Origin of the sequence: Amycolatopsis iheyensis, assembly GCF_024703995.1 — a bacterium.
GTDB classification, from domain to species: domain Bacteria; phylum Actinomycetota; class Actinomycetes; order Mycobacteriales; family Pseudonocardiaceae; genus Amycolatopsis; species Amycolatopsis iheyensis.
In genome coordinates, this window is record NZ_JAMXQV010000002.1 from 568,564 (window position 1) to 625,916 (window position 57,353).

Consider the following 57,353-nt stretch of genomic DNA (forward strand, 5'->3'; position numbering starts at 1 on the left):
ACCGGTGACATAGGTCTGGCGTGACGCCGAGCTGGAGCCGGCGTCGCCGACACTCGTGTCGGCCGGGTGCACGCTGACCCGCGTCAGGCCCAGCTCGGTGCGGGCGATCTGCTGCTGCAGCGTCACCAGGCCCTGGCCGACCTCGGCCGCGGCGGTGTGCACCATCGCCACCGCCTCGCCGCCGAGCACCTCCAGGCGGACGCGGGCGGTCGAGTAGTCGTCGAGACCTTCGGCGTAGGAGATGTTCTTGATGGTCACGCCGTAGCCGACCCCGCGAACGACGCCTTCGCCGTGGGTGGTGTTGGACGCGCCGCCGGGCAGCTCGCGGATGTCGCGTTCACCGGTGGGCTCGGGCGGCAGCGGCAGGTCGCGGACCCGCTGCACCAGCTCGGCCACGGGCGCCGGGAAGTCGACCACCTGGCCGGTGACCACAGTGGACCCTTCGCTCAGCGCGTTGCGGATCCGCAGCTCGGCCGGGTCCATGCCCAGCGCGGCCGCCAGCTTGTCCATTTGGGACTCGTAGGCGTAGGTCGGCTGGACCGCGCCGAGCCCGCGCATCGCACCGCAGGTCGGGTTGTTCGTGTAGACGCCCCAGCCTTCGATGTGCGCATTCGGGACGTCGTACGGGCCGACGCTGAGCGTGGTGCCGTTGCCGACCACGACCGGGGTTTTCGACGCGTACGCGCCGCCGTCGAAGTACATCCGCGCCTTGACGTAGACGATCTTGCCCTCGCGGGTGGCGCCGTGCTCGTAGTACATCTTCGCCGGGTGCCGGTGGACGTGCCCGAAGAACGACTCCAGGCGGTTGTAGCTCATCTTGACCGGGCGGCCGGTGCGCAGGGCCAGCATGCACGAGTGGATCTGCATGGACAGGTCCTCGCGGCCGCCGAACGCGCCGCCGACGCCGGACAGCGTCAGCCGCACCTTCTCCAGCGGCAGGCCGAGGGCCCTCGCCGTCTGGCGCTGGTCGACGTGCAGCCACTGTGTCGCGAGGTAGAGGTCGACGCCGCCGTCTTCGGCCGGCACCGCGAGCCCCGATTCGGGCCCGAGGAACGCCTGGTCCTGCATGCCCAGTTCGTAGACGCCGGACACGACGACGTCCGCGGTCGCCGCCGGGTCGCCCTTGACGATCCGCTGGTGCCGGACCAGGTTCCCGTCCGGGTGCAGCTTGGGCAGCGAGTCGTCGTGCGCGGCCCGCTCGGGGTCGGTGATCGGCTCGAGGACGTCGTACTCGACGACGATCTCCTTGAGCGCCTGCCGCGCGATCTCCGGGTGGTCGGCCGCCAGGATGGCGACCGGCTCACCCTGGTAGCGGACCAGGTCCGCGGCCAGGGCCGGGGTGTCCTGGTACTTGAGGCCGTAGACGTTCTCCCCGGGCACGTCCTCGTGGGTGAGGACCGCGTGCACACCCGGCTGGGCCAGCGCGCGGGAGACGTCGAGGCGGACGATCCGGGCGTGCGGGTGCGGGCTGCGCAGCGTGGCACCCCACAGCATGTCCTCGTGCCACAGGTCCGAGGAGTAGGCGAACTCGCCACGCACCTTGAGCGTCCCGTCCGGGCGCAGTGGGCTCTCGCCGATACCGCCGGCGATCGTGTCGTGCAGCTCCTGGGGAGACCGGGCCGGCGCGCTCATCGGACCGCCTTCTTCGCGGCCGCGTCACGGACCGCGTCGAGGATCTTCTCGTAGCCGGTGCACCGGCAGAGGTTCCCGGCGAGCGCCTCGCGGATCTCGACGTCACTCGGGTCCGGGACGCGCTCGATCAGGTCGTGCGCGGCAACCAGCAAGCCGGGTGTGCAGAACCCGCACTGGACGGCGCCGCGCTCGACGAACGACTCCTGCACCGGGTCGAGGTCGTCGCCCTCGGCCAGGCCCTCGACGGTGACGACGTCACGGCCTTCGGCCTGCCCGGCCGCGACCAGGCACGCACAGGCCGGGACGCCGTCGAGGTAGACCGTGCACGACCCGCATTCGCCCTGCTCACAGGCGTTCTTCGAGCCCGGCAGGCCGAGCCGCTCACGCAGCACGTAGAGCAGGCTCTCGCCTTCCCAGACGTTGTCCGCCCGGCGGTGCTCGCCGTTGACGGTGACGTTCACGCGCACTTCGCGCTCCCTCCGAGTCGGGCACAGTAGTCGGTCCAGGCCCAGGTCAGCGTCCGGCGTGCCATCACACCCAAGGCGTGGCGCCGGTAGGCCGCACTCCCCCGGACGTCGTCGATCGGCGACGCGGCCGCCGCGACCAGGTCACCGAAGCGGCGCTTGACCGAGTCGTTCAGCGCCTTCGGGGCGTCCCAGTCCAGCTCGCCGGCCAGGAACTCCTCGGCGTCGAGGGCCCGGCGCGGGGTGGGCGCGGCCGAGCCGACACCGGTGCCGACGCGGCGCTCCTCCGGGTGCAACGCGAGGCCGAACGCGGCGACCGCGATGACCATGGCGTTGCGCGTGCCGATCTTGCTGAACTGCTGGGGCCCGGTGGCCGGTCGCAGCAGCACCGCGGTGATCAGCTCGTCCTCGGCCAGGACGTTGCGCTTGACCCCGACGTAGAAATCCTTCGCCGCGACGATCCGGGTGCCGCGGACCGAGGCGATTTCGACCTCCGCGTCCGCGGCCAAGAGCGCCGGGTGGGAATCGCCCGCAGGCGAAGCCGCGCCCAAATTGCCCCCCACCGAACCGCGATTGCGGATCTGCGGGGACCCCACGGTCCGCGCGGCCATCGCGAGGCCGGGCAGCCGCGTGCCAAGTTCGGCGATGATCCGGGTGTAGGGCACGGCCGCGCCGATCCGGATCCGGCCGTCGTCGGCGCCGTGCTCGTGGAGCTCGGCGACGCGGCCGAGGTCGAGCAGGGACTCCGGACGGCGGTGGTCGAAGTTGAGCTCGACCATCACGTCCGTGCCGCCGGCGATGGGGACCGCACCGGGGTTCGCGGCACGCGCGGCGAGCGCGTCGGCCAGCGAGGCGGGTCGGAGGAATTCCACTGTGGACGTCCTTTCGGGGCTGCTTCGTGAAGAAGTACACACGCTCGGGTGTGGCCGGGACCACGGCAAAACCCCTGAAAGGCGGGTGAATTTACGGCCCGCGTTTGTACTTTCCGACAACAGCTTGATCCAGGGCGTGGAAAGGCCGCCGTGCGAGGTCAGGGGCTCGCACGGCGGCCGTGGTCACGCGGGCGTTACGCCGGTTCGAACTCCTTGACCGCGTCGAGCGCGGCGCCCATCGCGGCGTTGCCTTCACGTTCGATCATGATCTCGACCAGGACCGGGCGGCTGGTGCGCTCGGCCTCCTTGCGGGCCCACTCCAGCGAAGACCGGATCTCGCCGGGCTCGAGCACACGGGTGCCCGAACAGCCGTAGGCCTCCATGATCTTGACGTTGTCCGTGCCGTTCGAGTCGTAGTGGATGTCGACCTCGAAGTTCATGTCGTACCCGGTTTCGGCCTGGCGGATCAGGCCGAGGTACTCGTTGTTGAGCATGATCAGCACGAACCCGACGTCGTACTGCGCGGCGACCGCCAGTTCCTCGACGAGGAACTGGAACGAGTAGTCCCCGACCACACCGACGACTTCCGCGTCCGGCTTCGCCTTCTTGACGCCGATCGCGGCGGGGATCTCCCAGCCGAGCGGGCCGGCCTGGCCGCAGACCTGGTAGTGGCGCGGCTTGTGCGCCTTCTGGAACTGACCCGACCAGATTTGGTAGAGCCCGATCGCGGTGACGAAGTAGGTGTCCTCGCCGAAGGTTTCGTTGATCTCCTTGAACACCCGCGGCGCCTTGATCGGCAGGGTGTCGAAGTCCTCGCGGCGGGGAAGCGCTTCCTTCAGCTCCGCGATCCGGCCGACCCATTCGCGCCTCGGCTCCGGCGACCGCTTCTCCAACGCAGCCAAAAGCGCGTCGAGGAACTCCCGCGTGTCCGACACGATCCCGAGATCGGGCCCGAACACCTTGCCCAGCTGGGTGGGTTCGATGTCGACGTGGATGAACTTCCGGTCACCGCGGTACACCGACAGCTCGCCGGTGTGCCGGTCACCGAAGCGGGCACCCAGCGCCAGCACCAGGTCCGACTCCAGGAAAGCCGCGTTGGCCCAGCGCTGCGACGTCTGGATGCCGGCCATCCCGGCGAACAGCTCGTGGTTCTCGGGGAAGCTTCCCTTGCCCATCAGCGTCACCTGGACCGGGACGTCGAGGCGCTCGGCCACGGCGCGCAGCTGTTCGCTCGCCTCGCCGAGAACGACACCACCGCCGGCCAGGATCAGCGGGCGTTCCGCGGCCAGGAGCATGTCCAGTGCGCGCTCGACCCGCGCGGACGCGGGCTTGACGGCGGTCACCGGCAGCGGCGAGTCGATCGAGGAGTCCCACTCGATGTCCTGCTTCTGGACGTCGATCGGCAGGTCGATGAGCACCGGGCCCGGGCGGCCGGACCGGGCGATCCGGAACGCCTCGCGGAAGATCCACGGCAGCTGCGCGGCCTCCTTGACCTGCACCGCCCACTTCGTGACCGGCTTGGCGATCTCGACGATGTCGACGGCCTGGAACGCCTCGGTGTGCAGCTTGTTCGACGCGGCCTGGCCGGTGATGCAGATCATCGGGATCGAGTCCGCGTGCGCGGTGTAGAGCCCGGTGATCATGTTCGTCCCGGCCGGGCCGGACGTGCCGATGGCCACGCCGACATTGCCGTTCGTCCTGGCCCAGCCGTCGGCCATGTGCGTCGCGCCCTCTTCGTGGCGGACGATCAGGTGCTGGATCGCCCGGCCTTGCAGGGCGTTATACAGCGGGAGGATCGCGGCGCCGGGGCAGCCGAAGACGGTGTCGACGCCTTCGCTCTCCAGGACGTCGACGACGGCTTGCATGGCGGGGATCCGGGGCATGTCACACCTCCGCCGGGCCGCGGCCCGACAACTGTTCGGCGACCTTCAGCAAGGCCGAGTGGTCCAGGGAGCCGTAGCCCATGGCACGGCCGGCGGCGACGAGCTGGGCGACCAGCCCGGTGAGCGGGAGCGCGACGTCGGCCTGCCGGGCGGCGGCCAGCGCGATCCCCATGTCCTTGTGGTGCAGGTCGATCCGGAAGCCGGGCGCGAACTGGCGGTCCACCATGGACTTGCGCTTGAGCTCCAGGATCCGGCTGCCCGCCAGTCCCCCGGCGAGCACGTCGAGGCCCGTGGCAGCGTCCACTCCGGACGCTTCCAGCAGCACGATCGCCTCGGCGACCAGGCCGTAGATGCCGCCCACGACGAGCTGGTTGGCGGCTTTGACGACCTGACCGGCGCCGTGCGGGCCGACGTGCACAACCGTCTTGCCGAGCGCGTCGAACACCGGCTTCGCGGCCTCGAAGTCCTCTTCGGAGCCACCGACCATGATGGACAGCGACGCCTGCTCGGCGCCGGCCTGGCCACCCGACACGGGTGCGTCGAGGACGCGGATCTTCTTGTCCCGCGCGGCTTCCGCGACGGCGATCGACGTCTCGGGCCGGATGGTGCTCATGTCGATCAGGAGCGCGCCGGGCTCGGCGGCGTCCAGGACCCCGCCCGCGGCCAGCACGACCTCCTCGACCTGCGGGTGGTTCGGCAGCATCGTGATCACGACGTCCGCCCCGGCCACCGCGTCGGCGACCCCGGACGCGGCGCGCCCGCCGGCGGCCTGGAGCTTCTCCCCCGCGGCGGGGTGGACGTCGTAGCCGCTGACGTCGTGCCCGGCCGCGACCAGGTGCGCGGCCATCGGCGCGCCCATCACGCCCAGTCCGATGAATCCCAGTTTCATGCTCGTCCCCTTCGGGTTTTCGGCAGCCAGTCCAGTGACGCGAGCGTGTTCGGCTCCGGGACGTACTCGATCCCGACGAACCCGTCGTAACCCGCGTTCTGGAGCTTCGCGAGGTGACCTTCGATGTCGAGGGACCCGGTGCCGGGCTGGTGCCGGCCGGGTGCGTCGGCGATCTGCACGTGCCCGATCCGGGCGATGTGCCGCGTCGCCAGTGCGTCCAGGTCGTCGCCGTTGACTGCCAGGTGGTACAGGTCGGCCAGCAGTCGCACGTTGTCGCGCCCGAGGTCGTCGAGCACGGCCACGGCGTCCGCGGCGGTCTTGAGCGGGTAGCGGTCCGCGCCGGAGAGCGGTTCGAGGACCAGCTGTGCGCCGATCTTCGCGGCGGCCTCGGCGGCGTTCGCGAGGTGGACCAGCGCCAGGTCGTCCTGCTTGGCGGGGTCTTCGCCGTCGAGCCGGTTGCCGTAGAGCGCGTTGAAGCTGCGGCAGCCGGTGCGTTCGGCGACGTCCAGCGCCACGACGAGGCTGTCGGCGAACTCGGTCTCGCGGCCGATCCACGACACGAGGCCGCGCTCCCCCGCCGCCATGTCGCCGGCGTAGAAGTTCAGCCCGCGCAGCCGGACGCCGTCCAGGCTCCGCACGAACGCGTCGACCTCGTCGCGCGTGGGGACCGCGGTGTCGAACGGCCACCAGTACTCGACGTCGGTGAACCCGGCTTCCCGCGCGGCGGCCGCCCGGTCGAGCAGCGGTACCTCCTTGAACAGGATCGACAGGTTGGCGACGTACGGCAGGGAGTGCCCCTCTTCTGGCATCGCGACCTCAAATTTCACTATCCGGAATTTTTCTTTCGCATATCGAGAATAGCTGTTCAGCGGGCACGCGGTCAACGGCCAGGCGCGTGCGACCTCAGGCGTAGCGCGTACGCCGCGAGTCGCACCGCCGCCGCGGGAAGATCGCCCGCCGGCCGGTCGATCCCGCTCCGCGGCCCGCCTACCTTGGGCCGCCACGACGAAGGGAGCCGGATGATCGAGGCACGAGCGGTGTCGAAGCGGTACGGCGGGCGGGCCGCCGTCGACGGGGCGACGTTCACCGTCAGACCCGGGGCGGTGACCGGGTTCCTCGGCCCGAACGGGGCCGGGAAGTCCACCACGATCCGGATGATCATGGGCCTGGACGCGCCGACGTCCGGCTCGGTGACGGTCAACGGCAAGGCGTACGCGGAGCATCCGGCACCCCTGCGGGAGGTCGGCGCGTTGCTCGAAGCCAAGGCCGTCCACCCGGGCCGGTCGGCCTACCACCACCTGCTGGCTTTGGCCCACACCAACGGAATCCCGCCACGACGCGTCGACGAGGTGCTCGAGCTCGTCGGGCTGACCGACGTCGCGCGGCAGCGGGCCGGCGGGTTCTCCCTCGGCATGGGCCAGCGCCTCGGCGTGGCCGCCGCGCTGCTCGGCGACCCCGCGACCCTCGTCCTCGACGAGCCGGTCAACGGCCTGGACCCGCAGGGCATCCTCTGGATCCGCACCCTGCTGCGCCGGCTGGCCGCCGAGGGGCGCACGGTGTTCGTCTCCTCGCACCTGATGAGCGAGATGGCCCTGACCGCCGACCACCTCGTGGTGATCGGGCGCGGCCGCGTCATCGCCGAGACGTCGGTGCGCGAGTTCATCGACCGCGCGTCGGCCAAGGTCGTCCGGGTCCGCACGCCGCAGGCCACGCAGTTGCGGGAACTGCTCACCGGACCGGGGATCGACGTCACCAGCACCGCGCCCGGGCTGCTCGAGGTGCACGGCGTCACCGGCGCCGAGGTCGGCCTCCTCGCCTGCCGCCACGCCATCCCGCTGGAGGAACTGGCACCAGTCCAGGCGTCGCTGGAAGAAGCGTTCATGGAGCTGACCGAGGACGCCGTCGAGTACCGCACTCCCGAAGGGCACGTCGCATGACCACCGGTGTCACGCTCCCGCGCGTCATGCGCTCGGAATGGGTGAAGTTCCGTTCCCTGCAGTCGAGTCCGGTCACGGTGATCTCGGCGCTGGTCGCCATGGTCGCGCTCGGCTGGCTCACCTGCGCCCTCAACGCCGGGCGCTGGTCGCAGCTGAGCGAGCAGACCCGGGCCCGGCTCGAGCCGACCGCGCTCAGCATCCAGGGCTACGTCCTGGTCCAGCTCGCGTTCGGGGTCCTGGGCGTGCTCGTGGTGTCCGGGGAGTACACCACCGGCCAGATCCGCTCGACGTTCTCCGCCGTGCCGGCCCGCACGCCCGTGCTCGCCGCGAAGGCGGCCGTGCTCGCGGCGGTGGCGTTCGTGATCGGGGAGGTCGCCGCGTTCGCCGCCTTCCTCGGCGGGCAGGCTTTCCTTGCGTCACAGGACATCGAGACGAACTTGGCCGAGCCGGGGGTGTTCCGCGCGGTCTTCGGCGTCGGGCTCTACCTGACCGGGGTCGGCCTGCTCGGTGTCGCGCTCGGCTGGCTGATCCGGCACACCGCCGGCGCCATCGCCGCACTGGTCGCGCTGATCATGGTCGTCCCGGCGCTGGCCGGCGTGCTGCCGGAGAGCTGGGTCCCGCACGTCGTGCCGTACCTGCCGAGCAACGCCGGGCAGGCGCTGATCACCGTCCGGCCGTCGGCGCTGTCCCTGCCGCCGTGGACCGGTTTCGCCTGGTTCTGCGGTTACGTCGTGGTCGCGCTGGCCGCGGCCGCCGTCGTGCTCAAGCGGCGGGATGCCTGAAACCGGTGCCGCGCGAGCGCCCGGAGGAGATGATGACGGGGTGACCGACGGACTCATCGAACCCGGGTTCCGCTCCACCTGGCCGGGCGCCGGGCCGCTGCGCGCGTGGGCGCGGCGGCACCCGGCGCCCGCCGACCTGCTACTGGCCTTCGCCCTCCTCTTCCTGGCGCTGATGGTCGGCGCCGCGGGCGCGGAGCCGGGCGGACCGTGGCTCGTCGTCGTGGTGGTTCTGCTCCTCGGGATGCTGGCCGCCCGGCGGCGGTTCCCGCTGGCCGTCCTGGCCGCCACCACCGCGGTCGGCGTCGCCCAGGACCTGTTCGGGCCGCAGTTCCCGCCCACCACGGTCGCCGTGCTGATCGCCGGCTACACCGTGGCCGCGCACCGCGACCGGCACCGCGTGCCGGCGGCGGTCGCGACGGTCGTCGCGCTCACCGCGGGTGGGATCGGCGGCCACACCGGCTGGGCGATGCTCGCCGCCGGGCTGGTGTTCAGCACCGCGATCGTCACGGCGGCGTTCGCGCTCGGGGTGAACGTCCGGACCCGCCGCGCGTTCCTGGCTTCACTGCACGACCGCGCCGTACGGGCCGAGCGGGAACGCGATCAGGAGAGCCAGATCGCGGCCGCGCGGGAACGCGCGCGCATCGCCCGCGAGATGCACGACATCATCGCGCACAACCTCTCGGTGATGATCGCGCTCGCCGACGGCGCCGCCTTCGCCGCCCGCACCGACAGCGCCCAGGCCGAGGCGGCCGCGAAGCACGTCTCGGCCACCGGAAGGCAGGCACTGGACGAAATGCACCGGCTGCTCAACGTCCTGCGGGGCGGCGGTGAGGACAGCCCCCGCGCGCCGCAGCCTGGCATCGCGGGCATCGACGAGGTGGTCGATCAGGTCCGCGCCACCGGGCTGCCGGTGACGTGGACGGTGACCGGCCGCCGGTTCCCGCTGCCGCCGACGGTCGAGCTGGCCGTCTACCGGGTCGCGCAGGAAGCGCTCACCAACGTCCTCAAGCACGCGGTGGCCCCGGCGTCGGCCAAGATCCACCTGACCTACGAAGACCCGCTCGTCACCCTCGAAGTGCTCGACGACGGCCGGCCGGCGCCGGCGCCGGTCACCGCCGGCGGCCACGGACTCAGCGGCATGCGCGAACGGGCGAGTGTCTCCGGCGGCGACGTCTCGGCCGGCCCGCGACCCGGCGGCGGCTGGCGCGTGTTCGGCCGGTTCGGGAGCGGCACGTGATCACCATCCTGCTGGTCGACGACGAACCGTTGCTGCGACTGGGGTTCCGGCTGGTCCTCCAGGCGCAGCCGGACCTGGAGGTGGTCGGCGAAGCGGCCGACGGCGCGGCCGCGGTGGCCCGCACGGCCGAGCTCGACCCCGACGTCGTGCTGATGGACGTCCGGATGCCCGGCGTGGACGGCATCGCGGCGACCCGCGAGATCGTGCGCTCCTCCCCGCGCTCACGGGTGCTGATCCTGACGACGTTCGACGTCGACGAGTACGCCTTCCCCGGCCTCAAGGCGGGCGCCAGCGGGTTCTTGCTGAAGAACGTCCCGCCCGACGACCTGCTGACGGCGATCCGCGCCGTGGCCCGCGGCGACGCCGTGGTGGCCCCGAGCGTCACCCGCCGCCTGCTGGAGGCGGTGGCCGACCGCCTCCCCGACCCGGCCCCGGCCGGCGGACCACCGACCACCCGCGGCCTGGACCGGCTGACCGAACGCGAGCTGGAGGTTCTCGAGAAGGTGGCGGGCGGGCTGTCGAACGCCGAGATCGCGGGCGAGCTGGTCTTGTCGGAGGCGACGGTGAAGACCCACGTCGGGCGGATCCTCACCAAGCTGAGCCTGCGGGACCGGGTGCAGGCGGTGGTGCTCGCGTACGAGACCGGGCTGGTCCGGCCGCGCTAACGGTTCTGCACGTGCTGCCAGCCGAAGCGGCCCTTGATGCACAGGTTCCCGTGCGTCACCGAGCTTTCGTGCGGTGAGGTCACCTTGACGATCTCGTTGTCCTGCACGTGCAACGTCAGGTTGCAGCCGACCCCGCAGAACGTGCACACGGTCGTCGTGGCCGTCTGCCGGGACTCGTCCCACGTGCCGTCTTCACGTTTGTCGTACTCGCGCTTGAAGCTCAGCGCCCCGGTCGGGCAGACCTCCACGCAGTTGCCGCAGTACACGCACGCGCTGTCCGGCAACGGGTTCGAGAACTCCGTCGAGATCCGGGCGTCGAAGCCGCGGCCGGCCACCGTGATCGCGAACGAGTTCTGCCACTGGTCGCCGCACGCGTCGACGCACTTGTAGCAGAGGATGCACTTCTCGTAGTCGCGGACGTACAGCTCGTTGTCCACCAGGGCCGGCTGGGCCACGGTGGCCGCGTCCGGGCCGAAGCGGTCCGGGTCCGCGCCGGTCTCGGCCATCCAGCGCTCGACGTCCGGGGTGGTCGACAGGTCCGTCGCCGAGCCGAGGAGTTCCAGGACCACCTTGCGGCTCGTGCGGGTCCGCTCGGAGTCGGTGTGCACCACCATGCCCGGCTCGGCCTTGCGGGAGCACGACGGCACCAGTGTCCGCGAGCCCTCGACCTCCACCATGCACACGCGACAGGCGTTCGCCGGTTCGAGGGTGTCGCCGTAGCACAGCGTCGGGATGTCCTTGCCCGTCGCCTTGCAGGCGTCGAGGATCGTCGAACCCTCCGGCACCCGGACGGTCGAGCCGTCCACAGTGAACTCGACCAGCCGCTTCGGGATCCCGATGTCCACGATAGTCATTGCAGTGCTCCCAGCCGGTCGATGGCGGATTCGATGGCGTTCCACGCGGTCTGGCCGAGCCCGCAGATCGACGAGTCCCGCATCACCCCGCCCACCTCGCGCAGCAGCGGCCGCTCGTCGGAACCGGCCGAGAGGACGCGCTTGATCGCCTCCTCCTGCCGGACCGTCCCGATGCGACACGGGACGCACTGCCCACACGACTCGTCACGGAAGAACTCCGCGATCCGCAGCAGGAACCCGCCGAGGTCGGCCAGGTCGTCGAGCACCAGCACGACACCCGAACCGAGGGTGGTCTTCGCCGCCCGTGCGTCCTCCATCGACAACGGCAGGTCGAGTTCGTCGGGCCGGAGGAACCCGCCCGCCGCGCCGCCGAGCAGGATCGCGCGCAGCGTGCGCCCCTCGGGCACTCCCCCGGCCAGCTCGAGCAGCGAACGCAGCGTCGTCCCGAACGGCACTTCGTAGACGCCGGGCCGTTCGACGTTCCCGGACAGGCAGAACAGCTTCGGCCCGGCCGAACCCTCGGTCCCGATCGAACGGTACGCGGCCGCGCCTTCGGTGAGGATCAGCGGGACGTTGACGAGGGTCTCGACGTTGTTGACCACCGTCGGCTTGCCGAACAGTCCTTTTTCCACCGGGAACGGCGGCTTCGTGCGGGGTTCGCCGCGGAAGCCTTCGATCGAGTTGAAGATCGCGGTCTCCTCGCCGCAGATGTAGGCGCCCGCGCCCCGCCGGATCTCGATGTCGAACGAAAATCCCTCGTGGCCCATGATGTCCACGCCGAGGAACCCGCGTTCGCGGCAGACCGCCAAGGCGTTCCGCAGCAGCCGCAGCGCCCGCGGGTACTCGCCACGCAGGTAGACGAACCCGCGGGACGCGCCGATCGCGTAGGCCGCGATCGTCATCGACTCCACGAGCGCGAACGGGTCGCCCTCGATGAGCACGCGGTCCTTGAACGTGCCCGGCTCGCTCTCGTCGGCGTTGCACACCAGGTAGTGCGGCGTCGCGGGCTGCCCGGCGGTCGCGGACCACTTGCGGCCGGTCGGGAACGCCGCGCCGCCGCGGCCCATCAGCCCCGAGTCGGTGACCTCCCGGATGACGGCCGCCGGTCCCATCCGCAGGGCGTTCCGCAATGCCGCGTACCCACCCGTCGCCCGGTAGTCGTCCAAACTGGACGGATCGACGACGCCCACCCGCCGCAGCAGCCGCAACCCCGACTGCTGGTGGATGACCGGCGGAGCACCTTCCGAAGCGGACGGACCTCGTCCGGCCGCCAGCACGGCCGACGCGCCGGTCGCCGGGGCGAGCAGCTCGGTGGTGGCCGGGTCGCCGGCCTGGAACGTCAGCGCCGCGGGGGCCCGTTCGCAGACGCCGAGGCACGGGCTGTGCTGCCACGTGACCCCGCCGCGCGCCTTCCCCGCGGCGCCGACGTGCTCGGTGAGGACGTCGCACACGGTGTCGGCGCCCTTGAGCCGGCAGGCCAGGTCGGTGCACACGTGCACCACTCGCTCCGGGCGCTCCGCCAGCGCGAACAGCGAGTAGAAGCTCGCCACGCCGTACGCGTCCGCGGGCGGCACGTGCAGTGCCTCGCAGATCAGGTTCAACGCGCCCTGGCTGATCCAGCCGACCCGGTCGTTGACCGCGTGCAGCGCGGGCAGGAGCTGGTCGCGGCCGCCGCCCGCGAACGCGGCGACCGCCGCCTTCTCTTCCCGCGAGGCGACCGCGTCGAGGAGCTTGAGGTCCATCGTCACACCACCGCGTCCGCGGGCAGTTTCTCGACGCGGATCGCCGCCGCCTTGTACTCGGCGGTCCCGGCGATCGGGCAGGTGGCTTCGATGGTGATGACGTTGACGTCGACCTCGTCCGGGAAGTGGAAGGTCATGAACGCCAGCCCGGGCTTCAGGCCCGCGTCGAGCCGGACCGGGGCCACGATCGCCCCGCGGCGCGAGGAGATCTGGACCAGGTCGTCGGCCTGGACCCCGAGCGACCGCGCGTCCTCCGGGCACAGGTCGAGCGTCTCGCCCTTGCGCAGCGGCGACGGGAACCCGCCGGACTGCACGCCGGTGTTGTAGGAGTCCAGCCGGCGCCCGGTGGTGAGCCGGATCGGGAACTCCTCGGTGACCAGGTCGACCGGCGGGCTGTGCTCGATCACCGTGAACGGCGCCGGGCGGCCGCGCTCGGCCGGGTCCTCGGCCCACAACCGGCCGTGCAGGAACGTCGGTTCGAGCGTGTCCTCGGTGTAGCACGGCCACTGGATGCCGCCGTGCTCTTCGAGCCGGGCGTAGGACATCCCGGCGTGCATCGGCGACAGCGAGCGCAGCTCGTCCCAGACCGCTTCGCCGTCGCGGCCGGTGTAGTCCCAGTCGTGACCGAGCCGGCGGGCCAGCTCCGACAGCAGCTCGATGTCGTCGCGGGCGCCTTCGGGCGGTTCGAGCGCACGGCGGACGCGCTGGACGCGGCGTTCGGAGTTGGTGAACGTGCCGTCGCTCTCGCACCAGGCCGCCGACGCCGGCAGCACGACGTCCGCCAGCTGCGCGGTCTTGGTGAGGAAGATGTCCTGCACCACCAGGTGGTCCACGTTGGACAGCCGCTTGATCGTGTGCTCGCAGTCCGCTTCGGACTGCACCGGGTTCTCGCCGATGATGTACACGCAGGTCAGGTCGCCGCGTTCCATCGCGTCGAGCATCTGGGTGAGGTTGAGCCCCTTGCGCGGCGGGATCGACGAGCCCCACGCCGTGTCGAACTTGGCCCGCACGCCGGCGTCGAGGACGTCCTGGAAGCCGGGCATGCGGTCCGGGATGGCGCCCATGTCGCCGCCGCCCTGGACGTTGTTCTGGCCGCGCAGCGGGTTCAGCCCGGCGCCGTAGCGGCCGACCTGCCCGGCCAGCAGCGACAGGTTGATCAGCGCGAGCACGTTGTCGGTGCCGTTGTGGTGCTCGGTGATGCCGAGGGTCCACGACAGCTGGCCGCGGTCGGCGCGGGCGTAGGTGTGCGCCAGCTCCCGGATCAGCTCGGCCGGCACGCCGGTGGTCTGCTCCGCGACTTCGAGGGTCCACGGCTCGACCGACGCGGCGAACTCGGCGAAGCCTTCGGTGGCCCGCTCGATGAACGTCGTGTTGGCCAGTCCGGAGTGGATGATCTCGCGGGCGATCGCGTGCGCGAGGGGGATGTCGGTGCCGACCTCGAGCTGCAGCTGCCGGTGCGCCCAGCGCGCGGTGCTGGTCTGCCGCGGGTCGACGACGAACAGCTTGGCGCCCCTGTTGACCGCCTTGAGCACGTGGTGGAAGAAGATCGGGTGCGCCTCGCGCGGGTTGCCGCCCCAGATCACGATGACGTCGGCGTCTTCGATCTCCGCATACGACGAGGTGCCGCCGCCGCTGTCGAACACCCGCGCCAGCCCGGCGACGCTCGGCGCGTGGCAGGTGCGGTTGCACGAGTCGACGTTGTTCGTGCCGATCACCGCGCGGGTGAACTTCTGCGCGACGAAGTTCATCTCGTTGGTCGCCCGCGCGCACGAGAACATCCCGAACGCCTCCGGTCCCTTGGTCTCGAGGGTGCGGCGGAACCCGGCGGCGGCCCGGTCGAGGGCCTCCTCCCAGGTCGCCGGACGCAGCACGCCGGAGTCGCGCACGAGGGGCTGGGTGAGCCGGACGTACGGCTCGGTCTTCCTGCGTTTCACGGGCACCTCCGGTTCAGTGCGCCCCGACGGGGACGGGCGGGTTGCTGGTGTGGTCGAGCAGCGAGATGGCGGCGTGGACGTGCCGCAGCGCGGGCGCGGGCACGCCGGTGAGGCCGGCCAGCTCGACGACCGCCCCGATGATCGCGTCGATCTCGAGGGGCTTGCCCGCTTCGAGGTCCTGCAGCATCGACGTCTTGTGGTGACCGACGCGCCAGGCGCCGTCGATGCGCTTCTCGACCGAGACAGCCGGGTCGCTGCCCGCGGCGCGGGCGATGGCCTGGGTTTCGGTCATCATCGTGGCGACGAGCGCGCGCGTGTCGTCGTGCTCGCACATCTGGGCCATGGTCGCCCGGGTCAGCGCGGAGAGCGGGTTGAAGGCGACGTTGCCCATCAGCTTGATCCAGATGTCGTCGCGCAGCCGCGGTTCGACCGGCGCCTTGAGCCCGCCGGCGATCATCGCCGCGCTCAGCACCTTGCAGCGCGCCGAGATCTCGCCGTCCGGCTCGCCGAGGGAGAACCGGGTGCCCTCCAGGTGCCGGATCACGCCCGGCTCCTCGATGACGGTGGAGCAGTAGACGACGCAGCCGATCGCGCGCCGCAGCTGGAGGACCGCGGTCACCGAGCCGCCGGGGTCGACGGTCTCGACGCGCCGGCCTTCGAGCGGATGACCGGCCAGGCCGTGGAAGTACCACCACGGGATGCCGTTCTGCGCGGCGACGACCGCGGTGTCCGGGCCGAGCAGCGGCGTGATCAGCGGCCCGCAGGAAGCGTAGGAGTTGGCCTTGAGGCCCAGGAACACGAAGTCCACCGGGCCGACTTCGGCCGGGTTGTCCGTGACGTGCGGGTGCGCGGTGAAGTCGCCGCGCGGGCTCAGCACGCGGACGCCGGACTCGCGCATCGCCGCGAGGTGGGCCCGCCGGGCGATCAGGTGCACCTCGGTCCCGCCGCGGTGCAGCGCGGCCCCGACGTAGGCGCCGATCGCCCCGGCCCCGAGAACAGCCACCTTCATGATGTGCCTCCGACTTCGGTCCGACACGTGATTGCATACAGTATCCTGGATTCAACCTCGAAGCCAGAGGGAGCGCAAAACGCCACAGCAGGGTGAGATTCTGGGATTTTGCATACCAAAACCTGTATCCTGGTAGCAGATTATCGCGTTCCTCTCCCTTCCGAGGTGTCCCGTGAGCCAGCCCGCTTCCCCGCTCCCAGACCGCGGCCCGTCCGGCCGCCGCACGGCCAAGGGCTCGCTCAGCTCGACCGCCGCGAAGCGCGTCGAACGGCCCGCCCCGCTGCGCCAGGTCGTCTACGAAGCCCTCGCGGAGCTGATCATCAACCGCACCCTCGAGCCCGGGCAGCACCTGGTGGAAGCCGATCTCGCCGAGTACCTGGGCGTCAGCCGGCAGCCGGTCCGCGAAGCCCTGCAGCGGTTGCAGAGCGAAGGCTGGGTCGACCTCCGGCCCGCGCAGGGCGCCTTCGTGCACCTGCCCACCGACGAGGAGGCCGACCAGCTGCTGAGCGTCCGCAGCGTGCTGGAGACGCACTCCGCGAAGCTCGCCGCCGGCAACGCGACGGCGGAGGACGTCCGGAAGCTGTGGGACCTGCAGCAGGTCGGCGTCCAGGCGCTCCGGGCCGAAGACACCGAAGGCCTGGTAGCGGCCAACGCCGCCCTGCACGCGTTTATCACGCAGCTGTCGGGGAACGCCGTCCTCGCGGAGCTGATCGGTCTGGTCGACCGCCGGGTCCGCTGGTACTACACGCCGATCGCCCGGCCCCGCGGACGAGACGCGTGGAACGAGCACGACGAGCTGATCCACGCCATCTCCGACGGGAACACCGAAGCGGCGGAGCAGATCATGGCCAAGCACACCGAGCGGACCCGCCAGGCCTACCACGAACGTCCGGAAGCTCCCCGATCCTGATGGCAGCAGGACCGGGGAGCGGGTAACCGGATCAGCCGCCGGCAGCGGCGGAAGGCCGCGCCACCAGCTCGGTTTCGACGAGCTGGTGGCGTGGCCGACCCGGCTGGCGCAGGAACAGCGTCAGCACGGCCGACAACACCGCGATGCAGCCGGCGAGCACGTACGCGCCGGTGTAACCCCACGCGCTGATGACCCCGGCGGCGAGCCCGCCACCGCCGACGCCACCGACCAGTTTCGCGCTGTAGACCAGGCCGTAGTTCGAGGCGTTGTTGTTCTCGCCGAAGTAGTCCGGCACCAGCGCCGCGAACAGCGGGTAGAACGCGCCGCCGCCGAAGCCGGTCAGGAACGCGAACACCATGAACAGGAACAGGTTGTGCGTGTTCCCGGCGTACAGCACACCGAACTGCGCGCCACCGGCGATCAGCAGCACGATCGTCAGCGTCTGCTTGCGCCCGATCTTGTCCGACGCCCAGCCGACGACCGCGCGGCCGGTGCCGTTCACGATGGCCAGCACCCCCGCCGAAGAGGCCGCGACGAACGCGCCGAAGTGGCTTTCCTTGGCGAAGGGCACCTGGAAGTTGATCCCGAACAGCGACACGCCGCCGATGATCACCAGGCACACCCACATCAGCGGGAGCATGCCGGTCCGGATCGCCTCCAGCGGCGTGAACTGGCGGACCGCCGGCGGGTTCTTGGCCAGGCTCTTGACCCCGGCCTTGTCCTTCGCCCACGACAGCGGGTCGATCTCCTTCGGCCACCAGCTCTTCGGCGGGTCCTTGAACAGGAACCCGCAGACGCCGACGACGATCAGCATGTACAGGCCGATCCCGTCGAGCACCCCGGTGACGTTCTCGTGGCCGAGGAACGCGCTGAAGAGGTAGATGAACGGCACGGACCCGTAGGCGAACCCGCCGTTCACGAACCCGGTCCGCGCCCCGCGCTTCTCGGGGTACCACTTGCCGACCATGTTGATGCAGGTCGCGTACACGAGCCCGGCGCCGGTGCCGCCGAGGACGGAGTACCCGATGAACGCCAGCGTCAGGTTCCCGCTGTGCGCGATGGTGAAGTAACCGATGCCGCTGCAGACGGCGCCGATCAGCATCGCCGTCTTGGCCGAGACGAGGTTCTTCTCCCGGAGCCGGCCCGCCGGGAACGCGACGCCGGCCTGGAACACCGCCCAGATGCTCGCCAGCCAGAACGCGTCCGACAGGGACCAGCCGTACTTCTCTTCGAGCGTTCCTTCGACGGCGCCCCAGCCGTACTCGAACACGCTGACCGCCATCATGGCGATCCAGGGCAGCCAGACCATCCAGCTGCGTGAGCGCCCCATGATGTCCTGCGGCGACTCGCCTATCCGGTAGACTCTCCCGTTCTGGTCAGTGATCTCCTGGTAAGTGGCTGCGGTCATGAAAGTTCTCCTTCGTCACCGTTGACTCAGGTTCGGCAGCAGGTTCGCGGCGCGCGCCCAGCGGTACTTCGCACCGAGCACCGCCACGGGCTTCTCGGTGGTGTAGGGGTACGCGACGACGCCGCGGTCGTACAAGTAGTCGCTCGCCTCCTCGACTTCGACGTCGCCGGACAGCGACGCGACAACAGGCTTGTGGATCCCTTTCGCGCGATATTCCTCTACCACCTCCGCGACCAGTTCGGCGAACACCATCGGCGGGGTGACGATGGTGTGCCAGTAGCCCAGGATCAGGGCGTGGATGCGGTCGTCCTCGAGGCCCAGCGCGATGGTGTTGCGGTAGGTCGAGGGCGGCTCGCCGCCGGTGATGTCGACGGGGTTGCCGGCCGCGCCGAAAGGCGGGATGAACTTCCGGAACGCCGTGTCGAGGTCCGGCGGGATCTCCATCAGGCTCAGCCCGTTGTCGACGCAGGCGTCCGAGAGCAGCACGCCGGACCCGCCGGCGCCGGTGATGATGACGACGTTCTCGCCCTTCGGCGTGGGCAGCAGCGGGATGCCGCGGGCGTACTCGAGCATGTCGTTCAGCCCGGGCGCCCGGATGACGCCGCTCTGCCGGAGGATGTCGTCGTACACCTTGTCGTCGCCGGCCAGCGCGCCGGTGTGCGAGCTGGCCGCCTTGGCGCCCTGCGACGTCCGCCCGGCCTTCAGCACCACGACCGGCTTGCGCTGCGAGACGCGCTTCGCCGTCTCCGCGAAGGACCGGCCATCCTTGAGGTCTTCGAGGTGCATCGCGACGAGCTGGGTGTTGTCGTCCTGCTCGAAGAAGGTGAGCAGGTCGTCCTCGTCGATGTCGGCCTTGTTCCCGACGCCGACGATCGAGGACACGCCCATCTTCGCCGACCGGCTGAAGCCGAGGATCGCCATCCCGATGCCGCCGCTCTGGGAAGAAAGCGCTACCCCGCCCTTGACGTCGTACGGCGTGCAGAACGTCGCCGACAGGTTCTCCGGCGTGTAGTAGTAGCCGTAGATGTTCGGCCCGAGGATGCGCACGCCGTGCTTGCGCGCGATCGCGACGACCTCGTCCTGCAGCTCGACGTTGCCGGTCTCGCCGAACCCGGACGGGATGAGGATCGCGCCCGCCGCGCCCTTCTCGCCGACCTCTTCCAGCGCCGCCGGGACGAACTTCGCCGGGATGGCGAACACCGCGACGTCGACGTCGCCGGGGACGTCGGTGATGCTGGCGTAGGCCTTGCGGTCGAGGATCTCGTCGGCCTTGGGGTTGATCGGGTGGATCTCCCCCGCGTAGCCGCCGTTGACCAGGTTCTTCATCACCGAGTTGCCGATCTTGCCGGCCTCGGCGGACGCGCCGATGACCGCGATCGACGCCGGCTTCATGATCCGGTTCATCGAGGCGAGGATCTCCTCCTGGGTGAACCGCACCGGCTCCTTCGCCGCGTCGGGGTCGACCAGGATCCGCACGTCCACCGCGATGGCGCCGGACGCGGTCGCGAGGACCGGGTTGAGGTCCACTTCGGACAGCTGCGGGAAGTCGGCCACGAGCCGGCCGAGGCCGGTGATCACCGCGGCGAGCGCGGCGCGGTCGACCGGGTCCGCGCCGCGGACCCCGCGCAGGATCTCGGCTGCCTGAATCCCGTCGATCATGGACAGCGCTTCCTCGGTGCTCGTCGGCGCGAGCCGGAAGGTGACGTCCTTGAGCACCTCCACGAGCACCCCGCCGAGCCCGAAGGCGACGACCTTGCCGAACGTCGGGTCGGTGACCGAGCCGATGATCACCTCCTGGCCTTCGGTCAGCATCTGCTGCACCTGGACGCCGAGGATCTTCGCGTCGGCGTCGTAGGCCTTGGCGTTTTCGACGATTTTCGCGAAGCCCGCCTTCACCGCCTCGGCGTCCCGCAGGCCGACCAGCACGCCGCCGGCCTCGGTCTTGTGCAGGATGTCCGGCGAGACGATCTTGAGCACCACCGGCAGCCCGATGGCCTCGGCGTGCGTCACGGCCTCGTCGGCGGTGGTCGCCAGCCGCTCGGCCGGGGTCGGGATGCCGTAGGCCTCGCAGACCGCACGCCCCTCGGGCGCGGTCAGCGAGGACCGTCCTTCGGCCGCCGCCTGCTCGAGGATCTTCTCGACCGCCGTGCGATCCACCACTCAGATCACCCCCGCCGCGCGGAACTTCTCGAGCTCCGTCTCGCTGTACCCGAGTTCCGCCAGCACTTCGTCGTTGTGCTCGCCCAGCAGCGGCGAGCGTTCGATCTCGACCGGCGAGTCCGACAGCTTGAGCGGGCAGCCGACGGTCTTGAAGCTGCCGCGCTCCGGGTGCGGCACCTCGACGACCGAGCCGAGCTCGGCCAGCGTCTCGTCCTCGATGAGCTCCTTGGTGGACAGGATCGGACCGCAGGGAATGTTGTGGGCGTTGAGCTTCTCCATCACCTCCCACTTGGTGTGCTTCTCGGTCCACTCCTCGACGAGCGCGAACATCTTGTCCAGTTTGGACAGCCGCACCTCGGGGGTGGCCCACGCCGGGTCCTCGGCCAGCTCGGCCTTGCCGATCAACCGCGCGAGCGGGGCCCAGCCCGGTGGCTGGACGATCACGTAGATGTAGTCGTTCGGCCCGCCGGGCGCGCACTTCACCGCCCAGCCCGGCTGCCCGCCGCCGGAAGCGTTGCCCGAGCGCGGGACCTCGGCGCCGAACTGGTCGTTCGGGTACTCCCCGAGCGGCCCGTGGGTGAGCCGTTGCTGGTCGCGCAGCTTGACCCGGCAGAGGTTCAGCACGGCGTCCTGCATGGCGACCTGGACCCGCTGGCCGCGGCCGGTGGAGGTCCGCTGGAACAGCGCGGCGAGGATGGCGGCCACCAGGTGGATGCCGGTGCCGGAGTCGCCTATCTGCGCGCCAGTCGCGGTCGGCGGCCCCTCCTCGAAGCCGGTGGTGCTCATCGCCCCGCCCATGGCCTGCGCGATCACTTCGTAGGCCTTGAAGTCGGCGTACCGGCCGGGGCCGAACCCCTTGATGGAGGCGTAGATCAGCCGCGGGTTGAGCGCGGAGAGCTTGTCCCACGGGTAGCCGAACCGGTCGACGACACCGGGGCCGAAGTTCTCCACCAGGATGTCCACTCCGGACACGAGCCGTTCGAACACCTCCTTGCCCTCGTCGCTCTTCATGTTGAGGGTGATGCTGCGCTTGTTGGCGTTGAGCATCGTGAAGTAGAGGCTGTCGACGCCGGGGACGTCCCGCAGCTGCCCGCGGGTGATGTCGCCCCGGCCGGGGGTCTCGAGCTTGATCACGTCCGCGCCGAGCCAGGCCAGCAGCTGCGTCGAGGACGGACCGGACTGCACGTGCGTCATGTCGAGGACGCGGACGCCCTCCAGTGCCTTACCCATGCCTTGGCCTCCGCTCACTTGTACATGGTCTGGTTCATGGTTCCGGGGGCGTACACGTCGGGATCGACCCAGACGTTGATCAGCGACGGCTTGCCCGACTCGCGGGCCCGCAGCAGCGCCGGACCGATGTCGGCCGGGTCGCGGACCTCTTCGCCGTGGCCGCCGAGCATCCGCGCGAACTCGTCGTAGCGGACGTCGCCGAGGGTGTTGCCCACGCGTTCGCGCGGGAGCCCGTACTTCGCGGCCTGGCCGTAGCGGATCTGGTTCATCGACGAGTTGTTGCCGACGATCCCGACGAACGGCAGGTTGAACCGCACGAGCGTCTCGAAGTCCCAGCCGGTGAGGCTGAACGCGCCGTCGCCGAAGAGCGCGACGACCTCCTTGTCCGGGCGGGCGTGCTTCGCGGCCAGCACGAACGGGACGCCGACGCCGAGTGTCCCGAGTGGACCGGGGTCCATCCAGTGCCCGGGCGACTTGGGCTGCACGACCTGGCCGGAGAAGGTGACGATGTCGCCGCCGTCGCCGATGTAGATCGAGTCCTCGGTGAGGAACTCGTTGATCTCGTGGACCAGCCGGTACGGGTGGATCGGGCTCGCGTCGGAGTGCTGCAGCGGCAGCCGCTTCTGCTTCGCCTTCTCCTCCACGGCCTGCAGCTCTTCCAGCCAGGCCTTGCGGCCGACGGCGCCGTTGTCGGCGCGGCCGGACGCGGCCTCGGCCACCGCGGCCAGAACCTGGCCCGCGTCGCCGACGATGCCGAGGTCGACGTCGCGGTTCTTGCCGACCGTGCGGTAGTCGAGGTCGATCTGCACGACGGTGGCGTCCTTCGACAGCCGCTTGCCGTAGCCCATCCGGAAGTCGAACGGGGTGCCGACGATGACGATGACGTCGGCGTTGTCGAAGGCGTAGCGGCGCGAGAGCTGGAAGTGGTGCGGGTCGCCCGGCGGCAGCGTGCCGCGGCCGGCGCCGTTCATGTACGCCGGGATGTTGAGCGTGCGCACCAGGTCGACGGCCGGTTCGGTGGCCCGGGTCGTCCAGACCTGGCTGCCGAGCAGGATGGCCGGCTTCTTGGCGTGTACCAGCAGGTCGGCGAGCTTCTCGATGTCGGCGGGGTCGCCCGCGTTCTTCGTCGACGCGCGGTAGCGGCCGGCTTCGGGGATCCGCGCGTTCTCCAGCGGTACGCGCGCGTCGAGGACGTCGCGCGGAATCTCCAGGAACGACGGCCCGGGCGCGCCCGCGTAGGCCTCGCGGAACGCCATCGACACGAGGTCGGCGACGCGCGCGGTGTGCGGCACGGTGGCGGCGAACTTCGTGATCGGCGTCATCATGTCCACGTGCGGGAGGTCCTGCAGGGACCCCATCTTGTGCTGGGTGAGCGCGCCTTGGCCGCCGATGAGCAGCATCGGGCTCTCCGCGCGCAGGGCGTTCGCGACCCCGGTGACGGCGTCGGTGGTGCCGGGGCCCGCGGTGACGACCGCGCAGCCGGGCTTGCCGGTGATCCGCGCGTAGCCGTCGGCCGCGTGCGCCGCGACCTGCTCGTGCCGGACGTCGATGACCTCGATGCCCTCGTCGACGCAGCCGTCGTAGATGTCGATGATGTGCCCGCCGCAGAGGGTGAAGATCGTGTCGACGCCTTCCGCCTTCAGCGCCTTCGCCACCAGGTGGCCACCCGATATCTCGGCCGGCGCGGGCTCGGCGCCGTTCGTCGCTCGGGCACTCTCCCCCGCGGTGGTGCCGGTCGTTGTCAGCGCCATTGCTCAACTCCTCTGGTCCGCCGCCGGATCTCTCTCGTCCGGCGCTCCGTGTTCCGGTCCGCTCGTCGCCGCTGCCGGCGTCCATCGAGGTCAGCGGCCTCTTCGCGGCAGACTGTAGATTGCATACCGTATGGGGTAGGCATATAGTCACTCTTCAAGCAGCCCGTGTCCAGGGCTATCCGCAGGGTTTTTGCCGGGCCTCGACCCCGCCCCCGCGGAGCACCACTCCACGCCCTTGCCCTGCCCCCGCCGCGGAAAGGACGCCCCCGCATGGACCTCTTCGAACACGAAGCCCGCGATCTCTTCGAGAAGCACGGCGTACCCGTCCCCCGCGGCCGGGTCGCCGCCGATCCGGCCGCGGCCCGTTCCCTCGCGGCCGAGCTGGGCGGCCCGGTGGTGATCAAGGCCCAGGTGAAGACCGGCGGCCGCGGCAAGGCGGGCGGTGTCCGGGTCGTGCACACGGCCGACGACGCCGAACAAGCCGCCGACGACATCCTCGGCATGGACATCAAGGGGCACACCGTGCACCGCGTCCTCGTGACCGAGGCCAGCGAGATCGCCGACGAGTACTACCTCTCCTTCCTGCTCGACCGCGCCGGTCGCACGTTCCTCGCGATGGCCTCGACCGAAGGCGGGATGGAGATCGAGGAGGTCGCGGCGACCCGGCCGGACGCGCTCGTGCGTGTGCCGGTGGATCCACTGGCCGGCGTCGATTCGGCCGCGGTGGCCGCCGCGTTCCCCGCCGACGTCCGGGGTGAGGTCGCCGGAGTGGTCGAAAAGCTGTGGGACGTGTTCGTCACCGAGGACTGCACGCTCGTCGAGGTGAACCCGCTGGCCAGCACGTCGACCGGGATCGTCGCGCTCGACGGCAAGATCACCCTGGACGACAACGCTGCCTTCCGCCGATCCGCTTCGTTCGACGAGGCTTCCGACGGCTCTCCCCTGGAACGGGAAGCGCGTTCGCTTGGCCTCAACTACGTCAAGCTCGACGGCGACATCGGCGTGATCGGCAACGGCGCCGGCCTGGTCATGTCCACTTTGGACGTCGTGGCGGCCGCCGCGGCCGAAGCGGGCGCCCGCGGGCCGGCCAACTTCCTCGACATCGGCGGCGGCGCGTCGGCCCAGGTGATGGTCGACGGGCTGACCGTGATCCTCGGTGACGCGCAGGTGCGCAGCGTGTTCGTCAACGTCTTCGGCGGCATCACCGCGTGCGACCCCGTCGCGACCGGGATCGTGCGCTCGCTGGAGATCCTCGGCGCCCGCGCCACCAAGCCCCTGGTCGTCCGGCTCGACGGGAACAACGTCGCCGAAGGACGGCGGATCCTCGCCGAAGCCGCCCACCCCCTGGTCACCGTGGTGGCCACCATGGACGACGCCGCCCGCGAGGCGGCGAAGCTCGCGATCGCGGAGGTCTGAACCGTGGCCATCTTCCTGGACGAGAACAGCCGGATCGTCGTCTCCGGCATCACCGGCTCCGAAGGCGCCAAGCACACGCGGCGGATGCTGGCGGCCGGCACGAACGTCGTCGGCGGGGTCAACCCGCGCAAAGCCGGGCAGCAGGTGGAGATCTCCGGTCGCGCGCTGCCCGTGTTCAGCAGCGTCGCGGAGTCGATGGCGTCGACCGGCGCCGACGTCTGCGTGCTGTTCGTGCCACCGCCGTTCGTGGCCGACGCCGTCGTCGAGGCCGTCGACGCCGGGATCGGCCTCGCGGTGGTGATCACCGAGGGCGTCCCGGTCCACGACACCGCCCGGCTGTGGTCGCACGCCGTCGCCGCGGGCGGGCGGACGCGCGTCATCGGGCCGAACTGCCCGGGCATCGTCTCCCCCGGCAGGTCCAACGCCGGGATCATCCCGGCCGACATCACCGGCCAGGGCCGGATCGGGTTGGTGTCCAAGTCCGGCACGCTGACCTACCAGCTCATGCACGAGCTGCGGGACATCGGGTTCTCGACGTGCGTCGGCATCGGCGGCGATCCGATCATCGGCACGACGCACATCGACGCCGTCGAAGCGTTCGAAAAGGACCCGGAGACCGACCTGATCGTGCTGATCGGCGAGATCGGCGGCGACGCCGAGGAGCGCGCGGCGGAGTTCGTCCGGGCGAACGTGTCGAAGCCGGTCGTCGGGTACGTCGCCGGGTTCACCGCGCCCGAAGGGAAGACGATGGGCCACGCGGGCGCGATCGTCTCCGGCTCGGCGGGCACGGCGTCGGCGAAGAAGGAAGCCTTGGAAGCGGCCGGGATCCGCGTCGGGCGGACGCCGAGCGAGACGGCGGCGCTGGTGCGCGAGGTGCTGGGATGACGTCGGCGGTGCCGCGGCTGAAGCTGGCGGTGCTCGCGTGCATGGACGCGCGGTTCAGCGTCCACGCTCTGCTGGGCCTCGCCGACGGCGACGCCCACGTGATCAGGAACGCCGGCGGCGCGGCCACCGACGACGCCATCCGGTCCCTGTCGGTGAGCCAGCACCTGCTCGGCACGCGCGAGATCGTGCTGATCCACCACCAGGACTGCGGCATGCGCAAGTTCACCGACACGGAGTTCGCGCGGCGGCTGGAGTCGTCGACGGGGATCCGGCCGGGCTGGGCGGCGGAGACGTTCACGGACCCGGCCCAGGACGTCCGCCAGTGCATCGCGCGGCTGCGGGCGTCGCCGTTCCTGGCGCACACCGAGGCGGTGCGCGGCTACGTCCTCGACGAGCCGACCGGCGAGCTGACCGAGGTGGACTGATGGAGCTGCGTCAGCTCGCGGTGGTGGTGGCGGTCGCGGAGGAGGGCGGCTTCACGGCCGCGGCGACGCGGCTGCGGACCGTCCAATCGACAGTGTCCACTGTGGTCCGGGCGCTGGAGCGCGACCTGGGCACCCCGTTGTTCCACCGGACAACGCACCGAGTGGTGCTGACGCCCGCCGGCGAGGCTTTCGTCCCCGCCGCGCGGGCGGCACTGGAGGCGGCGGAGCGGGCCCGGGCCGCGGTGTCACCGGTGGCCGGGCAGGTGCGGCTCGGGGTGTGCCCGGGACTGCTGGTGGACCTGCACCGGGTATTGGCATCGGTGCGGCACGCGCACCCGGGGCTGGCTGTGGAAGTGCGGCAGGTGCCGGACACTTGCCGCGGGCCGGCGGAGTCCGGTGTGGACGTGCTGCTGACGGTGGCGGGTTCCGACGCCCCGGTCTCCTCCGCCACCGAAACCACCACGACCCCGCTGGCCGGCGAAGAACTCGTCCTCGCCACCGCCCCCGGCGGCTCCCGTTCCGCCCCGGCCGACCTGTCCGAACTGTCCCTCGTGGACTTCCCACCGGGCTGGGCGATCCGCGACGCCGTCGACCGGGCCTTCCCCGGCCGGCGGGTCGCCCTCGAAGTCGATGACCTGGCCGTCGCCGCCGGGTTGGTGCGGGCCGGGCTCGCCGCCTGCGTGCTCCCCGCGTCGGCGGCCGCGCGGTTCCCCGATCTCACCGTCCGCCGGTTCGCGCAGCCGCCGCCGTGGCAGCTCGCCGCCGTGCACACGTGTGCCGTCTCCCCCGCCGTCGCCGCGTTGCTCGGTCAGCTCGGCTGAAACCCGAGGCGGTCCGGTCGCGTGTAGACGTTCATCGAGCTGCCGCGCAGGAACCCCACCAGCGTCAGCCCGAGCTCGGCGGCGAGGTCCACCGCCAGCGACGACGGCGCCGAAACCGCCGCCAACAACGGGATCCCGGCCATCACCGCCTTCTGCACCAGCTCGAACGAGGCCCGCCCGCTGACCATCAACGCCGTCCCGGACAGGGGCAGCTTTCCGTCTCGGGTCGCCCAGCCGACCACCTTGTCCACCGCGTTGTGCCGCCCGACGTCCTCGCGCAGGCACAGCAGTTTCCCGTCGGCGTCGAACAGCCCCGCCGCGTGCAGCCCACCCGTGCGGTCGAACACCCGTTGCGCCGCCCGGAGTTCGTCCGGCAGCCGCGACAGGGTCGCCGGATCCGTGCCGAACGGGTCGTCCGCGACCGGCCAGGTCACCGTCGTGCGCACCGCGTCCAGGCTCGCCTTGCCGCACAACCCGCACGACGACGTCGTGTAGAAGTTCCGCTCGACCGACGCGTCCGGCGGCGCGACCCCTGGCGCCGGCACGACGTCGAGGATGTTGTAGGTGTTGCCGCCATCGGCCGTGGCACCCGCGCAGTAGCGGATCGAATGGATGTCCCCGGCCGAACGCACCACGCCCTCGCCGACCAGGAAGCCGGCGGCGAGGTCGAAGTCGTCGCCCGGGGTGCGCATGGTGATCGAGAGCGCTTTCCCGGCGACCCGGATCTCGAGCGGTTCCTCGACGGTCAGCGTGTCCGGACGCGTGGTGTGCGCGCCGTCGTGGACGCGCAGCACCCGCCGCCGGCTGGTCATCCGCCCCATCTCAGGCCACCGGCAGCAGCGACTTGGGCCGGCCCGGCTGGGTCAGCCGCCCGGACAGCACCGCGCCGGCCAGGCTCAGCACCCCGGCCGCGGTGAACGCGCCGACGAACCCGTGCGAGGTCACGACGAGCGCGGCGAGCCCGATCCCCACCACCGCGCCGACGGCCTTGGCGCTGTAGAGGATCCCGAAGTTCTGCGCCACCGACTCCTCACCGAAGTACTCGCGCACGAGCCCGACGAGCAAGGTGTAGCAGCAGCCGTTCCCGAGCCCGGCCAGCGCGACGCCGAGCAGCAGCCCGACGGCGTGCCGGTGTTCACCCGAGTAGAACAGGACGAACTGCGCGACGCCGCCCGCGACGAGCGCGAACCGCAGGATGCGGTGCCGCCCCAGCCGGTCGGCCAGCCGCCCGATGAGCACCCGGCCGCCGCCCGTCGACGCGGCGAGCAGCGCCAGCGCGGCCGCGGCGAGCCAGGGCCCGCTGCGCTCGGCGACGAACGTCGCGAGGTAGGCGAGGTCGAACAGCAACACGGCGGCGGCGAGCACGACGACGAGGTACAGCGCCAAGGTCGTCCCGCAGCGGAACAGCTCCGCCGGACGGTAGTGCCGGACCGCGGGACGCCGGTTGTGCGCCTTGTCCAGTGCCCAGGTGCGCGGCTCGGGCGTCGCCGGCCACCAGTGCCGCGGCGGGTAGCGCAGCAGCGCGCCGCACCCGGCGATCACGACGAGCACGACACCGCCGGTGACGTCGAGCAGCACCGGGCGCGCGGCGGGCAGAGCGGCGGCGAGCACGACGAAGGGGACGCTGCCGAAGGCGAAAGCGCCACTCACGATGCCGGCGCGCGAACCGACGCGGTCGGGGAACCACGCGAGCACCGCGCCCACGCAGGTGGCGTAGACCAGTCCGGTGCCGAGCCCGCCGAGCACGGAGTAGCCGAGGAAGACGGTGGTGAGGCTGCCGGCATGGCCGAGCGTGATCAGCCCGGCCGCGCACAGCACCGCCCCGGCACCCATCGCGGCGGGTGCCGGGAGCAGACCCCGGTCACGCAGCCAGGCGGCCGGGAACGCGACGCCGGCCTGGCAGATCGCCCACACGGCGAGCGACAGGACGATCCCGCCGAACGTCCACCCGTGCGCCCGGCTCAGCGCGGGCACGATCGCCCCGAAGCCGTACTGCTGCACCCCGGCGGCGAGCATCCCCGCCGCGGCGAGCCAGGTGATCCAGGTCCGCGGCCGCCCGAGCAGCTCCCGATCGGACTCGCCGACGCGGTAGTGGCGCCCGTAGACGTCCCGGAGTTCGCGGACATCGGACATCGTGACCGCCTCCTCAGAAGCCAGACTGAAGATTGTATGCAGTATGGAGTAGTCTGAGTGTGCGCTTGTCCCGGGCGATTGTCTACAGGGCGGCGCGAACGAATACGGCGGAAAGCGCTTCGCCGGCGGGTGCGCTCGGACAGCGTGAAGTTCGGGCCGCGCGCGGGCCGAGGGAGGGGAAATCGAGGCGGCCCGGTGGCCATCGAGGGAGGAGGCGGCCACCGGGCCGGTGCTCCGGCGCGGTACCGGCCGCGCGGAGCACTGACAGTCTGGCCATCGGAGCCACCCTCCGACAAGCTTTTGCCGCCGCGTCGCCGCAGGTTTTCGCGACGGAGATCAGCAGCGGGCCCCGTGGAGGCACAACCTCGGGTGACCACAATGGGCACGCCGCCGGAGACTGGGGCCGCTCTCGCCGCGCAACGGGGACGGCGGAAGCCCGCTTCGAAGCAGGACGAACTGCGGCGGGAGCCGGCCGTTCACGGCAGAGCGCCGATTCGTGAACGATTAACCGGACTTCATCGCACATCCGCGGTTTCGCGCGCCGGGCGCTGCGCCCGGCGCGCGGCGTAACCACGCTTCCCTGCCCGCCGTCAGCGCGGCGGGCCTTCTCGACCGGTGACCGGTTCCGCGTCAGGACTTCTTGCGAGTCGCGCGCTTGCGGGCCGGCTTGGCTTCGGCCGGTTCCGCGGCCGAAGCCTGGTCGGCCTCGAAGCCCGCGATGATCTCGCTCGACAGGCGGCCGCGCTCGGCCACCTCGTAGCCGTTCGCCTGCGCCCACTCGCGGATCTGGCGGTTGCGCTCGCGGTCGGTGCCCGAACTGGAGCCACCTGACAGCGACTGTCCCGTCGCGAGCCGGACCTTGCGGCCACCGATTCGCCGCGCGGAGGCGACGTAGCGGGCGAGCTCGTCTCGGAGCGCCGAAGCGTTGTCCTCGGACAGGTCGATCTCGTACGTCACCCCGTCGAGACTGAAGGGGACGGTCTGCGAAGCCTCACTCCCGTCGAGATCGTCCACCATCTCGACGTGCACCCGTTGCGCCATGGTTCGTCGTTCCTCATCTTCTCCAGAACACGGTCGGACAGACCCTAACCTGTCGAATCACGTCCGGCACGCGCGACACCCGTGAAGCGTCCACAATGGCCACCCGGGCGACGGGGTCGCCCGGGTCCAGAGTGACCGCAACCGAGCCGAAATGCGCGCTGTCTTGTCCGATATTTGTTTTTGTGATATGCTCGAAATCAAATCGGTACCGTGGCGGCATGGGAACCACTGGTTCAAGCACTAGGCCAAGCACAGAGCCCGACACTGGGCCGACCACCGATTTCTCCGATGCCGCTCCCCGCGCTTCCCGGCCCGCCTCCGGCACCGCGTTCACCGCGGCGGCCGCGCGAGCTGCACATTTGCTCGTCGACACCGAGCCGGTCATCTTCTCCGACCCCCTCGCGGCCACCCTCCTCGGCGACCGCGCGGAGGAACTCCTGGCCTACCACCGGCTCCACGGCACGCATCCGGTCCTGGCCGGCGCCCGCGCCCAAGCGGTGTGCCGCGCCCGGTTCACCGAAGACCGCCTTCACCGAGCCAATTCCGGTATAGACCAGTATGTGATTCTCGGGGCCGGGCTGGATTCGTTCGCCTATCGGAGCACGTCGACGCGATTCCGGGTGTTCGAGGTGGACCAGCCGGCCACCCAGGCGGTCAAACGGGAACTGCTCGACACCGCCGGCATCACGACACCGGCTTCCGTCACCTTCGTCCCGGTCGACTTCGAAGCCGACCGGCTCCGCGAACAGCTCGTCCAGAGTGGACTCGACCCGTTCCGGCCCGTGTTCGTCGCCTGGCTCGGCGTCACCGTGTACCTGACCCGCAAGGCGATTCTCGCCACATTGACGGATCTCGGCGGTTTCGCCCCCGGATCGGAAATCGTGACCGATCACCTGCTTCCGGCGGAACTGCGCGACGCGGCGGGAAACAGCTACGCCGAAGCCGTCGCCGCGATGGCCGCCGAACAGGGTGAGCCGTGGCACACCTTCCTCTCCCCCACGGCCATGGCCACCCTCCTGACCGACGCCGGTTTCGAAGTCGTCGAACAAGCAGGACAACGGGACAGCGTCGCGCCCGAGCTGTGGCGCCGCGCCGACGCGTTGCGGCCGAGCGCCCTTTCCGCGCTCGTCCACGCCCGGATTCCCGCGCGGCCCGGAATGTAGGGCGTCCGGTTTCAGTCGGGCAGCATCGGCATTTCGAGGTCGTCCGCGCGGCCGAGCAACACCGCCCGGGTCACCGCCGCCTTGCCGAACCGGTCGCGGACCGCGTCGAGCGCGGTGTCGAGCTGGGTCGCGCGTTGGCGTTCGAACGGCAGCGCCAGCTGGAACGGATCTTCGTCGGCCAGGTTGGACAGCGCCGCGCCCAGCAGCGTCAGCCCGCGATCGGCGATCATCGGCAGCGCCGCGACGAGCAGTTCGCGCGCCGCGGCGAGCAGCACGCCGGTGCCCGCCGTCGGCTCGTTCAGCGTGTGCGAGCGCGTGACGCGGGCGAAGTCGGCGAAGCGCAGGCGGATGGTCACCGTCCGGCAGACGCGGTGGGCGGCGCGCAGCCGGCGGGCGATCCGGTCGATCAGCGCGACCAGCACGACGTCGAGCTCCGCCGGCGTCCGCCTGCCGCGGCCGAGGGCCCGCTGGGCGCCGATGGACCGGCGGCGCCGCCCGACCTCGACGCGGCGAGGGTCGCGGTTGTGCGCCAGGGCGTGCAGGTGCCCGCCGGCCGCGCGGCCGAGCATGCTCACGAGGTCCACCTGCTCCGACGCGGCCAGCTGACCGACGGTCGTGATCCCCCGCGCGTGCAGCTTTTCGGCGGTGACCTTGCCGACGCCCCACAGCGCTGCGACGGGCAGCGGGTGCAGGAACGCCAGCTCGCCGTCGTGCGGCACGACCAGGAGCCCGTCCGGCTTCGCGACGCGGCTGGCGACCTTGGCGAGGAACTTCGTCCGCGCCACCCCGACGGTGATCGGCAGCCCGGCCCGCTCGGCGACGGCGGCGCGCAGCCGTTCGGCGATGTCGCGCGGCCGCCCGCCGATCCTGGTCAACCCTCCGACGTCGAGGAACGCTTCGTCGATGGAGAGGCCTTCCACCCACGGTGTGGTGTCGTGGAAGACCTCGAACACGGCCTTGCTGGCGGCCGAGTAGGCGGACATCCGCGGCGGCACGACGACGGCGTGCGGGCACAGCCGGCGGGCCTGCGCGCCACCCATCGCGGTGCGCACGCCATAGGCCTTGGCCTCGTAACTGGCGGCCAGCACGACCCCGCCGCCGACGATCACCGGGCGCCCCTTCAGCGCCGGATCGTCCCGCTGCTCGACGGAGGCGTAGAAGGAGTCGAGGTCGGCGTGCAGGATGGGCCCCTCGTCCGTCATAGAACATATGTTCGCATACGCGCGGGCCGAAGTCCGCTCATCCGCCCGCCGCGGACGGCGTGCCGCCGGGCGAACTGAGCGTTTTCCCGGTTGTCGACGGTTCGTCACCGCGCCCACACTCGATGGATCGATGGACCCGACGACTGGGGACGACATGACCGAGAAGTGCCGATGCGGCGACCACCACCCGTGGGCGAGCCCGGACCCACAGGACCGCCCGACGGCGGCGCGGCACCCGTTGCTGGCGACGACGCTGGCCCGCGAGGACGACGAAGAGGACACGGGCCGCTTGGACCCGACGGACCGGGTGACGTGCCGGACACACCGCCGCTGGCTGCACGACTGCGTGTCATCCCCGGTCCACACCAACCCGGCGATCGGGTACCGGTGGTGCCGCCGTTGCGACCACCAGGCACTCGTCGCGGTGGACGAGCTGAGCGGTGACGTGACCATCCACTGCGGACTGTGCGGGCGGGCGCCGCGGAGCCGGGCCAACCTGGAGCTGGTAGAGCTGTGCCGGCGGAGCTTGGCACTCGCGCGGGCGGGACGGCTTCTGGGGAGTGCCGTCGCCTGAGCGCGCTCGCGGCCGGCTGCCATGATGCGGGGGTGCCCGAACTCGGAACCACCGCGCTGGTCATCTTGCTGCCCGCTGCCGAACCGGTGCTCGCCGCCGCGCGGCGGACCGCTCCTGAGCTGGTTCGTCCTGGTTTGCCGGCTCATGTGACCGCGCTGTACCCGTTCTTGCCGGACCGTTCCCTCTCGGACGAGGTTCTCGCGGCGGTCCGCTCTCTTGCCGCTGGTCTTGCTCCGGTTTCGGTGCCGCTTGCCGAGCTGATGGTCGCGCCTGGTTTCGCGGCGGTGCCCACGCCTTCTCTGCAGGCGATTGCCGATGCCGTTTGCGCACGGTGGCCGGACGTTCTCCCCTACGGTGGGCGGTTCGGGCCGCGGCCGGTCGCTCATCTGACCGTGGCGATGGGTGGTTCCGACGAGCAGCTCGAGCAAGTGGCCGCCGAGGTTCGGCCGCTGTTGCCGCTGGCCGATCGGGCGGAGGCGCTGCAGTTGGTGGCGCTGACCGAGAACGGCTGGGAGCCGCGGCTTCAGGTTCCGTTCGGCGGGTGAACCGACTGCATTTCCGAAGTGGCTGAACTTTCGTTGTGAGCACACAAGTGCAGTCGCTACACCTTTGCGAACCGGCACCAAAGCCGCCGCGCTCCGAGCGTGCTCAGTGCGTCGAGCCGGCCACCTCGTCCGCCGCCGCGCCGCCCGACTTGCGATACACCCGCGCGATCGCCCGCAACCGAGCCACATCAGCGGCGAACGGTTCGGCCGCCACGACCGGCGGCTCCTCCCCACCCGGCTCGTCGGGCAGATCCCGCACCACCCGCGCCGCCGCCGAGGCGGGCAGGTCCGGCGTCACCCCCGCCAGGATCAGACCGTCGTTGGTCTCGCTCATCGCCGTCAGCAGGCGCTCGCGCCGGGACGGACCACCGGGATCGATCCGCACGATCTCCGGAAACCGCCGAGTCAGGTGCGCGCGCAGCGGCCGCAGCAAGCGAAGCGTCCGAGCATCCCGGCGAGCGGCGACCAACCCCGGCACCGAAGGAATCGTCAGCCCGAGCACGATGAGCAGCACCGACACCGCCGGAAAGCCGACATCCAGCGCACACGGCACCGTCGAGAACGGCCCCCGGCACAACGCCTTCACCGGGTGGTCAGCCTGCAACGCTTGGATCGTCGCGACCACCTTCCCCGCGAGGTAAGCGACCGCGAACGCCGACGCCAGCAGCAACAGCGTCAGCCCGGCACGCAGCGCTCCCCCGCTCGCCCGGAGGGTCACCGCCGCCACCACCCCGATGTCGATGACCGCGAACCCGAGATACACCGTGTACGCGAAGACGTAGACCACGAGCGTCGGATGGGTGCGGTACAGCTCGTCGAACACGCCGATGCCGCGCGGCAGGTCCGTCGTGCTGAAGAACGTCACCACCAGCAGCGCCAGCGCCACCCCCAGCGCGACCGGCCGTGTCCGCCGGCCGCGGTCGCGGGTGCCGCTGATCTCGGCGACCGTCAGGCCGATCCCGTACGCGGCGACCATCGTCGCGAGGTTCGACAGCAGCCGGCCGAGGCTCGGGTAGATCTCGCTTTCGAACAGCTGCGCGCGGTTCGACAGGAAGCAGAACGCCGCCCCCAGCGCGATGAGTGCGACGGCCAAACCCGCGCCCGCGCCGGTGCGCCGCGCGCGGACCGCCCGCCAGATGCCGACGCACAGCGCGAACAGCCCGACCCCGAGGAACAAAATGTCGATCACGGGACGCGACTATCCCAGGAGTGCCGCCAGCCGCCTAGCCTGATCCGCCGCTCGGCCGGACGCGCCCGGCTGAACGGCGGGTGGCTCGCTCGTCGCCGCGCTCATCAGCAGCACCGCGATCAGCTCGGCCTCGTACTCGTCGGCGCCGCTCGTCACGCGCGTCAGCAGGTGCGACAACGCCCGCGGCGCCAGGTCCGGCGCGAGCTGTGCGGCTTCGGACTCCGACATCTGGCAGGTGCCGGTGTGCGCGCAGAGCATGTGGGCGAGCTCGTGGGCGATGATGTGGTCCTGGTGCAGCGCCGACGTGTGCTCGACGTAGGCGATCAGGTCGTAGTCCGGGCGGGCCTGCCACGCACCGGAGGGCTGGCCGGGGCGGTATTCGATCGGCACCAGGTCGATCTCGCGGCCGCGCCACGTTTCGAGGCCGTCGACCCAGGCGTTCATCGACCACGGCCGGGGCAACGGGACGGCGGCGAGCACTGACCGCACTCGCTCCCGGGCCCCGATGCGGAGCCGCGTCAGGCCGCGCTCGTCGATGGGACCTCCCCGCTCGGCCGGCGCCAGCCGGGTGCACCGGGGCGCGATCACGGACGAGGTCATCGTAGCCGAGTCACTCCGGCTTCCGGCGCCGTCCGTCGCGACGGCGGGTGTCGTCGTAGCTCGACAGCTGGTCCAGCAACGCCGTCACCGTTTCGCGGTCGCGCGCCGACAGCTGCATGGCACGCTGCGCCAGGTTGCGGGCCTCGCTGTCGCGCCACGCCACGACGTCCTCGACCTGCTTGTCGACCTCGCCGGCGACGTCGTCGTCGAAGAAGTACGTCACCGGCACGCCGAAGAACTGGGCGAGCGCCTGGATGTGCGAGCGCTTCGGGTCCTTGCGGGCGCCGACGGCGAGCTGCTGCACGTGGGTCGCCGACATCGTCACGCCGGTCTGCTCCGCGACGCCGTGGGCGATCTCCCGGTACGAGTACGGCTTGCGGTCCGGCGGGTGCACGGTGGCGATCAACTGCGCCAGCCGTTCGGCGAAACTGCGCTCCTCGCTCACCACACACCACCTTCAGCCGTGAAACGTGACACCCGTCAGCTTAGCTGTCCCGAAAACTTGACACAGCCTGTCCCGGGAAGACTACGATACTCCCGTCGGGTGTTTCGGAAACGGAACACCGGACCGGGGTGGCGCAGCGGCCGCCGGGGCGACTCACGTGGTCGCTGGGGGTGGCCACGCGCCTAGCCCCGTTCCCGCCGCGCCACCCCCGCTCAGCGCACGCCCGTCGTCGCTACCAGGCAGGCCCGCCTCGGCGTCCTTGGCAACGCCAGAGCGCGACGGCTACCAGCATCCAGGTTCACCGGCGGGTACGCCCCGCCGCTCGTGCTTGGGCGGGCATCACGTGTGCTTCAGAGGGCATCACGCGTGATGGGACGGGCATCATGCGTGATTGGAGGGGAATCGCGGGTTAGGAGGCGGCGTAAGGCTGCCGGTGTTTTGCCCGCGTGTTCGCGGACTGTCCGGGTCAGATGGGCCTGGTCCGCGAAGCCCAAGTCCGCCGCCAGCCTCGCCAGCTCTCGCTCCCCCGCCTCCAGCCGATCCAGTGCGCGGCCGACCCGGACGCGGTTGCGGTAGCGCGTCAGCGAAACTCCCAGCTCGCGCGGGAAAGCGCGGCTCAGCCGGTACGGCGAGACACCCAGCAACTCCGCCAGCGAGAACAACCCGGCCGCCGACGGGTGGTCGGCCGCGACCGCCGAACGGGCTTCGCTCACCAACGCGCGATCCTCCGGGCGCGCTCGCGTCACCGGTGACCTGACCGCGCCACCCACCAAAGTCAGCAGCTGCTCGGCCAACGCGAAGTCCGGGTCGGTCACCGACGCCACCGCACGCCGGTGCGCGAGATCCAGCCGCCCGTCGACGTACACCGGCGCCTGCAGCGGCCGATCCGCCACCAGCTGGTGCCACCGGCGCGCGGAGAACGTCACCGATGTGCAGACGTCGCCGCCCGCCGGGTGGGCGAACTGCTCCTCCTCACCAGGCGACGCCAGGTACGCCACCGCCGGATCGGCGTCCGCCACCACCCCGCGCGACCGACGCCGGAACCGGCCGCGGCGTACCAGCACCAGCCGGTGCCCGTCGGCCACCTCGGGTGGTGACCAGCCCCGGTGGTCGTCCGCGCATCGGACCACGCTCAGCGCGAACCCCGCACCGGCCGCGACTTCCACTGCTTCTCGCACGGCCCGGACGGTACGCCCGGGGTACGACAGTTCCCGCAAGGATCTTCAAGACCGCGAGCCCGCCACCGGGCAGGCTGCCGACGAACCACACGAAAGGAGTCGGGAAATGCCCGCCGAACTCACCACCGTCGTCCTCGACTGCGCCGACCCGGCCGAGCTCGCCGCCTTCTACGCCAAGGCGCTCGGGCTCGAGATCACCTACCAGGACGACGACACCGTCCACCTCGGCCTGCTCGGGTTCCAGCGCGTCTCCGGCTACCGGGGCCCGAGCTGGCCGGACGACGCCAAGCACGCCCACCTCGACCTCCGCGTCGGCGACCTCGAAAGCGCTGTCACGGAGTTCGAGGCGCTCGGCGCCACCAAGCCGGACTTCCAGCCCGGTGGCGCCGACTGGGTCGTGCTCGCCGACCCCGAAGGTCATCTCGTCTGTCTGATCCCGGGCTGACTCACCGCCGGTAGACACCGAACTCGTACAGCGAGTACCCGTACGCCGTGCCGCGCTGGGTGGCCGACATCCGCACGTACCGGGCGGTCGCCGCGATCGCGAGGTCGTCGGCGCCGCCGTCCCCGGACGTCGTCGCGTAGACCGTCCGCCAGTTCGCCGCGTCGTCGCTGACCTGGATCTCGTAGGCCTTCCCGAAGGCCGCTTCCCAGATCAGCTGGACGTGGTCGAACGCCTGCCGGCTGCCCAGATCCACCTGCAGCCACTGGGGATCGGCCCACGCGCTCGCCCAGCGCGTCGCGGTGTCGCCGTCCGTCGCGGCCTGCGGCGGGTACGGCGCGCCCGGCCCGTCGGCCTGGTAGGTCGACGCCGTGGTCGCCGCGCCGCGCGCCAGGTTCGTGCCCGGCACCGGCGGGGCGACCACGCGCAGCGAACGCGTCTCGATGCCGACGTTGCCGTGGCCGTCCCGGGCGTACAGGTAGATTTTCCAGACGCCCAGTTGCTGCGGCGCGGTGACGGTGAACGTGCCGGTTCCGGTGAACTGCGCCGGGATCAGGCCGGCCGCGTTGTTGATGTACTTGCTGTTGTAGCCCATGGTGTAGGTGATCGGGTCACCGTCGGGATCGGACACCCCGGCGGTCAGGGTGAAGGTCGAGCCGGCCGGGACGTCGGTGCTGCGGCTCAGGTTCATCGACGAGATCACCGGCGGCGTGTTGCCACTCGTCTGTCCACTGTAGAGCCTGCGGACGGCGTACCAGGACAGCCGCTTCTCGTTGCCGGTGGTGATGTTGAACCAGACGCCGCCGAAGTCGCCCTCGGTGCCGTAGTGGAAGAGCGTCGCGCCGAGGGCCACACCCGGGTGCGCCAGCACGCAGTTCCACGCGTTGACGTAGCCGTCGCGCTTCTGCTGGTCGGTCGGCTCGGCGGGCACGCCGTTCACGTCGTTCGGCACCTCCCACTCACCCGCCGGGCCGGTCTCGGTGATGATGTACGGCTTCGTGTAGCCGCCCGCGAGCCAGTCCTGCTTCACCTGGCAGACCTGGGCGTAGGAGTTGACGGAGTACAGGTCGAGGCTCGGCGCGTACGCCTTGTAGTACGGCCACGCGCCGGTCCAGGCGTCGGTCGAGGTGACCGGGTGGTTCGTGTCGATGGCGTGGATCGCCTGCGCGGCCTGGTCGACGAAGCGCGTGTAGGCGATCCGGTTCTGCTCCAGCTGCGTGCCGGAGTAGCAGTTCTGCATACCGAGGATCGACTCGTTGCCGACGTTCCACATCAGCACGCCGGGGTTGGCTTTGTAGGCAGTGACCCATTTCTGGATCTCGGCGAGCATCGTGTTCTTGTATGCGGTGTCCGTCGTGTAGTCGACGCACCCGCCGCTGCCCGGCCCGCCGCCCGGCTGCAGCCAGAAGCCGGCGACCACCTTGATCCCGTTCGCCGCGGCCGCGTCGAGCAGCGGCTGCGTGGTCCCGTCGGTGCCCCACGTGCGGACGGTGTTGACGCCGATCGAGTGCAGCTCCGGCATCCGCGTGGCCGCTTCGCCGACCGGCGGGCCCCAGGTCAGGCCCTTGACGGTCCACGGTGTCCCGTCGACTGTCAGCTGCCAGTTCCCCTGTGTGCCGGTCACCCGAGTGACGCCGGGGCCGTCCTGCGTCGGCGTGCCCGGGGTGCCGCTGACCTGGAACTCCCAGAGTGAGTAGCCGTAGCCGCCGACGCGGTGCGTGCCCAAGAAACGCACGTAGCGACCATGGCCGGTGACGGCGAGGTTCTGGATACCGCCGACCGCCGTCGTCGTGCTGTATACAGTCCGCCAAGTACCGGCATCGTCCGAAACCTGGATTTCGTATGCAGTCGCGTAAGCGGCTTCCCAGTTGAGGGTGACCTGGCTGATGTCGGCGGGCGCGCCGAGGTCGACCTGCAGCCACTGCGGGTCGCTCCAGGCACTCGCCCAGCGGGTGCCGGGGTCGCCGTCGACGGCCGCCGACGCCGGGGTCGAGGCGCCTTCGGAGCTCGACGCGGTCACCGGTCTGCCTTGGGACAGCAGGGTCGCGGCGTGCGCCGGGGTCGGGCCGGCGAGCAGGCCCAGCACCAGCAGGGCCACCAGTGCCGGGACGGCACGGAGGAGCGGCGGTCGGTCCACGTTGACTCCCGTACGGGCAGGGGACGGAGATTGGAGAGCGCTCTCCAGCGCGCTCGATGCTTCGTCACCAAGACCCGCGTTGTCAAGATTCGCGCCGCAACTCGACAATGACTGTCCGGCGGGCGATCCGGGTGGTGCTTGACACGGCGGCAGCTCGGTGCGCATGCTCTTGGAGAGCGCTCTCCCAGTCTTCGGCACCTCACCGTGGAGGACCCTTGGCATCGAAAATCGCGCTCCTCGCCTGCACCGCCGCCACCGTGCTGGCAGGCGCCTTCCTGACCACGGCCACCTGGTCGCCCGCCGGGGCCGACGACCAGGTGACCCACCACGAGTTCCAGGTCAACTGCTCCCCCAGCCACCACCAGCCGGACGACCCGATCGTCTTCCCGGGCCTGCCCGGCGCGTCGCACGACCACACGTTCCTCGGCAACAAGACCACCAACGCGACGACCACCCTGCAGTCGCTGCAGAACGCGGGCGTCGGCAACACCACCTGCCTGGCGCCGGACGACCTGTCCGCGTACTGGTTCCCGACGGTCCTCAACGGGAACCAGGTGGTGCAGCCGAACTTCGCGCAGGTCGTCTACTACAAGTCCGGCATCCTCGACTACACGAAGGTCGTGCCGTTCCCGCCCGGCCTGCGCTACGTCGCCGGCAGCGTGACGGCCACCCAGGACGAGTTCCAGCACGCCCCCGGCGCCATCGAGGGCTGGGAGTGCGGGGACAGCTTCCACAACTGGGACGTCCCGGTGCACTGCGTCGAGGGCAGCCAGCTCAACATCCGCTACCAGGCGCCGAGCTGCTGGGACGGCGTCCACCTGGACTCGGCCGACCACAAGAGCCACATGGCGTACCCGGACCGGGCGACGCTGACGTGCCCGGCCGACCACCCGGTGGCCGTGCCGATGCTCGAGTTCAAGATGGCGTTCCCGGTCAGTGGCGACATGTCCGGCGTGCACCTGGCCAGCGGACGCGGCTACTCGTGGCACTACGACTTCTTCAACGCGTGGGACCCGCAGACCCTGGCGGCACTGGTGACGCACTGCATCAACGGCGGCCTCCAGTGCGACCCGCGCGGGTTCGACCTCTACAAGCCGGACCGGGGCACCGTGCTCGGGCCGAACTACCGGCTGCCCGGCCGTCCGTGAGACGGCCGGCTCTCCTGGTGGCGGTGGTGGTGGCGCTGTCCATGGGCGGGTGCGCCACCACCACCGCTGCCCCGCCCCCGCCGTCCGCCGCGTTCAACCCGACCGACGTGGCCTGGTTGCAGCTGGTCGTGCCGATGACCGAGAACGCGCTGTCGGCCGCCCGCCTGGCGCCGGACCACGCGGCGAACCCGGCGGTCCGGACGGCGGCGGGCTCGGTCGCGGCGCCTTCGGAACGGCTGCTGGCGCGGTTGAAGGCGGCTCGCGACCGGGCCGGCCTGCCCGCCGCCGACGTCCACAGTGGACATCGGATGCCCGGGATGGTCACCGCGGCCGACCTGGTGGCGTTGCGCACCGGACGTGGCCAGGACTTCGACCAGCGGCTGGTCGCGTTGCTGCGGGCCCACGCGACGCAGCTCGTGGTGCTCGCGAAAGGTGAGCAGACCTCGGGTGCGGACGCGGGGACTCGTGAACTGGCCGCCGAAGTCGGTGCCGAGGGGGCCCGGCAGGTACAGGTGCTGGCCGGCACACAGTGAGGCGCCGCCGAGGCCACCACCCCACGTGATGGCCTCGGCGGCAGTGCCGGCTCCGCCCGCCGGCAGTCTCAGTACGTCACGGTGACCGGCGCCCGCCCGCCGTGTGCCGTGACCGACAGCGTCTGCGTCGACGCGTCCCACTTCCAGGCCGACGAGGGCGCCCAGCCCTCGCCCACCCGGACCCGGGACGGCGCCGCCGGCACGCCGAGGAACTTCACCGTCCACTCCCGCGAGGCGACCTGGGACCGGCCCCGCGTCGGCTCGACCGTCACCGTGTGGGCGCCGCGCCGCTCCGAGTACGTGATCCGGGTCGTCGAGCTGTGCTTCGACGACGTCCCGTCGTCCTCGTACAGCGAGAACGAGCCCGAGCCACCCGGCGCGACCGTCACCGTCACCCGGTTCAGCGGGTTCTGGACGTCGTTGGTGACGTCCGCGGTGCGCGTGACGGCGATCCCGCCGCCGCGGACGAACACCGGCATCGCGGCGAGGTCCGAGGTCACCTGCTGCGTCGTGCCGCCCGCGTAGGTCTTGCCGGTGAAGTAGTCCGTCCACTGGCCCGGCGGGAACCAGACCGACGTCGTCGCGGACGTGCCCGGCGACGTCACCGGCGCCACCAGCATGTCCGGCCCGTAGAAGTACTCGCTGCCCGCCGCGGTGTAGGCGGCCGGCTCGTCCGGGTACTCCACGTAGGTCGGCCGGACCACCGGGACGCCGGTCGTCGCGGCCTGCTGGGCCAGCGTGTAGGTGTAGGGCACCAGGTTCTCGCGCAGGTTCAGGAACTTCGTCGCCGAGTCCTTCGCCGCACCGGTGTACTGCCACGGCAGCCGGTCGCTGTGGTTGCTGTGCAGCCGGTCGATCGGCTGGAACGTGCCCAGCTGCACCCACCGCGCGTACAGGTCGTCGGGCAGCTTGAACGTCTGGTGCTGCTGCCCGCCCGAGGTGTAGGTCTCGCTGCCGCGCAGGCCGGTCGTGTCGTTGTGGCCGCCGATGTCGTGGCTGATCGCCGACATGCCGGTCGCGGCCGACTCGCCCGGCGTCGCGCCGACCTCCATCCGCAGCGTGCCCCACGTCGAGGACGTGTCGCCGGTGAAGTGCACCGTGCTGCGCTTGTCGGCCCACGGTCCGGTCGACAGCCCGACCGGGCCGCCGTAGCCGCCGGCCTGCAGCGAGCCGTACGCCCGCGACGTCACGAACCCGCGTTCGATCGCCGGGGCGGCCAGGTCGGCGTACTGCTGGTTGATCCACGCGTCCGGGGTGACGCCGGGCAGGGCCGACTTCGGGCCGTCACAGCACCAGTCCAGCCACCAGAAGTCGTTGCCCTGCTTCATCATGTCCGCGTGCAGGTCGAGGTACGCCTTGAGCTGGTCGGGGTCGCCCCAGTCGAAGACGTAGCAGTCCGTGCCGCAGTTCGACTTCGCGAGCTTGCCCTTCGCCGTCGCCTGCGCCCGGGCGAACTGCGGGTCCGACCCCATGATGCTGGGGTGGATGTTCAGCGTGTTGTGCAGGCCCTGCGAGTGCGCCCACGCGAAGAACGCCGTCGGGTCCGGGAACTTGGTCCGGTCGAACTGCCAGCCGTTCCACGTGTCGGGGGCCTTGAAGTCCGTGTCGGTCACCAGGACGTCCAGCGGCACGCCCTCGCTGCGGAAGCGCGGCAGGATGGTGTCGCGGTAGTCGGCCGCGGTGCGGTCGATGTACTCCGAGTACCAGACGCCGTAGGCCCAGCGCGGCAGCAGCTCCGGCGGCCCGGTCAGGGTCGCGAGGTCGCGCAGGCCCGCCTTGTAGTCGTGGCCGAAGGTGAAGACGTAGCCGTCCTGGTACGGGTTCCCGCCGTGCGACGGCCGCGGCGTCGCCTTGCGGGTCGCGGTGTCGTACAGCGCGGACGGGCTGTCGTCGAGCAGGTACCAGCCGTCCTGATGCAGCAGCCCTTCGGTGAGCGACGGGTTGCCGTTGTCGCCGTTGACGCCGTCGAGCCCGCGCCGGTACCCGCCGAGCGCGAGGTGCGGCGCCGGCGCCGCGGCACCCGCCCGGGTGACGGACACGGTGTCGACGTTGACGTGGCAGCTGGTGTCGTCGGGGCAGCCGAGCACGACGTCGTTCGTGCCGGCCTTGAGGTCGACCGGGACCGAAGCGCTGCCCCAGGCGTTCCAGTCGGCGGTGACCGGCAGGGTCAGCGTGCGGGTCACGCCGCCCGAAGTGACCGACGCCGTCCGCGTCTCGTGGCGGCCGTCGCCGCCGGTGCCGTTGGCGTAGCGGACGTTCAGCTGGTACGTCCCCGCGCTCGCGACGTCGATGACGCGGTGGGTCAGCGACGAGCCGCGGTTGAGCTCGGCGACGAACCCGCGCCCGGCGTACCCGGTGTGGTCGGTCGCGACCACGGCCGAGCCGGTCCGCAGTCCCGATTCCGCCTCGCAGCTGACGTCCGGCGCGCAGCCGGTGAAGGCCCGCGCCGACGCGGGCGGGAAGGCCGCGCCGGCGGGCAGGGCCGCGAGCGCGTCGACGTTGACGTTGCCGGAGTCGGTCGCGGTCCGCGCGAGGCGGACGCTGTGGCGCCCGGCGCCGAGGGTGAGCGGGACCGACGCGAGCGCCCAGCTGTCCCAGTTCGCGGTCACCGGCAGCGTCAGCTTTTGCGCCGCGCCGCCGTCGACGGAGACGCTCAGGGTGCGGGTGACGTGCTGGCCGTCGCCGCCCTGGCCGTTGGCGTAGCGAGCGGTCAGCGAGTAGGTCCCGGCGGTGGTGGCGACGACGTCGGCGGTGGCCGAGGTGCCGGTGCTTTCGAAGCCGGCCAGGAAGCCTTCGCCGGTGTAGCCGGCGTGGTCGGTGGCGATGCCGAGGCCGTCCGCCGTCAGGTCTTCACCCTCGCACAGGGCGCCGACCGCGCAGGTCAGGTGCCGCCACGGCGTCGCGAGGACCGGCGTGGCGCCGGCGTTCGTGCGCACCTGGAGGTTGCCCGAGTCGAAGGGGCCGGAGTTCAGCCGGTAGGTCAGGGTGGTCGCGCTCGTGCGGATGGTCAGCACGCCGCCCGACGTCGTGGCGGTGAACAGCGGCGGGGTGAAGTTCCCGCGGCCGACGGCGTTGAAGGTGGCGGCGTCGGTGAAGTGGCCGTCGCCGGCGTACTCCGTGCGGATCAACGTCGGGGACAGCACTTGGAAGCGCGCGTTCCCGGCGGTGACGGCTTGGCGGCCGGGTCCGGCCGAGGCCGGGGTCGCCACGGTGACGACGGCCGCCGCGACGGCCAGCACGCACGTCAGGTGGAGGGTTCTCGCTGTTCTCGTCCGCACGGCGGAACTCCGTTCCGGGTCAGGGGACCGGTGTTTTACAACGTTGGAAAACCGGTTCGATCCGACCACAGGCCACGGCCTGATGTCCAGACCACCGAGCGGAACTGTCCGGACAGGCCACGGTCCTTGCCCGGCAGGCCACTCAACCGGAGTCGCGGACCACCAGCTCGGGGTCGAAGATCACCGACTCCGCGCGGCCGGCCGGGTCGGCCATCCGGTCCAGCACCATGCGGGCCATCGCCGCGCCCATCTCCTCGACCGGCTGGCGGATCGTCGTCAGGCGGGGGCGGCAGCTCAGCGCCACCCGGCTGTCGTCGAAGCCGATCACCGCCACGTCGTCCGGGACGCGCCGGCCCGCTTCGCGCAACACCGTCAGCGCGCCGTACGCCATCAGGTCGTTGGCCACGAACACGCCGTCCAGCCCGGGTTCCTCGGCCAGGAGCCGCTCCATCGCCCGCTCGCCGCCGTGCTCGGTGAAGTCGCCCTCGGCGACCGTCAGGTACGCGTGGCCGTGGCGGGCCATCGCGTCGCGGAAACCCGCCAGCCGGTCCTGGCCCGCGGGTGTGCCGGCCGGGCCCGCGATCGTCGCGACGCGGTGGCAGCCGCGGGCGACGAGCCGGTCCGCCGCCAGCCGGGCGCCGTCCTGGTGGGCGACGTCGACGTAGCTCACCGGCGCCGGCCGGCCCGGCCGCGCGAACAACGCCGTGGGGACGCCCGCGTCGGTCAGCATGCGCGGCAGCGGGTCCTCCGCCGGGTGCAGCGAGATCAGCAGCACCCCGCTCACCTGCTCCTGACGCAGCTTCGGCACGAGCTTCTCGCGTTCTTCGTCGCTGTCGACGAGCATCAGCAGCGGGTGCAGGCCCTGCGGGCGCAGGTGCGCGACGACGCCCTCGACCACCCGGCCGAAGAACGGGTCGCCGAACACCCCGCCAGTGAACGCCTCGACGTGCCGCTCCGGCTCGGACACCACCAGCGCGATCCCGCCGGTGCGGCGGGTGACCAGCGACCGGGCCGCGCGGTTGGGCACGTACCCGGTGGTGGCGATGGCGCGTTCGACGGTCTCCCGCAGTTTCGGGTCGACGTTGCGCACGCTGTTGACCACGCGGGACACCGTGGCCCGCGAGACCCCGGCGACCCGCGCGACGTCCTCCAGGGTCGGCGGCGCCGAGGGCGGATGCGTCGTCACCCGTCCTTTGTAGCACGCTGTGAGAGCGCTCTCCCACTGCCATGCCGATGACAAATGTCATCGCCGGCCGCTGCGGGACGGCACTGCCGCCGGAGCCCCTCCCGCGACGAGCATTTCCGCCATGACCACGACTCGTACCGAAACGCCCGGCTTCCGGCCGGTGCTGCTGCTCACCGGTGGCTACGCCACGCTTTCCGTGCTCACGCTCCTCGTGATCGTCCTCTTCCGGGACAACCACACGATGGTGACCGACGCGGTCTGGGTCCGCGCGACCATCGTCGTCGCCAGCTCGCTGCTGACGTTCGCCTTCGCCCGCAGCGCGGCCCGCGGCTCCCGCAAGGGTCTCCTGCGGCTGCGGATCGTCTCGGCGGTGATGCTGGTGGCGATCGCCGTCATCGTCGTCCTGCCCGGCTTGTTCCCACTGTGGCTGCGGATCGAGCAGGCCGGCTGCGGGCTGCTCCTGCTCGGCGTCACCCTGCTGGTCAACAGCCGGCGGCTGCGGGCCCGGTAGCGTGCCGGTGGTGGACAGGACCGAACCGGCCGACGTGCAGCGCTGGGTGCGCGGCTGGCGGGTGATGCTGCTCGACGCGGGCATGCTCGTCTACCCGGCGGTGACCGTGCCCGCCGTGCTGCAGCACTCGAGCGGCCACGCGGCGGTGGCCGGCTGCGTGCTCGTCGCCGCCTTCGCCGGCTGCTACGTCTTCGCCGCGCGCGCCGCCGCGAAGCGGGCCGCGCGGCGGTTCTGGGCGCTCCTGGGGGTGCTGACCGCGCTGTTCGCCGCCGCGCTCCCCTTCGCACACGCCGAAGCGTTCTTCCTAGCGTTGGTCGTCGTGACGCTGGCCGTCCCGCGGCTCCCCCGCTACTCCGCCGCGCTCGTCGCCATCGCCGCGCTCGCCGCGCTGGTGGTGCCGTGGCTGGTGTGGGACACCGTCGGCTGGACGCAGGCGGTCGCGCTCGTGTTCACCGTGCTGGTCGTCTACGCGTTCGCCGAGGCCGTCCGAGCGAACGCCGCCCTGGTCGAAGCCCGGGCCGAGGTCGCGCGGCTGGCGTCGGAAGCCGAACGCACCCGGATCGCCCGCGATCTGCACGACCTGCTCGGCCACTCGCTGACCGCGATCACGGTGAAGAGCACGCTGGCGCGTCGGCTGGCAGCGGCCGACATCGACCGGGCGGAAGAGGAGATGACCGCGGTGGAAACGCTGGCGCGCCAGGCATTGACCGACGTCCGCGCGGCCGTGTCGGGCTATCGCGAGGTCACCCTCGCCGGCGAGCTGGCCCGCGGCCGCGAGCTGCTCCGCGCCTGTGGCGTCACCGCCGACCTGCCGACCGCCACCGATGTCGTGGGCCCGGCGCGGCAGGAGCTGTACGGCTGGGTGGTCCGGGAAGGCCTGACCAACGTGGCCCGGCACGCCCGCGCGACGCGGTGCGCGGTGACGGTCACGGCGTCCATTGTGGAGGTCGTCGACGACGGCGTCGGCGGGTCTGTCGGCGAGGGGTCCGGGCTCGCGGGACTGCGTGAGCGCGTCGCCGCGGCCGGTGGGACGCTCGAAACCGGACCGGTGGCGCCGCACGGCTGGCGGCTGCGGGTGACGGCATGACGATCCGTCTGCTGCTCGCCGACGACCAGGAGCTGGTCCGCCAGGCGCTGTGCGCGCTCCTCGCGCTCGAGGACGACTTCGAGGTGGTGGCCTCGGTCGGCCGCGGGGACGAGGTCGTCGACGCGGCCCGCGAACACCGCCCGGACGTCGCCCTGCTCGACATCGAGATGCCCGGTCTGGACGGGCTCGCGGCCGCGGCGGTGCTGGCCACGCAGGTGCCGGACTGCCGGGTCGTCATGCTCACGACGTTCGGCCGCGCGGGCTACCTGCGCCGCGCGATGGAGGCGGGCGCCGCGGGGTTCGTGGTGAAGGACGCGCCCGCGGACGTCCTCGCCGACGCGATCCGCCGCGTCCGGGCCGGCGAGCGGGTGGTCGACCCGGCGCTGGCGGTGGCCACGCTCGCCGCGGGCGAATCGCCGCTGACCGCGCGCGAACGGGATGTGCTCATCACCGCGCGGACGGGCGCGACGGTCGCCGAGATCGCGTCGCGGTTGTACCTGTCGGAGGGCACCGTCCGGAACTACGTGTCGGCGGCGATCACCAAGACCGGCGCCCGCAACCGCGTCGAAGCGGTGCGGATCGCCGACGAGCGCGGCTGGCTCTGATTGGCCCGATCCGCGGGGCCGGAATTGGATCTTCTGCCGGGCCGTTGCCGGGCTTAGCGTGAGCCGCGTGAAAACCGTTGACCTGTGGTTCGACCCGGTGTGCCCGTGGGCGTGGCTCGCCTCGCGGTGGTTGCTCGAAGTGGAGGCGGTGCGCGCGGTCCGGACCCGGTTCCACGTGTTCAGCCTGGCGCTGCACAACGAAGGCCGGTCCGTGGACGCGTGGTACCGGACGTGGCTCGACGAGCGCTGGGGCCCGGCGCGCGTCCTGCTCGCCGCCGAACGCGCGCACGGCAAGGAGGTCCTGCGCGACCTCTACACCGCGCTCGGCACGCGCCTCCACCGTGACAAGGCGCCGGTCGACCGCGCGACGATCGTCGACGCGCTGACCTCGGTGGGCCTGCCCGCGTCGCTGGCCGACACCGCCGGCTCGACGGACCTCGACGAGGACCTGCGGGCCGGAAACCGCGCGGCGCTCGACCCGATCGGCGAGGACCTCGGCGTCCCGGCGATCCACGTCGACGGCAACGCCTTCTTCGGCCCGGTCGTCAGCCCGCTCCCGCGCGGCGAGGAAGCCGGGCGCCTCTGGGACGGCGTGCTCCTGGTGACCGGCACACCCGGGTTCTTCGAGCTGAAGCGCGGGCGCAGCAGCCCGGTGACGGCTTAGGCGTTCTCGTCGAACGGGATCCCGCCCGGCTTGGCCTTGCCGAGGTTGCCGGCGAACTGGTCGTCCTTGATGCCGAAGGTGGCGCTGCCGAAGTCGGCCTGGGTCAGCTTGTCCCGGATCCCGGCCGGGTAGCCGTCCCAGCCGACGAGCGTCGGGTACTGCCAGGCGCCCTGGTGGTTCTCCGGCGGGTCGTCGTTGCCGTTGGCGGCGCGGAAGCAGTGCGTCGAGCCGCCGTCCTTGTGGTAGACGACCTTCGCGTGGGTGCCTTCGAAGCGCATGCTCGCGCGGTCGTGGACGGCGAAGCCGCCGTGCTGCGAGGTCGCGACGTACTCGACCTGGTTGTCCTTGACCCACACGACGACGTGCTCCCAGTCGTGGCGGTGCCCGGCGCTGCCCGGGCCGAGCGAGGCCTGGTCCTTCTCGAAGTAGAGGGTGAACATCACCGCGCACCAGCCGTTGTTGCATTTCTCGCGGGAGTAGGAGTTGGTGTTGTCGAGGTCCCAGGAGTCGCGGCAGTGACCGTTGGTGTCACCGCCGAGGGACAGCCCGGGCGCGATGGCGCCGTCCGGGCCGATGGCCGGGGTCGGGTAGCAGCCGTCCTTGTCGTAGTCGAAGGCGGGCCGGAAGGTCTTCTCGAAGTCGGGTGCGTTGCCGGGCAGGGCGCTCGGCGGATCCGCGGCGGCGGTGCCCGGGAAGGTCAGCGCCAGCGCGCAGGCGGCGGCCGCGGCGGTCAGGGTGCGGGTTCGGTGCGCCATCGCGGTACTCCCTCGGTCTTGGTCGGAAAGTTTCCGACCGGGCCGTGCTCAGGCTCGCCGCGGGCGGTCCGGGCCGGCAACCGTGCCGGGCGGAGTGTGCCCGGAAGGCGCCGGGAGAAGGGGACTTCCGCGCAGTTCTGCCCGGTCAGCGACACAACGCCAGCCGGGCCTCCGCCGCATCCCAGTCGCCGGCGCCCGAGGGCTCGTAGTGACGCACCTCCTGGGTCTCGCGCACCAGGGCCCGCATCGACGCCAGGTCGGGGAGGTCCTCGCCGAGGGCGCGGGCCTGGACCAGTACGTTTCCCAGCGCCGCCGCCTCCACCGGGCCCGCGAGGACCGGCACCCCGCACGCGTCCGCCGTCAGCCGGCACAGCAGCTCGTTCCGGGCCCCGCCGCCGACGATGTGGACCACGTCGAACGTGCGGCCGGTGATCGCGGCCGCCGCCCGGAGCGTGCGGCGGTACGCCAGCGCCAGGCTGTCCAGGATGCATCGGACCAGCGCACCGCGCGAAGACGGCGGGCGCTGACCGGTCGCCTCGCAGGCGGCGGAAATACGGGACGGCATGTCCCCCGGCGGCAGGAACTCCGGCGCGTCGATGTCCACCACCGCCGCCAGGCCGGGCGACGCGGCCGCCGCGCGGAGCAGGCCGGGAAGGTCCGAAGTGGACCACGTCCGCAGCGTCTCCGACAGCACCCACAGGCCCATCACGTTGCGCAGGAAGCGGATCGTGCCGTCGACGCCGCCTTCATTGGTGAAGTTCGCCGCCAAGGCCGCGTCGCTCAGCTCCGGGGCCGGCAGCTCCAGCCCGGCCAGCGACCACGTCCCCGAGGAGATGTACGCGAAGTCCGGTCCCGAAGCGGGCACCGCGACCACCGCCGACGCGGTGTCGTGCGAACCCACCGCGATCACCGGCAGGCCGGCCGGTTCACGGGCCTCGCCCACCACCGTGCCGGGATCGCGCAACGGCGGGAGCAGCCGGGGCGGGATCCCCGCGCGGACGGCGAGCGAGGTGGCCCAGGTCCGCGCGCGCACGTCGTAGAGCTGCGTGGTCGACGCGTTCGTCCGCTCGGCCCCCAGCGAACCCGTGAGCCAGTAGTTCAGCAGGTCCGGGATCAGCAGCATCGTCGCGGCCGCGTCGAGCCGGTCGCCTTCGGCCACCAGCTGGTACAGCGTGTTGAACGGCAGCTGCTGCAACCCCGTCACGTCGTAGAGCTCCCGGTCGGGCACCGGAACGGTGATCCCGTCCGTGCGCGGATCCCGGTAGTGGACGGGGTTCCCGAGCAACGCGCCGCGCTCGTCCAGGAGCCCGTAGTCCACCGCCCACGAGTCGATGCCGACCCCGTCCAACGGGCCGGCTTCCCGGATCCCGGCCAGGGTCTCGCGGTAGAGCCCCAGGACGTCCCAGTACAACGCCGGGCCCGCCTGGACCCCGCCGTTGGGGAACCGCCGCACCTCCTCGACGCGCAAAGCAGAGGCGCCGACCGTCCCGGCCATCACCCGGCCGCTCGACGCGCCGAGGTCGACGGCCGCGACTCGCTTCACGGGCGCACCACGGTCAGCTCCAGGCCGAGCAGGTCCGCGACCGCCGTCAGCTCGCCGACGCGGTGGCCGGTGCCCAGCGCCCAGTGGTGCGCGATGCCGCTGGCCGACCAGGCGTCGGTCCACTCCCCCGGGTCGCAGCCGAAGTCCACGCGGGACGTCGTGTTGCCGATCCGCAGCAGCGGCCCGGGCACGACCGTGCCTTCGGCCGCGATGAGCGTGAACGTCCCGTCGCGGCGCTGCCCGAGCCCGCACAGCGTCACCGGCCCGTGCTTGACGTCGAACTCCACCGACACGCCCCACCCGCGCTTGCCGTGGTAAACACCGAGGCCGCGCAGCAGCGGCTTGCGGGCGCTGATGCCGAGGTGCGCGGGCCCGTCGTGGCCCATCTCGACGACGTTGTCGTGGAAGTTCAGCGCCTGCAGCTCGGTGAACGAGCCTCCCGCGCCGAGCCGGTCCATGACCAGCATCGCCAGCGACGTCCGCAGTTCGTACTCCCCGACCGCCGGGATGCCGCGCGCGGTGAGCAGGGAAGCGCCGAGGATGAACCCGGCGCCGACCCGCTCGTGCGTCTCGCCGTCGAGACCGCGGTGGTAGTAGGCCAGCGAGTCCAGGGCGAAGTCGTCGACCAGGCGGTCGAGCGCCACCGAAACCCGTGCGCCCCAAGCGAAGTCTTCGTCCACCACGGACTCGTCCACAGTGAACACTTCGCGGGCCAGGGCGACGCGCGCGGCGGTCTCGTCGTCGGAGACCTTCTCCACCCGCACCCGCAGGTCGTCGATCTCCAGGATCTCGACGTGCCCGCCGAGCTGGCCCGAGACCAGGGTCGGGTCGGTCGAGACGTCCAGCATGCCCGGGTAGAGGTGCCCGAGCAGGCCGTGCCGCCCGTGCCGCAACGCCGCGCGGACGCCCGCCGCCTTGATCCACCGGGAAATCCGCGTCCACGCACGCTCGTCTTCGAGGTACCCGGACACCGAGCGGAACTCGACGCCGAGCCGGCGGAACGCGTTGGCCATCTCCGGCAGCGGGCACGCGCCGCAGTAGGCCAGCCACGCGCCGGTGTCGAAGGACTCGTGGTCCATCGCCTCGGTGGGCTGCAGGTTGAGCAGCAGCACCGGCGCGTCCGACCGCTGCGCGATCGGCGCGAGCATGCTCGACGTCAGGTACGTCGTCAGGAACCCGACGATGAGGTCGCAGCCGGCCGCGCGCAGCTTCTCCGCGGCCGCGGCGCCTTCGACCGCGTCGGAGACGAACCCGACGTCGACGACTTCGCAGTCCATTCCGGACAGTCGCGAGGAGACCCGCCGGGCCGATTCCTGCAGCTGTGGCAGCAGCGCGGGGAACTGCGGCCAGTACGCGCCGAGCCCGCCCGCGACGAGCCCGACGCGGGTCTTGCGCGGCGTGATGCGGTCGAGGGTCATCGCAACTCCTTAACGCAGGAACGCGGCGGCCACCCCGGCGTCCACCGGCACGTGCAGGCCGGTGGTGTGGGTGAGGTCGCCGCCGGTGAGGGCGAACACCGCGGCCGCGACGTGCTCGGGCAGCACCTCGCGCTTGAGGATGGTCCGCTGGGCGTAGAACTCGCCGAGCTTCGCCTCTTCGACGCCGTAGACCGCGGCGCGTTGCGCGCCCCAGCCGCCGGCGAAGATGCCGGAGCCCTGGACGACACCGTCGGGGTTGACTCCGTTGACGCGGATGCCGTGCCCGCCCAGCTCGGCGGCCAGCAGCCGGACCTGGTGGGCCTGATCGGCCTTCGCGGCACCGTAGGCGACATTGTTCGGGCCCGCGAACACCGAGTTCTTCGACGAGATGTAGACGATGTCCCCGCCGATGCCCTGGGCGATCATCGCCTTGGCGGCGGCCCGCGCGACGAGGAACGAGCCCTTCGCCATGACGTCGTGCTGGAGGTCCCAGTCGCGCTCGGTCGTCTCCAGCAGCGGCTTCGAGATGGACAGCCCGGCGTTGTTGACGACCAGGTCGATGCCGCCGAACGCCAGCGCGGTGGCGTCCACCGCGGCCTGCACCGCGCCGGCGTCGGTGACGTCGGCGGTGACCGCGATCCCGCCGGTCTCCGCCGCCACCTCGGCGGCCGCGTCGGCGTTGAGGTCGGCGATCGCCACGCAGGCGCCTTCGGCGGCGAGCCGCAGCGCGATGGCCTTGCCGATGCCCGATCCGGCGCCGGTGACCAGCGCGATCCGCCCGGCGAGGGGCTTGGGCTTCGGCATCCGCCGCAGCTTGGCCTCTTCGAGCGCCCAGTACTCGATCCGGAATTTTTCGCTTTCCGGGATCGGCGCGTAGGTCGAGACGGCCTCCGCGCCACGCATGACGTTGATGGCGTTGACGTAGAACTCCCCCGCGACGCGCGCGGTCTGCTTGTCCTTGCCGAAGGAGAACATGCCGACCCCGGGCACGAGCACGATCGCCGGGTCCGCGCCCCGCATCGCCGGCGATTCGGATGTCGCGTGCCGCTCGTAGTAGGCGCGGTACTCGTCGCGATACTCCCCGTGCAGTTCCTTGAGCCGCGCGACGACGTCCTCCAGCGACGCGGTCGCGGGCAGGTCCACCACCAGCGGCCGGACCTTGGTGCGCAGGAAGTGGTCCGGGCACGAGGTCCCCAACGCGGCCAGGGGTGCCAGCTTCTCCCGCGCCAGGAACTCGAGCACGACGTCGCTGTCGGTGTAGTGGCCGACGACGCGCTGGTCCGTCGAGGCGAGCCCGCGGATCACCGGCGCCAGGGCCGCGGCCCGGGCACGGCGCTCGGTCTCGGGCAGTGCTTCGAAGCCGGGAACGACCGGACCGAACGGCTCGGCCACGCCACGCGAAGCCAGAAACTCCCCGGCCGTGCGGATGATGTCGAGGGAGTTGCGCTGACACTCCTCCGAGGTGGCACCCCACGCCGTGATGCCGTGCCCGCCGAGGATCACGCCGATGGCCTGGGGGTTCGCGGCCTTGACCGCGGCGATGTCGAGGCCGAGCTGGAACCCGGGTCGCCGCCAGTCCACCCACGCGACGCGGTCGCCGAAGCACTCCTTCGTCAGCGCGGCGCCGTCGGCCGCGGTGGCCAGCGCGATGCCGGAGTCCGGGTGCAGGTGGTCGACGTGCGGGGCCTCCACGAGACCATGCATGGCGGTGTCGATCGACGGCGCCGCCCCGCCCCGGCCGTGCAGGCAGTAGTCGAACGCCGCGACCATCTCGTCCTCGCGCTCGACACCCGGGTAGACGTCCACCAGGGACCGCAGCCGGTCGAGCCGCAGCACGGCCAGCCCGGACTCCTTCAGCGTCCCGAGGTCGCCGCCGGAGCCCTTGACCCACAGCACGTCGGTGGGCGAGCCGGTGACCGGGTCGGTCACCGAACCCTTCGCCGAGGTGTTGCCACCGGCGTAGTTGGTGTTGCGCGGGTCGGCTCCGAGCGCGTTGCTGCGCGCGATGAGCTGCTCCGGCACGGTCATCGTCATGCTCCCCATCCGGCCTGCGTGCCGCCGGCGCGCTCGGCCACGATCTTTTCCTGGTACCCGCTGCGGGCATACGCCGCGACGGGGTCCGGGTCGAGCCCGGCGTCCTCGCGCAGCTCGGCCAGCAGCGGCCGGACGTCGGTGTTGTAGGCGTCCATCAGCACGGCGTTCGCTTCCAGGACGTTGCCCGCCTGCTGGGCGGTGCGCAGCGCGGCGCGGTCGACGAGCAGCGCCTTCGCCGTGGCCTCCTGGACGTTCATCACCGACCGGATGATCGCCGGGATCTTGGCCTCGATGTTGTGGCACTGGTCGAGCATGAACGCGATCCCGTACGCCGGGTCGAGGGCGTCGCCGCGGACGATCTCGTACATGATCCGGAACAGCTGGAACGGGTCCGCCGCGCCGACCATCAGGTCGTCGTCGGCGTAGAAGCGGGAGTTGAAGTCGAACGCGCCGAGCTTCCCGGCGCGCAGCAGGAACGCCACGATGAACTCGATGTTGGTGCCCGGGGCGTGGTGGCCGGTGTCGATGCACACCGTCGCCTTCTCCCCCAGCTCGAGGCAGTGCGCGTACGACGTGCCCCAATCGGGGAGGTCGGTGGCGTAGAAGGCGGGCTCGAAGAGCTTGTACTCCAGCAGGATCCGCTGGTCGTCGCCCAACCGGTCGTACGTCTCGCGAAGTGCCGCGGCCAGCCGGTCCTGGCGGTCGCGCAGGTCGTCCTGGCCCGGGTAGTTGATGCCGTCGGAGAACCAGAGCTTGAGGTCGCGCGAACCCGTCGCGTCCATGATGGAGATCGCTTCGAGCAGGTGGTCGGTGGCCTTGCGCCGGATGCCGGCGTCGGGGTTGGTGACCGAGCCGAGCTTGTAGTCCTCGTCCTGGAACACGTTGGTGTTGATCGCGCCGATCTCGACCCCGGCGTCCCGCGCGAAGGCCGTCAGTGCGCCGTAGTCGTCGACCTTGTCCCACGGGATGTGCAGCGCCACCTTCGGCGCGACGCCGGTGAAGCGGTGCACGGTCGCCGCGTCGGCGATCTTCTCTTCGGGGGTGCGGGGCACCCCGGGCTGCGGGAACACCTTGAAGCGCGTACCCGAGTTCGCGTACGCCCACGACGGCGTTTCGATGCGCTGGGCCCGCAGAGCCGCTTTCACATCCACAGCGATCACTGTCCTTCCGCGACGGTGGGGGGTTCGAGGTGGAAGACCTCTTCGAGCAACTGGAAGCCTTCGTCGGGCGGGCCACCATCGAGTCCGGTGAAGAACTCCGCCATTTCCGCCTGCCAGCGGGTGTTGACCTCGGTCCGCGCCATGGCGGCCTGCGCGGCTTCGAGGTCGTCCGCCTCGACGTAGCCGATCAGGAGACCGTCCTCGCGCAGGAAGAGCGAGTAGTTGCGCCAGCCGGTCTCGTGCAGGGCCTGGCGCATCTCGGGCCAGACCGCGCGGTGCCGCCGCGCGTACTCGGCTTTCCGGTCGGGTTTGACCTGCAGGCAGAAGCAGTAACGGGACACTGTCCGTCCTTAGTGGACTCCGCGGCCGGGTGCGGGGCGGCGATCCGCACCCGGCCGCGGAAGACCGTCAGAAGTTGAACTTGTCGATGTTGTTCGCGTCGAACGTCGTCGGCGGGCCGAGGACGATCTCGCCGCTCGCGCCGATGGTGTAGTCACCGAGCTTGCCGGCCTTGAACTTCTCGCCCTCCTTGCCGGTAATCTGGCCCGACTTGAGCGCGACACCCGCGTACGCGGCGAGGTAGCCGATGTCGGCCGGGTTCCACAGCGCGAACTGCTTGACCGTGCCGTCCTTGACGAAGGCCCGCATCTGGTTCGGCGTGCCCAGGCCGGTCACCGCGACCTTGCCCTTGTAGCTGGACGAGCTGACGTAGCGCGCGGCGGCCGCGATGCCCACGGTGGTCGGCGAGACGATCACCTTGAGGTTCGGGAACGACTGCAGCAGGCCCTGGGCCTCCTGGAAGGACTTCTGGTCGTCGTCGTTGCCGTAGGCGACCTTGTCCAGCTTGATGTTCGCGTACTCCGGCTTGGCCAGCTCCTTCTTGAGCACCTCGATCCAGGCGTTCTGGTTCGTGGCGTTCGGCGTCGCGGACAGGACCGCGATCTCGCCGGAGCCGCCGGAGAGGTCCTTGGCCTGCTTGGCCAAGGCCTCACCGATGCCCTGGGTGGTCGCCTGGTTGATGAACACGTCGCGGCAGTCCTTCGCCGCGTCGGAGTCGAAGGCCACGACCTTGATGCCGGCGCTGCGGGCCTGGTTGAGCGACGGGCAGACGGCGTTCGGGTCGTTCGCCGCGATGCCGATGACGTCCTGCTGCTGCTGGATCAGCGTGTTGATGTAGCTGACCTGCGAAGACGCGCTGGCGTCGTTCGGCCCGACCAGCTTGTACTCGCCCTTCAGCTCGGCCAGCGCGTCCTTGCCGCCGCTGACCTCGATGTCGCTGTAGGGGTTGTTGAGCTGCTTGGGCAGGAACGCCATCTTGACGCCGGTCGCGGCCGCGGCGTTCGGGTTCGCCGTGGCCGTCGACTGCTGCGCGCCGGAGCCGCTGCTGTCGTTCTTGGTCGTGCCGCCGCAGGCGGCCAGCACGAGCACCAGCCCGGCCGACACTGCGCCGGTGAGGAACCGTCGGGACATCTTCGTCACCTTTCTGGGGATACCGGAGCAGTCGCCCGGCTCCGCCGGCGCAGTGCCGTCCGGGCCGAGGACACGATGTTGGGCAGCAGGACCGACACGATGAGGAGCACGCCGGTCACGATGTTGAGGGCTTCGTTCGAGACGTCCTGCAGGCGCAGCGCGTTCTGCAGGGTCGCCAGCAGGACCACCCCGGCGAGCACGCCGGGGAGCGTGCCCTTGCCGCCGAAGATGGACACGCCGCCCAGCAGCACGGCGGCCACGACGGCCAGTTCCAGGCCGAAGCCGTTGTCGGCGCGGGCGCTGGAGTAGCGCAGGGTCCACAGGATCCCGGCGAGCCCGGCGACCGCGCCGCTCACGACGTACAGCCAGAACTTGAGCCGCCCGGTGCGGATGCCGGCGAACCGGG

General features: G+C 71.3%; 52 protein-coding genes (2 of these 52 only partly in view). 19 read left to right on the forward strand and 33 right to left on the reverse strand.

The window, feature by feature from the left end; genetic code table 11:
* The 6 genes from pucD to M8542_RS06450 form a co-directional block, all read right to left on the reverse strand.
* Positions 1–1,632, reverse strand: the 5' portion of a protein-coding gene (pucD, locus tag M8542_RS06425) for a xanthine dehydrogenase subunit D (RefSeq protein ID WP_257919070.1). The gene continues 660 nt to the left of window position 1, outside the view; only the first 1,632 of its 2,292 coding nucleotides appear in the window; the start codon lies at positions 1,630–1,632; its stop codon lies off the left edge, out of view.
* A complete protein-coding gene (locus tag M8542_RS06430) occupies positions 1,629–2,099 on the reverse strand; it encodes a (2Fe-2S)-binding protein (RefSeq protein ID WP_257919071.1) in 471 nt (156 codons plus the stop codon). The genes pucD and M8542_RS06430 overlap by 4 nt, the downstream gene beginning before the upstream one ends.
* A complete protein-coding gene (locus M8542_RS06435) occupies positions 2,090–2,968 on the reverse strand; it encodes an FAD binding domain-containing protein (RefSeq protein WP_257919072.1) in 879 nt (292 codons plus the stop codon). Before M8542_RS06435 ends, M8542_RS06430 begins: the two co-directional genes overlap by 10 nt.
* A 194-nt stretch (positions 2,969–3,162) precedes the next feature.
* Positions 3,163–4,851 carry a glyoxylate carboligase gene (gene gcl, locus M8542_RS06440; protein ID WP_257919073.1) on the reverse strand — a complete coding sequence of 563 codons (1,689 nt, stop codon included), beginning with the start codon at positions 4,849–4,851 and terminating at the stop codon, positions 3,163–3,165.
* Position 4,852: 1 nt separating this feature from the next.
* Positions 4,853–5,740: a 2-hydroxy-3-oxopropionate reductase gene (locus tag M8542_RS06445; protein WP_257919074.1), complete on the reverse strand. Its 888-nt coding sequence runs from the start codon at positions 5,738–5,740 to the stop codon at positions 4,853–4,855.
* On the reverse strand, positions 5,737–6,549 hold the full coding sequence (locus M8542_RS06450; RefSeq protein ID WP_257919075.1) for a hydroxypyruvate isomerase family protein: 813 nt from the start codon (positions 6,547–6,549) through the stop codon (positions 5,737–5,739). The genes M8542_RS06445 and M8542_RS06450 overlap by 4 nt, the downstream gene beginning before the upstream one ends.
* Positions 6,550–6,759: 210 nt before the next feature.
* Here M8542_RS06450 and M8542_RS06455 point away from each other — a divergent pair, with 210 nt between their 5' ends.
* From M8542_RS06455 to M8542_RS06470, 4 genes are read left to right on the forward strand one after another with little or no spacing between them, the layout of a single operon-like run.
* Positions 6,760–7,677: an ABC transporter ATP-binding protein gene (locus M8542_RS06455; protein ID WP_257919076.1), complete on the forward strand. Its 918-nt coding sequence runs from the start codon at positions 6,760–6,762 to the stop codon at positions 7,675–7,677.
* Positions 7,674–8,459, forward strand: coding sequence for an ABC transporter permease subunit (locus M8542_RS06460; protein ID WP_257919077.1), 786 nt, complete (start codon positions 7,674–7,676; stop codon positions 8,457–8,459). Before M8542_RS06455 ends, M8542_RS06460 begins: the two co-directional genes overlap by 4 nt.
* Positions 8,460–8,499: 40 nt before the next feature.
* On the forward strand, positions 8,500–9,696 hold the full coding sequence (locus M8542_RS06465) for a sensor histidine kinase (protein ID WP_257919078.1): 1,197 nt from the start codon (positions 8,500–8,502) through the stop codon (positions 9,694–9,696).
* Positions 9,693–10,361: a response regulator gene (locus M8542_RS06470; RefSeq protein ID WP_257919079.1), complete on the forward strand. Its 669-nt coding sequence runs from the start codon at positions 9,693–9,695 to the stop codon at positions 10,359–10,361. Before M8542_RS06465 ends, M8542_RS06470 begins: the two co-directional genes overlap by 4 nt.
* On the opposite strand, the gene M8542_RS06475 is transcribed toward M8542_RS06470, so the two are convergent.
* From M8542_RS06475 to M8542_RS06490, 4 genes are read right to left on the reverse strand one after another with little or no spacing between them, the layout of a single operon-like run.
* On the reverse strand, positions 10,358–11,215 hold the full coding sequence (locus tag M8542_RS06475; RefSeq protein ID WP_257919080.1) for a 2Fe-2S iron-sulfur cluster-binding protein: 858 nt from the start codon (positions 11,213–11,215) through the stop codon (positions 10,358–10,360). The two genes, M8542_RS06470 and M8542_RS06475, sit on opposite strands and share 4 nt — an antisense overlap.
* Positions 11,212–12,957 carry an NAD(P)H-dependent oxidoreductase subunit E gene (locus M8542_RS06480; protein WP_257919081.1) on the reverse strand — a complete coding sequence of 582 codons (1,746 nt, stop codon included), beginning with the start codon at positions 12,955–12,957 and terminating at the stop codon, positions 11,212–11,214. The genes M8542_RS06475 and M8542_RS06480 overlap by 4 nt, the downstream gene beginning before the upstream one ends.
* 2 nt (positions 12,958–12,959) lie before the next feature.
* Positions 12,960–14,891: a molybdopterin oxidoreductase family protein gene (locus M8542_RS06485; RefSeq protein ID WP_257919082.1), complete on the reverse strand. Its 1,932-nt coding sequence runs from the start codon at positions 14,889–14,891 to the stop codon at positions 12,960–12,962.
* A gap of 13 nt (positions 14,892–14,904) precedes the next feature.
* The gene (locus M8542_RS06490; RefSeq protein WP_257919083.1) at positions 14,905–15,900 is read right to left on the reverse strand and encodes a 2-dehydropantoate 2-reductase; all 996 of its coding nucleotides are present in this window, start codon (positions 15,898–15,900) and stop codon (positions 14,905–14,907) included.
* A gap of 172 nt (positions 15,901–16,072) precedes the next feature.
* Between M8542_RS06490 and M8542_RS06495 the strand changes: the two genes are divergently transcribed.
* Positions 16,073–16,810, forward strand: coding sequence for a GntR family transcriptional regulator (locus tag M8542_RS06495; RefSeq protein ID WP_308210241.1), 738 nt, complete (start codon positions 16,073–16,075; stop codon positions 16,808–16,810).
* 31 nt (positions 16,811–16,841) lie between these two features.
* On the opposite strand, the gene M8542_RS06500 is transcribed toward M8542_RS06495, so the two are convergent.
* Genes M8542_RS06500 through M8542_RS06515 form a run of 4 tightly spaced genes read right to left on the reverse strand, consistent with a single transcriptional unit; the run spans position 16,842 to position 23,359 of the window.
* Positions 16,842–18,218 carry an OFA family MFS transporter gene (locus M8542_RS06500; protein ID WP_257919084.1) on the reverse strand — a complete coding sequence of 459 codons (1,377 nt, stop codon included), beginning with the start codon at positions 18,216–18,218 and terminating at the stop codon, positions 16,842–16,844.
* A 15-nt stretch (positions 18,219–18,233) separates the two neighbouring features.
* Positions 18,234–20,378, reverse strand: coding sequence for an acetate--CoA ligase family protein (locus tag M8542_RS50280; protein ID WP_257919085.1), 2,145 nt, complete (start codon positions 20,376–20,378; stop codon positions 18,234–18,236).
* The gene (gene frc / locus M8542_RS06510; RefSeq protein WP_257919086.1) at positions 20,379–21,608 is read right to left on the reverse strand and encodes a formyl-CoA transferase; all 1,230 of its coding nucleotides are present in this window, start codon (positions 21,606–21,608) and stop codon (positions 20,379–20,381) included.
* Positions 21,609–21,622: 14 nt separating this feature from the next.
* Positions 21,623–23,359, reverse strand: a complete 1,737-nt coding sequence (locus tag M8542_RS06515) for a thiamine pyrophosphate-binding protein (protein WP_257919087.1) — start codon at positions 23,357–23,359, stop codon at positions 21,623–21,625.
* 270 nt (positions 23,360–23,629) lie between these two features.
* Between M8542_RS06515 and sucC the strand changes: the two genes are divergently transcribed.
* The 4 genes from sucC to M8542_RS06535 are packed head-to-tail and all read left to right on the forward strand — an operon-like array spanning position 23,630 to position 26,906.
* On the forward strand, positions 23,630–24,775 hold the full coding sequence (sucC, locus tag M8542_RS06520; protein ID WP_257919088.1) for an ADP-forming succinate--CoA ligase subunit beta: 1,146 nt from the start codon (positions 23,630–23,632) through the stop codon (positions 24,773–24,775).
* Between the two features lie 3 nt (positions 24,776–24,778).
* Positions 24,779–25,660: a succinate--CoA ligase subunit alpha gene (sucD, locus tag M8542_RS06525; protein ID WP_257919089.1), complete on the forward strand. Its 882-nt coding sequence runs from the start codon at positions 24,779–24,781 to the stop codon at positions 25,658–25,660.
* Entirely contained in the window at positions 25,657–26,085 is a 429-nt protein-coding gene (locus tag M8542_RS06530; RefSeq protein WP_257919090.1) for a beta-class carbonic anhydrase, read from the forward strand. Before sucD ends, M8542_RS06530 begins: the two co-directional genes overlap by 4 nt.
* Positions 26,085–26,906 carry a LysR family transcriptional regulator gene (locus M8542_RS06535; protein WP_257919091.1) on the forward strand — a complete coding sequence of 274 codons (822 nt, stop codon included), beginning with the start codon at positions 26,085–26,087 and terminating at the stop codon, positions 26,904–26,906. The genes M8542_RS06530 and M8542_RS06535 overlap by 1 nt, the downstream gene beginning before the upstream one ends.
* Here the strand turns inward: M8542_RS06535 and fdhD are convergent.
* The 3 genes from fdhD to M8542_RS06550 form a co-directional block, all read right to left on the reverse strand.
* Positions 26,894–27,727 (reverse strand): formate dehydrogenase accessory sulfurtransferase FdhD, encoded by an 834-nt coding sequence (gene fdhD / locus M8542_RS06540; RefSeq protein ID WP_257919092.1) that lies wholly within the window; start codon positions 27,725–27,727, stop codon positions 26,894–26,896. The two genes, M8542_RS06535 and fdhD, sit on opposite strands and share 13 nt — an antisense overlap.
* Position 27,728: 1 nt before the next feature.
* Positions 27,729–29,039, reverse strand: coding sequence for an OFA family MFS transporter (locus tag M8542_RS06545; RefSeq protein WP_257919093.1), 1,311 nt, complete (start codon positions 29,037–29,039; stop codon positions 27,729–27,731).
* 630 nt (positions 29,040–29,669) lie between these two features.
* On the reverse strand, positions 29,670–30,080 hold the full coding sequence (locus M8542_RS06550) for a histone-like nucleoid-structuring protein Lsr2 (RefSeq protein WP_257919094.1): 411 nt from the start codon (positions 30,078–30,080) through the stop codon (positions 29,670–29,672).
* 131 nt (positions 30,081–30,211) lie between these two features.
* Here M8542_RS06550 and M8542_RS06555 point away from each other — a divergent pair, with 131 nt between their 5' ends.
* The gene (locus M8542_RS06555; protein WP_257919095.1) at positions 30,212–31,243 is read left to right on the forward strand and encodes a class I SAM-dependent methyltransferase; all 1,032 of its coding nucleotides are present in this window, start codon (positions 30,212–30,214) and stop codon (positions 31,241–31,243) included.
* An 11-nt stretch (positions 31,244–31,254) separates the two neighbouring features.
* On the opposite strand, the gene dinB is transcribed toward M8542_RS06555, so the two are convergent.
* A complete protein-coding gene (gene dinB / locus M8542_RS06560) occupies positions 31,255–32,445 on the reverse strand; it encodes a DNA polymerase IV (RefSeq protein ID WP_257919096.1) in 1,191 nt (396 codons plus the stop codon).
* 154 nt (positions 32,446–32,599) lie between these two features.
* Here dinB and M8542_RS06565 point away from each other — a divergent pair, with 154 nt between their 5' ends.
* Entirely contained in the window at positions 32,600–33,019 is a 420-nt protein-coding gene (locus M8542_RS06565; RefSeq protein ID WP_372508497.1) for a hypothetical protein, read from the forward strand.
* 32 nt (positions 33,020–33,051) lie between these two features.
* On the forward strand, positions 33,052–33,564 hold the full coding sequence (locus M8542_RS06570; protein WP_257919098.1) for a 2'-5' RNA ligase family protein: 513 nt from the start codon (positions 33,052–33,054) through the stop codon (positions 33,562–33,564).
* 103 nt (positions 33,565–33,667) lie between these two features.
* On the opposite strand, the gene M8542_RS06575 is transcribed toward M8542_RS06570, so the two are convergent.
* From M8542_RS06575 to M8542_RS06590, 4 genes are all read right to left on the reverse strand, one after another.
* The gene (locus tag M8542_RS06575) at positions 33,668–34,753 is read right to left on the reverse strand and encodes a hypothetical protein (RefSeq protein WP_257919099.1); all 1,086 of its coding nucleotides are present in this window, start codon (positions 34,751–34,753) and stop codon (positions 33,668–33,670) included.
* 9 nt (positions 34,754–34,762) lie between these two features.
* Positions 34,763–35,341, reverse strand: a complete 579-nt coding sequence (locus M8542_RS06580; RefSeq protein ID WP_257919100.1) for a hypothetical protein — start codon at positions 35,339–35,341, stop codon at positions 34,763–34,765.
* A gap of 22 nt (positions 35,342–35,363) precedes the next feature.
* Positions 35,364–35,798 carry an XRE family transcriptional regulator gene (locus M8542_RS06585; RefSeq protein ID WP_257919101.1) on the reverse strand — a complete coding sequence of 145 codons (435 nt, stop codon included), beginning with the start codon at positions 35,796–35,798 and terminating at the stop codon, positions 35,364–35,366.
* Positions 35,799–36,148: 350 nt separating this feature from the next.
* Positions 36,149–36,976: a helix-turn-helix transcriptional regulator gene (locus M8542_RS06590; protein ID WP_257919102.1), complete on the reverse strand. Its 828-nt coding sequence runs from the start codon at positions 36,974–36,976 to the stop codon at positions 36,149–36,151.
* A gap of 106 nt (positions 36,977–37,082) precedes the next feature.
* Between M8542_RS06590 and M8542_RS06595 the strand changes: the two genes are divergently transcribed.
* Complete coding sequence (locus M8542_RS06595) at positions 37,083–37,421, forward strand: VOC family protein (RefSeq protein WP_257919103.1); 339 nt, start codon at positions 37,083–37,085, stop codon at positions 37,419–37,421.
* 1 nt (position 37,422) lies between these two features.
* Here the strand turns inward: M8542_RS06595 and M8542_RS06600 are convergent, their stop codons facing one another.
* Entirely contained in the window at positions 37,423–39,555 is a 2,133-nt protein-coding gene (locus M8542_RS06600) for a discoidin domain-containing protein (protein WP_257919104.1), read from the reverse strand.
* Positions 39,556–39,770: 215 nt separating this feature from the next.
* Between M8542_RS06600 and M8542_RS06605 the strand changes: the two genes are divergently transcribed.
* Positions 39,771–40,703 (forward strand): DUF1996 domain-containing protein, encoded by a 933-nt coding sequence (locus M8542_RS06605; protein WP_257919105.1) that lies wholly within the window; start codon positions 39,771–39,773, stop codon positions 40,701–40,703.
* Positions 40,700–41,236 carry a DUF305 domain-containing protein gene (locus M8542_RS06610; RefSeq protein WP_257919106.1) on the forward strand — a complete coding sequence of 179 codons (537 nt, stop codon included), beginning with the start codon at positions 40,700–40,702 and terminating at the stop codon, positions 41,234–41,236. Before M8542_RS06605 ends, M8542_RS06610 begins: the two co-directional genes overlap by 4 nt.
* Positions 41,237–41,304: 68 nt before the next feature.
* Here M8542_RS06610 and M8542_RS06615 read toward each other — a convergent pair whose 3' ends face one another.
* The gene (locus M8542_RS06615; protein ID WP_257919107.1) at positions 41,305–44,514 is read right to left on the reverse strand and encodes a TIM-barrel domain-containing protein; all 3,210 of its coding nucleotides are present in this window, start codon (positions 44,512–44,514) and stop codon (positions 41,305–41,307) included.
* Positions 44,515–44,656: 142 nt separating this feature from the next.
* Positions 44,657–45,700 carry a LacI family DNA-binding transcriptional regulator gene (locus M8542_RS06620; protein ID WP_257919108.1) on the reverse strand — a complete coding sequence of 348 codons (1,044 nt, stop codon included), beginning with the start codon at positions 45,698–45,700 and terminating at the stop codon, positions 44,657–44,659.
* 121 nt (positions 45,701–45,821) lie between these two features.
* On the opposite strand from M8542_RS06620, the gene M8542_RS06625 reads away from it, so the two are divergent.
* The 4 genes from M8542_RS06625 (at position 45,822) to M8542_RS06640 (ending at position 48,567) form a co-directional block, all read left to right on the forward strand.
* A complete protein-coding gene (locus tag M8542_RS06625; RefSeq protein ID WP_257919109.1) occupies positions 45,822–46,211 on the forward strand; it encodes a hypothetical protein in 390 nt (129 codons plus the stop codon).
* Positions 46,212–46,221: 10 nt separating this feature from the next.
* Positions 46,222–47,298 (forward strand): sensor histidine kinase, encoded by a 1,077-nt coding sequence (locus M8542_RS06630; protein WP_257919110.1) that lies wholly within the window; start codon positions 46,222–46,224, stop codon positions 47,296–47,298.
* Entirely contained in the window at positions 47,295–47,903 is a 609-nt protein-coding gene (locus tag M8542_RS06635; RefSeq protein WP_257919111.1) for a response regulator transcription factor, read from the forward strand. The genes M8542_RS06630 and M8542_RS06635 overlap by 4 nt, the downstream gene beginning before the upstream one ends.
* Before the next feature lie 67 nt (positions 47,904–47,970).
* Positions 47,971–48,567, forward strand: coding sequence for a mycothiol-dependent nitroreductase Rv2466c family protein (locus M8542_RS06640; RefSeq protein WP_257919112.1), 597 nt, complete (start codon positions 47,971–47,973; stop codon positions 48,565–48,567).
* Here the strand turns inward: M8542_RS06640 and M8542_RS06645 are convergent.
* From M8542_RS06645 to M8542_RS06680, 8 genes are all read right to left on the reverse strand, one after another.
* Complete coding sequence (locus M8542_RS06645; protein ID WP_257919113.1) at positions 48,564–49,322, reverse strand: NPP1 family protein; 759 nt, start codon at positions 49,320–49,322, stop codon at positions 48,564–48,566. The two genes, M8542_RS06640 and M8542_RS06645, sit on opposite strands and share 4 nt — an antisense overlap.
* Before the next feature lie 145 nt (positions 49,323–49,467).
* On the reverse strand, positions 49,468–50,817 hold the full coding sequence (locus M8542_RS06650; protein WP_257919237.1) for a rhamnulokinase: 1,350 nt from the start codon (positions 50,815–50,817) through the stop codon (positions 49,468–49,470).
* Positions 50,818–50,861: 44 nt separating this feature from the next.
* Positions 50,862–52,283 carry an L-fucose/L-arabinose isomerase family protein gene (locus M8542_RS06655; RefSeq protein WP_257919114.1) on the reverse strand — a complete coding sequence of 474 codons (1,422 nt, stop codon included), beginning with the start codon at positions 52,281–52,283 and terminating at the stop codon, positions 50,862–50,864.
* A 9-nt stretch (positions 52,284–52,292) separates the two neighbouring features.
* Positions 52,293–54,311: a bifunctional aldolase/short-chain dehydrogenase gene (locus M8542_RS06660; protein ID WP_257919115.1), complete on the reverse strand. Its 2,019-nt coding sequence runs from the start codon at positions 54,309–54,311 to the stop codon at positions 52,293–52,295.
* A 2-nt stretch (positions 54,312–54,313) separates the two neighbouring features.
* The gene (rhaI, locus tag M8542_RS06665) at positions 54,314–55,477 is read right to left on the reverse strand and encodes an L-rhamnose isomerase (RefSeq protein ID WP_257919116.1); all 1,164 of its coding nucleotides are present in this window, start codon (positions 55,475–55,477) and stop codon (positions 54,314–54,316) included.
* On the reverse strand, positions 55,474–55,818 hold the full coding sequence (locus M8542_RS06670; protein ID WP_257919117.1) for an L-rhamnose mutarotase: 345 nt from the start codon (positions 55,816–55,818) through the stop codon (positions 55,474–55,476). Before M8542_RS06670 ends, rhaI begins: the two co-directional genes overlap by 4 nt.
* Before the next feature lie 67 nt (positions 55,819–55,885).
* Entirely contained in the window at positions 55,886–56,947 is a 1,062-nt protein-coding gene (gene rhaS / locus M8542_RS06675) for a rhamnose ABC transporter substrate-binding protein (RefSeq protein ID WP_257919118.1), read from the reverse strand.
* 5 nt (positions 56,948–56,952) lie between these two features.
* A protein-coding gene (locus M8542_RS06680; RefSeq protein WP_257919119.1) for an ABC transporter permease crosses the window boundary here: on the reverse strand, positions 56,953–57,353 show its final stretch. Its footprint extends 607 nt past the window's final position; only the last 401 of its 1,008 coding nucleotides appear in the window; its start codon lies beyond the right edge, outside the window; it ends in the stop codon at positions 56,953–56,955.

What these genes read in the sequence shown, in the direction of transcription:
- gcl (WP_257919073.1), bottom strand. Translation starts at nt 4,851, where the DNA reads ATGCCCCGGATCCCCGCCATGCAAGCCGTCGTCGACGTCCTGGAGAGC.
- M8542_RS06445 (WP_257919074.1), bottom strand. Translation starts at nt 5,740, where the DNA reads ATGAAACTGGGATTCATCGGACTGGGCGTGATGGGCGCGCCGATGGCC.
- M8542_RS06450 (WP_257919075.1), bottom strand. Translation starts at nt 6,549, where the DNA reads ATGCCAGAAGAGGGGCACTCCCTGCCGTACGTCGCCAACCTGTCGATC.
- M8542_RS06455 (WP_257919076.1), top strand. Translation starts at nt 6,760, where the DNA reads ATGATCGAGGCACGAGCGGTGTCGAAGCGGTACGGCGGGCGGGCCGCC.
- M8542_RS06460 (WP_257919077.1), top strand. Translation starts at nt 7,674, where the DNA reads ATGACCACCGGTGTCACGCTCCCGCGCGTCATGCGCTCGGAATGGGTG.
- M8542_RS06475 (WP_257919080.1), bottom strand. Translation starts at nt 11,215, where the DNA reads ATGACTATCGTGGACATCGGGATCCCGAAGCGGCTGGTCGAGTTCACT.
- M8542_RS06480 (WP_257919081.1), bottom strand. Translation starts at nt 12,957, where the DNA reads ATGGACCTCAAGCTCCTCGACGCGGTCGCCTCGCGGGAAGAGAAGGCG.
- M8542_RS06490 (WP_257919083.1), bottom strand. Translation starts at nt 15,900, where the DNA reads ATGAAGGTGGCTGTTCTCGGGGCCGGGGCGATCGGCGCCTACGTCGGG.
- M8542_RS06500 (WP_257919084.1), bottom strand. Translation starts at nt 18,218, where the DNA reads ATGACCGCAGCCACTTACCAGGAGATCACTGACCAGAACGGGAGAGTC.
- frc (WP_257919086.1), bottom strand. Translation starts at nt 21,608, where the DNA reads ATGGGTAAGGCACTGGAGGGCGTCCGCGTCCTCGACATGACGCACGTG.
- M8542_RS06515 (WP_257919087.1), bottom strand. Translation starts at nt 23,359, where the DNA reads ATGGCGCTGACAACGACCGGCACCACCGCGGGGGAGAGTGCCCGAGCG.
- sucC (WP_257919088.1), top strand. Translation starts at nt 23,630, where the DNA reads ATGGACCTCTTCGAACACGAAGCCCGCGATCTCTTCGAGAAGCACGGC.
- M8542_RS06530 (WP_257919090.1), top strand. Translation starts at nt 25,657, where the DNA reads ATGACGTCGGCGGTGCCGCGGCTGAAGCTGGCGGTGCTCGCGTGCATG.
- M8542_RS06535 (WP_257919091.1), top strand. Translation starts at nt 26,085, where the DNA reads ATGGAGCTGCGTCAGCTCGCGGTGGTGGTGGCGGTCGCGGAGGAGGGC.
- fdhD (WP_257919092.1), bottom strand. Translation starts at nt 27,727, where the DNA reads ATGGGGCGGATGACCAGCCGGCGGCGGGTGCTGCGCGTCCACGACGGC.
- M8542_RS06545 (WP_257919093.1), bottom strand. Translation starts at nt 29,039, where the DNA reads ATGTCCGATGTCCGCGAACTCCGGGACGTCTACGGGCGCCACTACCGC.
- M8542_RS06550 (WP_257919094.1), bottom strand. Translation starts at nt 30,080, where the DNA reads ATGGCGCAACGGGTGCACGTCGAGATGGTGGACGATCTCGACGGGAGT.
- dinB (WP_257919096.1), bottom strand. Translation starts at nt 32,445, where the DNA reads ATGACGGACGAGGGGCCCATCCTGCACGCCGACCTCGACTCCTTCTAC.
- M8542_RS06565 (WP_372508497.1), top strand. Translation starts at nt 32,600, where the DNA reads ATGACCGAGAAGTGCCGATGCGGCGACCACCACCCGTGGGCGAGCCCG.
- M8542_RS06595 (WP_257919103.1), top strand. Translation starts at nt 37,083, where the DNA reads ATGCCCGCCGAACTCACCACCGTCGTCCTCGACTGCGCCGACCCGGCC.
- M8542_RS06625 (WP_257919109.1), top strand. Translation starts at nt 45,822, where the DNA reads ATGACCACGACTCGTACCGAAACGCCCGGCTTCCGGCCGGTGCTGCTG.
- M8542_RS06635 (WP_257919111.1), top strand. Translation starts at nt 47,295, where the DNA reads ATGACGATCCGTCTGCTGCTCGCCGACGACCAGGAGCTGGTCCGCCAG.
- M8542_RS06645 (WP_257919113.1), bottom strand. Translation starts at nt 49,322, where the DNA reads ATGGCGCACCGAACCCGCACCCTGACCGCCGCGGCCGCCGCCTGCGCG.
- M8542_RS06650 (WP_257919237.1), bottom strand. Translation starts at nt 50,817, where the DNA reads ATGGCCGGGACGGTCGGCGCCTCTGCTTTGCGCGTCGAGGAGGTGCGG.
- M8542_RS06655 (WP_257919114.1), bottom strand. Translation starts at nt 52,283, where the DNA reads ATGACCCTCGACCGCATCACGCCGCGCAAGACCCGCGTCGGGCTCGTC.
- M8542_RS06660 (WP_257919115.1), bottom strand. Translation starts at nt 54,311, where the DNA reads ATGACCGTGCCGGAGCAGCTCATCGCGCGCAGCAACGCGCTCGGAGCC.
- rhaS (WP_257919118.1), bottom strand. Translation starts at nt 56,947, where the DNA reads ATGTCCCGACGGTTCCTCACCGGCGCAGTGTCGGCCGGGCTGGTGCTC.